The organism is Streptomyces sp. NPDC058674 (genome assembly GCF_042716505.1).
Classification (GTDB): Bacteria; Actinomycetota; Actinomycetes; order Streptomycetales; family Streptomycetaceae; genus Streptomyces.
Window position 1 is genome coordinate 1 of the sequence record NZ_JBHXSC010000014.1, and the last position, 57,671, is coordinate 57,671.

General features: G+C 74.1%; 35 protein-coding genes (1 of these 35 running past the window's edge). 17 read left to right on the forward strand and 18 right to left on the reverse strand.

Annotated elements, in window-relative coordinates:
• From ACFWU6_RS10195 to ACFWU6_RS10215, 5 genes are all read left to right on the forward strand, one after another.
• Window positions 1-670, forward strand: a 670-nt coding sequence (locus ACFWU6_RS10195; protein WP_383980207.1) for a response regulator, incomplete at its 5' end; no start/stop codon positions are given.
• 656 nt (window positions 671-1,326) lie between these two features.
• A complete protein-coding gene (gene argC / locus ACFWU6_RS10200; protein ID WP_383980211.1) occupies window positions 1,327-2,361 on the forward strand; it encodes an N-acetyl-gamma-glutamyl-phosphate reductase in 1,035 nt (344 codons plus the stop codon).
• Complete coding sequence (argJ, locus tag ACFWU6_RS10205) at window positions 2,358-3,509, forward strand: bifunctional glutamate N-acetyltransferase/amino-acid acetyltransferase ArgJ (RefSeq protein WP_383980216.1); 1,152 nt, start codon at window positions 2,358-2,360, stop codon at window positions 3,507-3,509. The genes argC and argJ overlap by 4 nt, the downstream gene beginning before the upstream one ends.
• 71 nt (window positions 3,510-3,580) lie before the next feature.
• Entirely contained in the window at window positions 3,581-4,471 is an 891-nt protein-coding gene (gene argB / locus ACFWU6_RS10210) for an acetylglutamate kinase (protein WP_383980348.1), read from the forward strand.
• The gene (locus tag ACFWU6_RS10215; RefSeq protein ID WP_383980222.1) at window positions 4,468-5,688 is read left to right on the forward strand and encodes an acetylornithine transaminase; all 1,221 of its coding nucleotides are present in this window, start codon (window positions 4,468-4,470) and stop codon (window positions 5,686-5,688) included. The genes argB and ACFWU6_RS10215 overlap by 4 nt, the downstream gene beginning before the upstream one ends.
• A gap of 78 nt (window positions 5,689-5,766) precedes the next feature.
• On the opposite strand, the gene ACFWU6_RS10220 is transcribed toward ACFWU6_RS10215, so the two are convergent.
• From ACFWU6_RS10220 to ACFWU6_RS10245, 6 genes are all read right to left on the reverse strand, one after another.
• Window positions 5,767-6,291 (reverse strand): GNAT family N-acetyltransferase, encoded by a 525-nt coding sequence (locus ACFWU6_RS10220; RefSeq protein WP_383802287.1) that lies wholly within the window; start codon window positions 6,289-6,291, stop codon window positions 5,767-5,769.
• Between the two features lie 219 nt (window positions 6,292-6,510).
• A complete protein-coding gene (locus tag ACFWU6_RS10225) occupies window positions 6,511-6,741 on the reverse strand; it encodes a hypothetical protein (RefSeq protein ID WP_383802290.1) in 231 nt (76 codons plus the stop codon).
• Window positions 6,738-8,318, reverse strand: coding sequence for an amidohydrolase (locus tag ACFWU6_RS10230; protein ID WP_383802293.1), 1,581 nt, complete (start codon window positions 8,316-8,318; stop codon window positions 6,738-6,740). Before ACFWU6_RS10230 ends, ACFWU6_RS10225 begins: the two co-directional genes overlap by 4 nt.
• A gap of 12 nt (window positions 8,319-8,330) precedes the next feature.
• The gene (locus ACFWU6_RS10235) at window positions 8,331-9,215 is read right to left on the reverse strand and encodes an ABC transporter ATP-binding protein (RefSeq protein ID WP_383980233.1); all 885 of its coding nucleotides are present in this window, start codon (window positions 9,213-9,215) and stop codon (window positions 8,331-8,333) included.
• Complete coding sequence (locus ACFWU6_RS10240; protein ID WP_383980236.1) at window positions 9,212-10,348, reverse strand: FecCD family ABC transporter permease; 1,137 nt, start codon at window positions 10,346-10,348, stop codon at window positions 9,212-9,214. Before ACFWU6_RS10240 ends, ACFWU6_RS10235 begins: the two co-directional genes overlap by 4 nt.
• The gene (locus tag ACFWU6_RS10245) at window positions 10,345-11,406 is read right to left on the reverse strand and encodes a FecCD family ABC transporter permease (RefSeq protein ID WP_383980350.1); all 1,062 of its coding nucleotides are present in this window, start codon (window positions 11,404-11,406) and stop codon (window positions 10,345-10,347) included. Before ACFWU6_RS10245 ends, ACFWU6_RS10240 begins: the two co-directional genes overlap by 4 nt.
• Window positions 11,407-11,653: 247 nt before the next feature.
• On the opposite strand from ACFWU6_RS10245, the gene ACFWU6_RS10250 reads away from it, so the two are divergent.
• Together ACFWU6_RS10250 and ACFWU6_RS10255 are read left to right on the forward strand one after the other, a co-directional pair.
• Entirely contained in the window at window positions 11,654-13,351 is a 1,698-nt protein-coding gene (locus ACFWU6_RS10250) for an ABC transporter ATP-binding protein (protein WP_383980241.1), read from the forward strand.
• An 89-nt stretch (window positions 13,352-13,440) separates the two neighbouring features.
• The gene (locus ACFWU6_RS10255; RefSeq protein ID WP_383980249.1) at window positions 13,441-15,276 is read left to right on the forward strand and encodes an ABC transporter ATP-binding protein; all 1,836 of its coding nucleotides are present in this window, start codon (window positions 13,441-13,443) and stop codon (window positions 15,274-15,276) included.
• 363 nt (window positions 15,277-15,639) lie between these two features.
• Here ACFWU6_RS10255 and ACFWU6_RS10260 read toward each other — a convergent pair whose 3' ends face one another.
• From ACFWU6_RS10260 to ACFWU6_RS10275, 4 genes are all read right to left on the reverse strand, one after another.
• Entirely contained in the window at window positions 15,640-15,849 is a 210-nt protein-coding gene (locus tag ACFWU6_RS10260) for an MbtH family protein (protein WP_383804253.1), read from the reverse strand.
• Window positions 15,846-31,373, reverse strand: coding sequence for an amino acid adenylation domain-containing protein (locus ACFWU6_RS10265; RefSeq protein ID WP_383980262.1), 15,528 nt, complete (start codon window positions 31,371-31,373; stop codon window positions 15,846-15,848). Before ACFWU6_RS10265 ends, ACFWU6_RS10260 begins: the two co-directional genes overlap by 4 nt.
• Window positions 31,374-31,412: 39 nt before the next feature.
• Window positions 31,413-32,450 (reverse strand): iron-siderophore ABC transporter substrate-binding protein, encoded by a 1,038-nt coding sequence (locus ACFWU6_RS10270; RefSeq protein WP_383804257.1) that lies wholly within the window; start codon window positions 32,448-32,450, stop codon window positions 31,413-31,415.
• A gap of 128 nt (window positions 32,451-32,578) precedes the next feature.
• Window positions 32,579-33,928, reverse strand: a complete 1,350-nt coding sequence (locus tag ACFWU6_RS10275) for a lysine N(6)-hydroxylase/L-ornithine N(5)-oxygenase family protein (RefSeq protein ID WP_383804259.1) — start codon at window positions 33,926-33,928, stop codon at window positions 32,579-32,581.
• Between the two features lie 248 nt (window positions 33,929-34,176).
• On the opposite strand from ACFWU6_RS10275, the gene ACFWU6_RS10280 reads away from it, so the two are divergent.
• Complete coding sequence (locus tag ACFWU6_RS10280; protein WP_383804261.1) at window positions 34,177-35,124, forward strand: methionyl-tRNA formyltransferase; 948 nt, start codon at window positions 34,177-34,179, stop codon at window positions 35,122-35,124.
• 74 nt (window positions 35,125-35,198) lie between these two features.
• On the opposite strand, the gene ACFWU6_RS10285 is transcribed toward ACFWU6_RS10280, so the two are convergent.
• Both ACFWU6_RS10285 and ACFWU6_RS10290 read right to left on the reverse strand, forming a co-directional pair.
• Window positions 35,199-35,567: a PRC-barrel domain-containing protein gene (locus ACFWU6_RS10285; RefSeq protein ID WP_383804263.1), complete on the reverse strand. Its 369-nt coding sequence runs from the start codon at window positions 35,565-35,567 to the stop codon at window positions 35,199-35,201.
• Window positions 35,568-35,742: 175 nt separating this feature from the next.
• Entirely contained in the window at window positions 35,743-35,904 is a 162-nt protein-coding gene (locus ACFWU6_RS10290; RefSeq protein ID WP_030964779.1) for a hypothetical protein, read from the reverse strand.
• Between the two features lie 176 nt (window positions 35,905-36,080).
• Here ACFWU6_RS10290 and ACFWU6_RS10295 point away from each other — a divergent pair, with 176 nt between their 5' ends.
• Complete coding sequence (locus tag ACFWU6_RS10295) at window positions 36,081-36,548, forward strand: PRC-barrel domain-containing protein (RefSeq protein WP_383804265.1); 468 nt, start codon at window positions 36,081-36,083, stop codon at window positions 36,546-36,548.
• Between the two features lie 129 nt (window positions 36,549-36,677).
• Here ACFWU6_RS10295 and ACFWU6_RS10300 read toward each other — a convergent pair whose 3' ends face one another.
• From ACFWU6_RS10300 to ACFWU6_RS10320, 5 genes are all read right to left on the reverse strand, one after another.
• Complete coding sequence (locus ACFWU6_RS10300) at window positions 36,678-39,311, reverse strand: SpoIIE family protein phosphatase (protein ID WP_383804313.1); 2,634 nt, start codon at window positions 39,309-39,311, stop codon at window positions 36,678-36,680.
• Between the two features lie 210 nt (window positions 39,312-39,521).
• Complete coding sequence (locus tag ACFWU6_RS10305; protein WP_383980268.1) at window positions 39,522-41,351, reverse strand: VanW family protein; 1,830 nt, start codon at window positions 41,349-41,351, stop codon at window positions 39,522-39,524.
• Between the two features lie 161 nt (window positions 41,352-41,512).
• Window positions 41,513-42,526, reverse strand: a complete 1,014-nt coding sequence (locus ACFWU6_RS10310; protein WP_383980274.1) for a TolB-like translocation protein — start codon at window positions 42,524-42,526, stop codon at window positions 41,513-41,515.
• Window positions 42,523-44,079: an MFS transporter gene (locus tag ACFWU6_RS10315; protein ID WP_383980276.1), complete on the reverse strand. Its 1,557-nt coding sequence runs from the start codon at window positions 44,077-44,079 to the stop codon at window positions 42,523-42,525. Before ACFWU6_RS10315 ends, ACFWU6_RS10310 begins: the two co-directional genes overlap by 4 nt.
• A 126-nt stretch (window positions 44,080-44,205) precedes the next feature.
• Window positions 44,206-45,132 (reverse strand): glycosyltransferase, encoded by a 927-nt coding sequence (locus tag ACFWU6_RS10320; RefSeq protein WP_383980278.1) that lies wholly within the window; start codon window positions 45,130-45,132, stop codon window positions 44,206-44,208.
• 416 nt (window positions 45,133-45,548) lie between these two features.
• Between ACFWU6_RS10320 and ACFWU6_RS10325 the strand changes: the two genes are divergently transcribed.
• The 7 genes from ACFWU6_RS10325 (at window position 45,549) to ACFWU6_RS10355 (ending at window position 55,215) form a co-directional block, all read left to right on the forward strand.
• The gene (locus ACFWU6_RS10325) at window positions 45,549-46,649 is read left to right on the forward strand and encodes a Gfo/Idh/MocA family protein (protein ID WP_383804274.1); all 1,101 of its coding nucleotides are present in this window, start codon (window positions 45,549-45,551) and stop codon (window positions 46,647-46,649) included.
• Between the two features lie 96 nt (window positions 46,650-46,745).
• Window positions 46,746-47,822 carry an NAD-dependent epimerase/dehydratase family protein gene (locus tag ACFWU6_RS10330; RefSeq protein ID WP_383980280.1) on the forward strand — a complete coding sequence of 359 codons (1,077 nt, stop codon included), beginning with the start codon at window positions 46,746-46,748 and terminating at the stop codon, window positions 47,820-47,822.
• Complete coding sequence (locus ACFWU6_RS10335) at window positions 47,819-48,979, forward strand: DegT/DnrJ/EryC1/StrS family aminotransferase (RefSeq protein ID WP_383980282.1); 1,161 nt, start codon at window positions 47,819-47,821, stop codon at window positions 48,977-48,979. The genes ACFWU6_RS10330 and ACFWU6_RS10335 overlap by 4 nt, the downstream gene beginning before the upstream one ends.
• Window positions 48,976-49,740 (forward strand): NeuD/PglB/VioB family sugar acetyltransferase, encoded by a 765-nt coding sequence (locus ACFWU6_RS10340; RefSeq protein ID WP_383804280.1) that lies wholly within the window; start codon window positions 48,976-48,978, stop codon window positions 49,738-49,740. Before ACFWU6_RS10335 ends, ACFWU6_RS10340 begins: the two co-directional genes overlap by 4 nt.
• Window positions 49,737-50,852: a DegT/DnrJ/EryC1/StrS family aminotransferase gene (locus tag ACFWU6_RS10345; RefSeq protein WP_383804282.1), complete on the forward strand. Its 1,116-nt coding sequence runs from the start codon at window positions 49,737-49,739 to the stop codon at window positions 50,850-50,852. Before ACFWU6_RS10340 ends, ACFWU6_RS10345 begins: the two co-directional genes overlap by 4 nt.
• Before the next feature lie 26 nt (window positions 50,853-50,878).
• On the forward strand, window positions 50,879-54,172 hold the full coding sequence (locus ACFWU6_RS10350; RefSeq protein WP_383980284.1) for a DUF4082 domain-containing protein: 3,294 nt from the start codon (window positions 50,879-50,881) through the stop codon (window positions 54,170-54,172).
• Complete coding sequence (locus ACFWU6_RS10355; protein ID WP_383804286.1) at window positions 54,169-55,215, forward strand: glycosyltransferase; 1,047 nt, start codon at window positions 54,169-54,171, stop codon at window positions 55,213-55,215. The genes ACFWU6_RS10350 and ACFWU6_RS10355 overlap by 4 nt, the downstream gene beginning before the upstream one ends.
• Before the next feature lie 59 nt (window positions 55,216-55,274).
• On the opposite strand, the gene ACFWU6_RS10360 is transcribed toward ACFWU6_RS10355, so the two are convergent.
• Complete coding sequence (locus ACFWU6_RS10360) at window positions 55,275-55,964, reverse strand: hypothetical protein (protein WP_383804288.1); 690 nt, start codon at window positions 55,962-55,964, stop codon at window positions 55,275-55,277.
• 80 nt (window positions 55,965-56,044) lie between these two features.
• Between ACFWU6_RS10360 and ACFWU6_RS10365 the strand changes: the two genes are divergently transcribed.
• Window positions 56,045-57,671 carry the 5' portion of an O-antigen ligase family protein gene (locus ACFWU6_RS10365; RefSeq protein WP_383980286.1) on the forward strand. The gene runs 425 nt beyond the window's last position, so 1,627 of the gene's 2,052 nt are visible here — the first part of the coding sequence; its start codon is at window positions 56,045-56,047; its stop codon lies off the right edge, out of view.

Here is a 57,671-nt window from a genome sequence, read left to right on the forward strand (position 1 = left end):
CGACGGGACCGGTCCCGCCGTCACGCTTCTGATCGCGGACGACGACGAGGTCACCCGCAGCGGTCTGCGCATGCTGCTCTCCGCGCAGCCGGGGATCACGGTGGTCGGCGAGGCCGCCGACGGCGTCGAGGCGGTCGAACGGGCGCGGGGCCTGCGGCCGGACGTGGTCCTGATGGACGTCCGGATGCCGCGGCTCAACGGGATCGAGGCCACCCGCCAACTGCTGGCCGACGCGCCCGACCCCCCGAAGGTCGTGGTGATCACCACCTTCGAGAACGACGGCTACGTCACCGCCGCGCTCAGCGCGGGCGCCAGCGGCTTCGTCCTCAAGCGCCTCCCGGTCCGCCGGATCGCCGAGGCGGTCCGGGTGGTGGCGGCCGGTGAGGCCGTGCTCTTCCCGGCCGCGCTGGGCCGCATGGTCTCCCCCCGCCCGCTGTGCTCCGCAGAGGCCCTGCCGCGGGCCGCCCTGACCGGGCGGGAGGAGGAGGTGCTGCGCCTGATGGCCACCGGGCTGTCCAATCCGGAGATCGCGGAGTCCCTCACGGTGAGCCTGGAGACGGTCAAGACCCACGTCGGGAACGTGCTGACCAAGCTCGGCGCGCAGAACCGGACCCACGCGGTCGTGATCGCGTACGAGTCCGGCCTGGTGGTCCCGGGCTTCGTCGGCTGACCGGCTGACCGACTGACCATCTGCCAGATGACCGACTCCCCTGACCGGCCGCCGCCCGCCGCCGCCCCGCCCACCCGTGCCGGGCTTCGTCCGGTACGCGGGCCGGTCGCTCGGCCGTGCCGTCGTCCCCGGGGTCCCCGCCGAACTCCGCTCGGCCGGGAGGCGCGGAGGCCCTCCCCGCGGCGGACGCGGCGCGGCTCCGGGAGTTCGCCCGCCGGGCGGCGGGCGGACGGCAGGAGTTCCGCGCACGATCGAGGGGCGTTAAGTTAGGTTAGGCTAAGCTAAAGCCCGACCGAGGGCCGGTAGCGGCGTGCGCCGAGGGAGGGGACCGTCCGTGAGCCTGCGGCTCGTAGACCCCGCCACCGTACCCGGCAGTTCCACGATCCCACCGCCGCGCGGCCCGACGGCCCGCACTGCGACCAGGGCGCCGACGCGCACCCCGCATCCCGCATCCGCCGAGCGCTGAGCGCTGAGCGCTGTGCACCGAACGCGCCGGACAGCTTCGCCCAGGACCTCAGGCGGCCGTTCGCGACGCCCGCGCGGCGGGGCAGCGGGGCAGCGGGGCAGCGGGGCAGCGCAACGCACATGACCATCCATCAGGAACCGTGGCCGGAGACGGGCCCGGCACCGAGCAGGCACGAAGAGGGACGAGGAACATGACGGTACGGGTCGCGGTGGCCGGAGCCAGCGGGTACGCCGGAGGGGAGATCCTGCGCCTGCTGTCGGCACACCCCGGCGTGGAGATCGGCGCGGTGACCGCGCACAGCCGCGCGGGACGGCCGCTGGGCGAGGTGCAGCCGCATCTGGCCACCCTCGCCGACCGGGTCCTCGTGGAGACCTCGGCCGAGTCGCTGCGCGGACACGACGTGGTGTTCCTGGCCCTCCCGCACGGCGAGTCGGCCGCGCTCGCCGCGCAGTTGGAGTCCGGGAGCCTGATCGTGGACTGCGGCGCGGACTTCCGCCTGCGCGACCCCGGGGAATGGCGGCGGTTCTACGGATCGGACCACGCCGGCACCTGGCCGTACGGCCTGCCCGAACTGCCGCGGGCACGGCAGGAACTGGCGGGTGCGACCCGGATCGCGGTGCCGGGCTGCTTCCCCACCGCGGTGACCCTGGCGCTGTACCCGGCCTTCGCCGCGGGCCTGGTGGAGCCGGAGGCGGTGATCGTGGCGGCGAGCGGGGTCTCGGGTGCGGGCCGCGCGGCCAAGCCGCACCTGATCGGCTCCGAGGTGATGGGCTCGATGAGCCCGTACGGCGTCGGAGGCGGCCACCGGCACACGCCTGAGCTGACCCAGAACCTGTCCCGGCTGGCGGGCGAGCACGTGCGCGTCTCGTTCACACCGACGCTCGCCCCGATGCCCCGAGGCATCCTCGCCACCTGCTCGGCGCCCCTGCGGGCGGGGGCCGCGGCCGGCGCGCCCGAGGTGCGGGCCGCGTACGAGGACGCGTACTCCGGCGAGCCATTCGTCCGGCTGCTGCCGGACGGCCGGTGGCCGCAGACCGCCGCTGTGCTCGGGTCCAACGGTGTGCACGTGCAGGTGGCGGTGGACGAGTACGCCGGCCGCCTGATCGCCGTCAGCGCGATCGACAACCTCACGAAGGGCACCGCGGGTGGCGCGGTGCAGAGCATGAACGTCGCCCTGGGCCTGCCGGAAGGGCTGGGCCTGCCCACGAATGGAGTCGCTCCGTGACCGTGACCGCTGCACAGGGATTCCTCGCGAGCGGTGTGGCCGCCGGGATCAAGCAGTCGGGTGAGGCCGACCTCGCCCTGGTGGTGAACCGCGGCCCGTCGCGCGCGGCCGCCGGCGTGTTCACTTCGAACCGGGTCCAGGCCGCGCCCGTCCGCTGGTCGCGGGAGGTACTGGCGGACGGCCGGGTGTGCGCCGTCGTCCTCAACTCCGGTGGTGCCAACGCCTGTACCGGGCCTTCGGGGGCCGAGGACACCCGGGTGACGGCCGAGCACACGGCGCGGGCCGTGGGCGCGGACGCCGGCGAGATCGCGGTCTGCTCCACCGGGCTGATCGGCGTCCCGCTGCCCATGGACCGGATCACGGCGGGCATCGGCGCCGCCGCCGCGCACCTGTCGCCCGACGGGGGCGAGGACGCGGCCGTGGCGATCAAGACGACGGACTCCGTCCACAAGACCGCGGTGGTGTACGGACCCGGCTGGACGGTGGGCGGCATGGCCAAGGGCGCGGGCATGCTCGCGCCCGGACTGGCCACGATGCTCGTGGTCCTCACCACGGACGCCGACGTCGACGCGGCGGCGCTCGACCGCGCACTGCGGGACGCGGTCCGCACCACCTTCGACCGGGTGGACTCGGACGGCTGCATGTCCACCAACGACACCGTGCTGCTGCTCGCCTCGGGAGCTTCCGGGGTGACCCCCGACGGGGACGGTTTCGCCGGGGCGGTGCGAGCCGTATGCCTGGACCTGGCACGGCAGTTGGTCGCCGACGCGGAGGGCGCCTCGAAGGAGATCGAGGTGGCGGTCGTCGGCGCGGCCTCGGAGGCGGACGCGGTCGAGGTGGCCCGGTCCGTCGCGCGGAACAACCTGCTCAAGTGCGCCCTCCACGGAGAGGACCCGAACTGGGGCCGGGTGCTCTCGGCGATCGGCACGACGTCCGCGGTCTTCGACCCGGACCGCCTCGACGTGGCCATCAACGGCGTCTGGGTGTGCCGGGACGGCGCGGCAGGCGAGCCCCGCGACAAGGTCGACATGTCGGCGCGCGAGATCACCGTCACGATCGACCTGCGCGCCGGTGACGAGTCCGCGGTGGTGTGGACCAACGACCTGACCGCCGAGTACGTGCACGAGAACAGCGCTTACAGCTCGTGAGCGGGAGGGGCAGGCAGATGAAGCCACCGGTGGCCGCGCAGACGGACGCGGACGCGCACGCGGAGACGGACATGGAGACGGACGTGGACGCCCTCGCGGACGGTGCCGCCTTCGACGCGGCCGGGCTGGAGCAGCTCCAGGGCCGCATCGTCGTGATCAAGTTCGGCGGCCACGCCATGGTGGACGAGGACCTCAAGCGGACGTTCGCCCGGGACGTCGTGGACCTCTGGCACGCGGGCCTGCAACCGGTCGTCGTGCACGGCGGCGGTCCGCAGATCAGCGCCATGCTCGACCTCCTCGACCTGGAGGTCCGCTTCGAGTCCGGCCTGCGGGTGACCACTCCGGAGGTCATGGACGTGGTCCGGATGGTGCTGACGGGCCGGGTCCAGCGGGAGCTGGTGGGCCTGATCAACGCTCACGGGCCCTTCGCGGTGGGGATGTCGGGCGAGGACGCGCACACCATGACCGCCGTGCGGCGCGCGGCGTGGGTGGACGGCGAACCGGTGGACATCGGGCTCGTCGGCGACATCGTCGACGTGAACACCGACACGATCCGGGCCCTGTTGGAACAGGGCCGCATCCCGGTCGTCTCCCCGGTGGCCCGCGGGACGGGCGGCGAGGTCTACAACATCAACGCCGACCTCGCGGCGGCGGCGCTGGCCGCGGCCCTCGACGCGGAGAAGCTGGTGATGCTGACCGACGTCGAGGGGCTGTACGCGAACTGGCCGCACAGCACCGAGGTGATCGAGTGGCTGACGGCCGAGGAGGTGGAGAAGCTGCTGCCGGAGCTGGCCAGCGGGATGCTCCCCAAGATGGAGGGCTGCCTGCGCGCCGTCCGGGCGGGCGTGCGCAGCGCACACGTACTGGACGGCCGCGTCCCGCACTCCGTCCTGCGCGGGGTCGTGTCGGGCGGCGTCTCCGGGACCACCGTGGTCCCGGACCTGGAGGAGGGAACGGCATGACGGGCTTCGTCGACGACCGGCCGACCGGCGGCCCCTCCGTCGCGGACGGCGACCGTGCGGCGCTGGCGGACCGCTGGCGCGCGGTGATGATGGACACCTACGGCACCCCGCCGCTCGCCCTGGTCCGCGGCGAGGGGAGCACCGTGTGGGACGAGGCGGGGCGGCCCTACGCCGACTTCACCGGCGGCATCGCGGTGAACACGCTGGGCCACGCCCATCCCGCCGTGGTGTCGGCGGTGACCCGCCAGGTGTCGCGGCTGGGGCACGTCTCGAACCTCTACGTGTCGGAGCCCGCGGTGGCGCTCGCGGAGCAGCTCGTGCGGCTGCTGGGCAGGCCCGGCCGGGTGTTCTTCTCCAACTCCGGCGCGGAGGCGGTCGAGGCCGCGTTCAAGATCACCCGGCGGACCGGGCGGAGCCGGCTGGTCGCGGCTCGGGGCGGCTTCCACGGCCGCACCATGGGGGCGCTCGCCCTGACCGGACAGCCCGCCAAGCGCGACCCCTTCCTACCGCTGCCCGGCGAGGTGTCGCACGTGCCGTTCGGCGACGCGCAGGCCCTGCGCGCCGCGGTCACACCGGAGACGGCGGCCGTGTTCGTCGAGCCGGTCCAGGGCGAGGCGGGCGTGATCGTGCCGCCCGAGGGGTACCTGCGGGCGGCACGCGAGATCACCCGGGCCACCGGGACGCTGCTGGTGCTGGACGAGGTGCAGACGGGGATCGGCCGCACCGGGCACTGGTTCGCCCACCAGGCGGTGGACGGCGCCGACCCCGATGTGGTGGTGCTGGCCAAGGGGCTGGGCGGCGGCCTGCCCATCGGGGCCACGATCGCCTTCGGCGCGGCAGCCGACCTGCTGGCGCCGGGGCAGCACGGCTCGACCTTCGGCGGCAACCCGGTGGCCTGCGCGGCCGGGCTCGCGGTCCTGGAGACCATCGCATCCGAGGACCTGCTCGCCCACGTCAGACGGCAGGGCGAGCGGCTCCGGCGCGGCATCCGGGCGCTGGGACACCCCCGGGTGGGGGAAGTGCGGGGTGCGGGGCTGCTGGTGGGCATCGGGCTCACCGAACCGGTCGCGCCCCGCGTGCAGCGGGCGGCGCAGGAGGCGGGTTTCCTGGTCAACGCCGCCGGTCCGGCGACGGTGCGGCTCGCTCCGGCGCTGACGGTCCCCGGCGTACAGGTGGACGCGCTCCTCGCGGCCCTGCCGGGCCTGCTCGACGCCTGAGGCGGTGGCGGCGGCGGCGGTGGCGGTGGCGGCGGCGGTGGCGGCCGGCGCCCGCGGGCCCGGCCACCGCCGCCCCGGTCAGAGCGCGCGGGCGAGGACGTGCGAATTGCGCTGCGGCGAGAGCGAGTTCGCCCAGGACGACGGAGCCAGGCCCGCACGGGCCGGAGCGAAACCGTGGCGGAGGAACAGGGCGCCGCTGCCCGTGGTCGCGGTGAACAGGGCGCCCAGCGACCGCGCGTGCGCCCGATCCAGCGCGGCGCTCAGGAGCATCGCCCCGATCCCGCGGCCCTGACTGCGGGGCGCGACGCAGAAGTTGTACAGGACGCCCGCGGGCCCGTGGCCGCGTACCGGGTCGGCGGGGTGGGCCCGCAGGCCCAGGGCCCCCTGGAGGGTTCCGTCGGGGGCGTCGACCACGAGGAAGTCGGTCGCGTCCGAGGCGTAGAGGGACAGGGAGCGTGCCCGCAGCGCCCCGGACCGCACGAACGGCCGGGACAGGGCCGCAAGGGCGGCGGCGTCGCGGGGGCTCGCGGAGCGCACGGGGAACGCGGTGGGCACGGGGGCGTCGGCGGACCGGGTGGCGGTTCGCGGTGTGAGCGTGATCAAGGGTTCCCTTTCCATACGGCCCCGGCGTGCGCGGAAGACGGCACGGGGGCACTGCGCCACCCGGAACCGCACAACTAAGGTTAGCCTTACTTAAGCAGCAGGCAAAACCACGGCCGCTGCCTCCCGGCGCCCGGTCCGGTGCTCGACGGGTCCGACCAACCCCGCCGTGCGGAAACAGGGTTGACGGCTCTACGGAGGAGGGGGCGCGCCGGAGCCACCCTAGGAGCACGGCCGGCCGGGGTAGTCGCGGCTCTCCGGCACCCCCGCCTCGCGCATCCTGCGCAGGACCTCGGCGAGGGCGGCCCCGTCGTCGATGTGGACGGGGCAGTTGATCTCGCGGTCGAAGACCATGGCCTCTTCGGCCAGGTCCCAGATGACCCAGCGCGACGGGTACCCGGATTCCTGCCAGAGGTACGCGTACGGCTCGGCCGTGGCAGATCCGGTGCTCACAGCGACGTCGACTCCTCTGTCCTGCGACCGTCCACGAAGGTGGCCGCCACCTGGATGCCGCCGATGCGCGCGGGGTCGACGCGCCGCGGGTCGTCGCCCAGCACCACCAGGTCGGCGCGCTTGCCCGCGGTGAGGGTGCCGGCCGCGCCGTCCCAGTGGCAGGCGTACGCCCCGGCGACGGTGTACGCGTGCAGCGCCTCGTCCACCGTGATGCCCTCGTCGGGGCCGATGAGCCGGCCCGACGACGAGGCGCGCTCGACCATGAACTGGACGGCGCGCAGCGGCGAGCCGTCCGTGACGGGCCGGTCGGAGCTGCCCACCAGGGTGATGCCGTGGTCCAGGAAGCCCCTGCCCCGGTACAGCCACGGCGCCCGCTGCTCCCCCATGACGGCCGCGTAGTCGTCGCCGAAGGAGTACAGGAAGTTCGGCTGGACCACCGCGCTGACGCCCAGCCGTGCGAAGCGCGGGAGCTGGTCGGGCCGGATCAGGCCCGCGTGTTCGACGCGGTGCCGGGCATCCGGGCGCGGCCGCAGGCGCTGTGCCTGCTCGATGGCCGCCAGGGCGACGTCGGCGGCGCGGTCGCCGATGGCGTGGACGGCGAGCTGCCATCCGGCGAGGTGGCCGTCGACGATGGTCTCCGCGAGGCGCTCCGGGTCGTCCTGGAGCTGCCCGGTGTGTGCGGTGCCCTCGTACGGGCTGGTGAGCGCGGCGGTACGGGCCATCATGCCGCCGTCGGTGTAGATCTTGAGCGCTCCCAGCGAGAGCCAGTCGTCGCCGAAGCCGGTGCGCATGCCGAGGTCGAGGGCGCGCGGGATGCGGTCGGAGGTCTGCGGCGAGACGGGCCGCAGCGTGTCGGAGGCCGCCATCAGCTGCACGCGCAGGGGCAGGCGGCCCTGGTCGCGCAGGAGTTGGTAGGCGCCGAGCTCGACGGGGCTGTGCCCCAGGAGCCCTCCCCCGATGCCCGCCTCGGCACAGCCGGTGACCCCCTCGGCGAGGCAGGTCCGGGCGGCCCGCTCGACGGCGTCCGCGAGCTCCGCCTGCGAGTACGGCGGCCGCAGCGCCCGGGCGGCGCTCATGGCTCCTTCCGCGAGGAAGCCGTTCTCGTGCGGGACGTGGGCGGGGAGCCGGTCCAGCACGGCCGTGTTGACCACGCAGGCGTGTCCGGAGTCGTGCATCAGGAACACCTGGTGTCCGCGGCTGACCCGGTCGATCTCGGCGGCGGTGAGGTGGCGCCCCAGTGCGCGCTGGTCGTAGCCGGCGATGTCCACCCAGGCGCCGGGCGTGCGCTGCCGGGAGGCGGCTTCCGCCACGACGGCCAGTACGTCCTCGACCCGTGTGCAGGGTGCGACGCTCGGGGTGGCCGCCTTCAGTCCCGTCCAGGCGAGGTGGACGTGGCTGTCGATGAACCCCGGTAGCACGGTGGCTCCCTGGAGGTCGATCACCTCATGTGCGGGGAGCATGGCCACCGCGTCGTCCAGGCCCACGATCCGGCCGTGCCAGATGCCCAGGTCGTGGGCGACGGGATGGTCCGGGTCCATCGTCAGGATGTTCGCGTTGGTCAGCCTGGTGCAGAGCATGGCGGTCCGTCCCTAGAGGATCTTCTCGGCCACGGGCGCGGGCACGGCCACGGGCACGGCCACGGCCCCGGCCGGGGCCGCGGCGCCGGGGCGCTTGCGGGCCGCGGGCACCATCAGGGGCGTACCGGTCTCCGGGTCGGCGATGATCCGGCAGGACAGGCCGAACACGTCCTCGATGAGCTCGGCGGTCATGACGGTCGCGGGATCGCCCTCGGCGGCGATCGTGCCGCCCGGCTTCATCACCACGAGGTGGGTGGCGTAGCGGCAGGCCTGGTTGAGGTCGTGCAGGACGGCGACGATCGTGTGCCCCTTGCGCTCGTGCAGATCGGCGCACAGGTCGAGCACCTCGACCTGGTGGGCGATGTCGAGGTAGGTGGTCGGTTCGTCCAGCAGCAGGATCGACGTCTGCTGTGCCAGCACCATGGACAGCCAGACGCGCTGCCGCTGGCCGCCGGAGAGGTCGTCGACGGGCCGGTCGGCGAGTTCGAGGACGCCGGTCTGGCGCATGGCCTCGGCGACCGCGGCCTCGTCCTCGGCGGACCACTGCCTCAGCAGCTTCTGGTGCGGGTAGCGGCCGCGCGCCACCAGGTCGCCCACGGTGATGCCGCCCGGTGCGGTCGAGGACTGCGGGAGCAGTCCGAGCCGTCGGGCGACCTCGCGGGACCGGTAGGAGGCGATCGCCGCTCCGTCGAGGTAGACCTCGCCCGCCCGGGGCTTGATCATCCGTGCCAGTGCCTTGAGCAGCGTGGACTTGCCGCAGGCGTTGGGGCCGATGATCACCGTGAAGGAGTGGTCGGGGATGACCACGCCCAGGGAGGTGGCCACGGTCCGCTGGTCGTAGGTCAGCGTCAGGTCCTCGGCCCTCAGGCGGGCCGTCGGGGGGATCGTTGCAGTCATGCGCGGCTCTTTCGTGACTCCGTGACCAGCAGCCAGATGAGGTACAACCCGCCGACGGTGCCGGTCGCCGTGCCCACCGGCAGGAGGGCGGGGGAGAAGATGCGCTGGACGGCGAGGTCGCTGCCGGCCAGGAGGACGGCGCCCAGGGCCGCGGCCGGCACGAGGGCGGGGCCGGACGACCGGGTGAGCTTCCGGGCGATCTGGGGGGCCGCGAGCGCGACGAACCAGATGGGCCCGGTCACCGCGGTGGCGAACGCGGCCAGCGCGACACTGATGACGAGCAGGGCCGTCCGGCTGGCGCGCACGTTGACGCCCAGCGCGGTGGCCGTCTGGTCGCCCATCTCCACCATGGAGAGCCTGCGGGCGAACAGCAGGGCGAGCGGGAGCAGTACGGCGACGGCGATGCCGATCGCTGTGGCGTGCTGCCAGCCGCGGTTGCCCAGGCTGCCGATGAGCCACGCCTGTGCCTCCAGCGCCTCCTGCCAGCTCGCCCGGGTGATGAGGTACGAGTTGCAGGCGAGCAGCAGCGAGCTGACGCCGATGCCGATGACCACGAGCCGGAAGCCCTGGACTCCGCCGCCCGCGACGAGCAGGTAGATCGCGGCGGCCGTGAGCAGTCCGCCGATCAGCGCCCCGATGGCGATCTGGGTCATGCTGCCGTGCAGCACGACGATGACCACGAGCGCTCCGGTCGCCGAACCGTTGGTGAAGCCGATGATGTCGGGGCTGCCGAGCGGGTTGGCCGTCAGGCTCTGCAGGACGGCCCCGCTGACCGCGAGGGCGGCTCCGACACACAGCGCCGTGACCAGGCGCGGCATGCGCAGGGTGTTGACGACGAAGTCGGCCGCTCCCCCTTCGCTGCCGAAGAGCGCTCCGAGCACCTCGCCGACGGACAGGTCGAAGTCCCCCGTGGTCAGGCTGACACCGATGACGGTGACCAGGAGGAGGAGCAGGATCGCGGTCACGGCCACCGTGCGGCCCTGCACCCGCAGGGAGATCCGGCCGCCCGGGGTGCGCAGGACCGAGCCGCTCACGATGCGGGGCGCGGGGCGGGGCCCGTCGGTGGCAGCGACGGCGTCGGCGGTCCGGGAGGCGTGGACGGTGGAGGTTTCACCCTCGGGCGGGGCCTTCACAGCATGACCAGCTTTCGGCGGCGGCACAGCGCGATGAACAGCGGTGCGCCGAGGAACGCGGTGACGATGCCGACCTGGATCTCGCCCGGCGCGCCGAGCACCCGGCCCAGCACGTCCGACCCGATCAGCAGCACGGGGGCGATCAGCATCGAGTACGCCAGCACCCAGCGCTGGTCGGGGCCGACCACGAAGCGGGCCACGTGCGGAACGGCCAGGCCCACGAAGCCGATCGGCCCCGCGGCGGCGGTCGCGGCGCCGCAGAGCAGCATCACCGCGAGGGCGCCCAGCGCACGGGTCCGGCCGACGTTCACCCCCAGGGCCCGCCCCACGTCGTCGCCCATGCCGAGCGCGTTGAGCGACGGGGCGAGCCCGAGCGCCACCAGCAGGCCCGCGGCGACGAAGGGCAGGATCACGTACAGGAGGTCGAGGTCGCGGCCCGCGAGGGCGCCCACCGTCCAGAACCTGAACTGGTTGAAGGCCCGCGGGTTGAGGAACAGCACCGCCGTGTTGAAGGCGGTCAGCACCGCCGTGACGGCGGCTCCGGCGACGATCAGGCGGTCGGGTGTGGCCAGCGAGCGGCCGGACGAGCCCAGCAGGTAGACCAGCACCGAGGCAATCGCGGCGCCGAGGAACGCGAACCACACGTAGCCCAGGACCGCGCCCACGCCGAGGAAGGCGATTGCGACGACCACGCCGGTCGACGCGCCGAGGCTCACGCCGAGCAGGCCCGGATCGGCGAGGGGGTTGCGGGTCAGCGCCTGCATGAGCGCTCCGGAGAGGCCCAGCGCGACGCCCACGGTGAGTCCGAGGAGGGTGCGGGGGATCCGGTACTCGTGGATGATGACCGAGGCCTGCGACCCGTCAGGACGCCACAGCACGCTCCACGTCGAGCCGAACGGGATGCCCCTGGTGCCCACCCATACGCTGAGCAGCGCGACCAGGACCAGTGCGGCGAGCCCGACGAGCAGGCCGGCCGCGCGGACCGCCGTCACGGACCGGGGAGTCGGCGGCACGGGCGGGGCGTCCGCCCGGTCCGCGGGTACCGCCTGGGCTTCGATCAACGCCAACGACTCCCCCTGGCGGCGGTTCACCGACGCTGTTGGATATGTGATGTGCGGACAACAGAACGCAACTTAGGCGAGCCTAAGCGAACCTGCCCCGCAAGGTCAACGCGCGGGCACATGCCGCCAATAGGGCACACACGTCCGCAAACAGGTCCGGACCTGCCCGGAGGCCTGCGCGAGCCCCTGCTTAGACTAGCCTTACCTAACCATCAGACCATCAGACCATCTCGCGGAGGCACGCATGCTCGACGGAGGACCCACGGGGAGCCATGTCCTCCGGAAGGCGGTAGGAGGCCAGCGCCGCCGTATCGCGGTGGCGTCGTGCCTCGGCATGGCGCACCAGGGCTGCGAGGCCCTGGTGCCCGTGGTGATCGGCGCCGTCATCGACCAGGCGGTGGCGACGGGCTCCTCAGGTGCCCTGCTCCGCTGGCTGCTCGTCCTCGCCGCCCTCTTCCTCGTCCTGTCCACGTGCTACCGGATCGCCGCCAGGATCACCGACGGGTCGGCCGAACACGCCGCCCACGGCCTGCGCCTGACGCTGGCCGCGAAGGTGCTCGACCCGCGCGGCGGCGCCGACAGGGGCCGGCTGCCCGGGGCGCTGACCGCCATCGCCACCGGTGACGCGACCCGGGTCGGCGCGACCGCGGCAGCGGTGACGTACGCGATCTCCGCCACCGCCGGCCTCGTCATCAGCGCGGTGGCGCTGCTGCGCATGTCGGTGCCGCTCGGCCTGCTGATCCTGCTCGGGGTCCCGCCCCTGCTGTGGCTCGGCCATCTGATCAGCCGCCCCCTGGAGGAACGGAGCGAGGTCGAACAGGAGCGCGCGGCGCACGCCTCGGGCGTCGCCGCCGACCTGGTCGCGGGGCTGCGGGTGCTCAAGGGGATCGGGGCCGAGGAGGCCGCGGTGGCGCGCTACCGGCGTACGAGTCGGGACTCGCTGGCCGCGGCGCTGCGCGCCGCCCGCAGCCGGGCCTGGCACGACGGCGCGATCCTCGCCCTGACCGGGATCTTCATCGCGGTCATCGGACTGGTCGGCGCGCACCTGGCGATGCGCGGCTCGATCAGCGTCGGCGAACTCGTCGCGGCCGTCGGACTCGCCCAGTACCTGCTGGGGCCCTTCCAGCTCCTCACCTACGTCAACGGCGAACTCGCCCAGGGCCGGGCCTCGGCGGACCGCATCGCCGAGGTGCTCGCGTCGCCGCCCGCCGTCCCGGCCGGGACCGCCGCGCCCGCCCACCCCGTCGCCGGACGGGTGCGGCTGCGCGGCGTCACCTACGGGGCGCTGCGCGGGATGGACCTCGACGCCGCGCCCGGGAGCCTGATCGGCATCGTCGCCAAGGACCCTGCCGCCGCCAACGACCTGCTGCTGTGCCTGGGCCGCGAATCGGACCCCGACGAAGGGGTGATCGAGCTCGACGGAGTGCCGCTGACCGAGCTGGACCCCGACGACCTGCGCCGGGCGGTCCTGGTCGCCCACCACGACGCCGACCTGTTCGAAGGCAGCCTGCTGGACAACGTCCGGGCCGCAATGGCGGACGGCGGCGGGGACACCGGGCCGGCGCTCGCCGCTTCGACGGCGGACGACGTCGCACGGGCCCTGCCGGAGGGCGGGGACACGGTGCTCACCGAGCGCGGGCGGTCCCTGTCCGGCGGACAGCGCCAGCGCGTCGCGCTGGCACGGGCCCTGGCCGCCGACCCCGCGGTCCTGGTGGTCCACGATCCGACCACCGCCGTCGACACGGTCACCGAGTCGCACATCGCCGCCCGGCTGCGGCGGCTCCGCCGCGACCGCACCACCCTCCTGGTCACCACGAGCCCCGCCCTGCTCGCCGGCACCGACCGGGTGGTGGTGCTCGACGGCGGCTCGGTCTCAGCGGAGGGCCGCCACCAGGACCTGGTCTCCGCCGACGCGGCCTACCGCGCCGTGGTGCTGGCATGACGGACCCGAACGGACACCGGACCGCGGACCGTACGGGCGCGGACCACGAAGACGCGCGGGACGCACCCGCGCGGGACGAAGGACGGACGATGAGCGGATCGAGCACGCAGGAGCGCGAGCTGCTGCCCACGGCCACCGGTGCCCGGACCGCCGCCGTCCTGGGCACCCTGCTGCGCGGACACCGGCTGCTGGCGGCCTCCGCGCTGGCCGTGCTGGTCCTGGGGACGGGCATCGGCCTGCTGACCGCTCCGCTGCTCGGCCGCATCGTCGACCTGGTCGTCGAGCGGCGCGGCTCCGGTTCGCTGACCGTGCCGATGGTCCTCCTGGTCGCGGTGGCCGCGGCCCGCGGGGCCGCCACCGCGGTCGGCAGCTCCCTGGTCGCCCGGCTCGGCGAGACGATCCTCGCGAACCTGCGCGAGCGGTTCATCGGACGGGCGCTGCGGCTGCCCCTCGAACGGGTCGAGCGGGCCGGCTCCGGCGACCTCACCTCGCGGGTGACGCAGGACGTGACCGTGATCGCGCGCGCGGTCCGCCAGGCCCTGCCCGAATTCGCCGGCGCCCTGCTCACGATCGCGCTGACGCTGGCCGGCCTGGCCGTACTGGACTGGCGCTTCCTGGCCGCGGTACTGCTCGCCGTGCCCGTACACGTCCTGTCCGTACGCTGGTACATCCCCCGTGCCTCGACGGTGTACGCGGAGCACCGCGTGGCCACGGGCGCCCTGCAGCACCAGCTCCTCGACAGCATCGGCGGCGTCCGCACCGTGCGCGCCTTCCGGCTGGGCGGCCGGCACTCCCAGCTCCTGGAGCACCGGTCCCGCGAGGCCGTCGATCTCGCGCTGCGCGGCATCCGGCTCGTGTCCGGGTTCTTCTCGCGGCTGAACCTCGCCGAGTTCATCGGTCTGGCGGCCGTCCTGTCCACCGGGTTCTTCCTGGTCGACAACGGGTCGGTGAGCATCGGCACGGCGACCGCGGCCGCGCTCTACTTCCACAGCCTCTTCAACCCCGTGAACGCCGCGCTCTTCCTCATCGACGAGGCGCAGTCCGCCGGGGCGAGCCTCGCCCGCCTCGTGGGCGTGTCGGACCTGCCGGCCGAACGGGAGCCCGAGGAGCGGGCCGTACCGGTGGACGGCTCGGTCACGGTGCGCGGGCTGGACCACGCGTACGTGTCCGGGCACCCGGTCCTGAGCGATGTCGCACTGGAGGTGCGCAGCGGGGAGCGGGTGGCCCTGGTCGGTGCGAGCGGCGCCGGGAAGACCACCCTCGCGAAGCTGATCGCCGGGGTCCACGAGCCGTCCGGCGGCTCGATCCTCCTCGGCGGTGTCGACACGCGCAGGCTGGGCCCCGACGGCATCCGGCGGACCGTGACGCTGATCAGCCAGGAGGTCCACGTCTTCGCCGGACCGCTCGCGGAGGACATGCGGCTGGCCCGTCCGGAGGCCACCGAGGAGGAACTGCGCGCCGCACTCGACCGGGTGGGGGCCCTGGACTGGGCCCTGGCCCTGCCCGAGGGGCTCGCCACGGTGGTCGGCGACGGCGGGCACCGCCTCACGGTGACCCAGGCCCAGCACCTGGCCCTGGCCCGCCTCGTCCTGGCCGACCCGCCGGTGGCGATCCTGGACGAGGCCACTGCCGACGCGGGCAGTGCGGGCGCCCGCGTGTTGGAGACGGCCGCCCTGCGGGCCCTGGAAGGGCGTACCGGTCTGATGGTGGCCCACCGGCTGCCGCAGGCGGCGACCGCCGACCGGATCGTGGTCCTCGACCGGGGCCGGGTCGCCGAAATCGGCACGCACGACGAGCTGGTGGCGGCCGGCGGACGCTACGCCGACCTGTGGGCGGCCTGGTCCGCGAGCCGCCTGGAGCCGGGGGACGCGGCGCTGCCGGCGCCCCGGAAGGCCGTACCGCCGTCCGCCACGCCGGCCCTGTGAGCAGGCGGGGCCCCCGCGCCCGCTGAGCCGCCCCGCGCGGCCGACGGCCCGTGCGCCGCGTGTCCCTCCCCCGGAGGAGGGACACGCGGCGTCGTCGTACCCCCACTCCCCCAGCGGCCCGGCGCCCCGGGCCCGGCTCCCCCGGCCCCCCGGCTCCCGCTCCCCCCGGCCGCCCGGCCCCCGCACTGACGTCCGCTCCCCGGGCTCCCGCACCGCCGGTACCGCAGGCACCGTCGGCCTTCACTCCCCCCGCCCCCCCCCCCCCCGCCCGCGCCCCCGGCGTCGGGCCCCGGGGGCGCACGACGCCGCCCCCGGCGAGGAGTTCTCCTCGCCGGGGGCGGCGTCGTGGTGCTGCCGGGCGGTTCAGCCCTGGCGGGCGATCAGGCTCGCGGGGCGCAGGTCGGTCCAGTTGGCCTCGACGTACGCGAGGCACGCCTCGCGGGTGTCCTCGCCGAACACGGTCCGCCAGCCCGCCGGCACCTCGGCGAAGGACGGCCACACCGAGTGCTGGTTCTCGTCGTTGACGAGGACCAGGAAGCGGCCCTGCGGGTCCTCGAACGGGTTGGTGGTCATGCGTTCTCACTCCTCGTGGACATTACGGTGAACAGCTCCGAGAGCGGCTGTCCGGGGTCGGCCACCACATGGCGCAGCAACCGGTGAAGTTCCTCGGCCAGCCGGCGGGCCTTGTCGCCGCCGAGCAGGTCGGTGGCGTGGATCAGTTCGCAGTGCACCGGCCCGTCGCCGCGCGGCTCGTAGAAGCTGAGCGTCAGCTCCGCCTTCGCCGATCCGGTCGGCACCGCGTGGAAGGAACCCACGCCGCCCTCCAGCTGCCCGAGGTCCGCCTGCTCGTGGTGGATCACCATGACCTGCGGTCCCCCGGCGGGCAGCGCGGTGGCGCCGACGACCGCGTCGAACGGGACGTCCTGCCGGTCCAGGGCGCTGAGCGTGGTCTCCCGCACCCGGCCGAGCAGTTCGGCGAAGGTGGGGTCCCCCGCCGTGTCGGTGCGCAGCACCACGGTGTTGAAGAAGCAGCCGACGAGGTCGGCGAGCTGCTCGTCACCGCGGCCGGCGACCATCGTACCGATCGGCAGGTCGGTACCCGCCCCGTGGGCGGTCAGCAGGGCCGACAGCGCCGAGTGCAGCACCATGAACATGCTGGTGCCGGTGGTTTGGGCGAGGGCGTCCACGTCCGCGTGCAGGCGCTCGTCCAGGACGAAGGAGACGTAGTCGCCGCCCGGTCCGCGGACGGCCGGGGCCTGCGGGCGGGGGCGGTCGGCGGGCAGCTCGAGCTGCTCCGGGACGCCCTCCAGGTTCTGCCGCCACCAGGCGAGCTGGCGGCCGCTGAGGCTGGTGGGCTCGGCGAGGTCGCCGATGACCTGCCGCGACCAGGCGGCGTAGTCGCCGTAGCTGACGGGCAGCGGCTCCCAGGCGGGGGCCCTGCCCTGCTCCCGTGCCTCGTAGGCCTCGGTGAGGTCGCGGAACAGCGGCACCACGGACCATTCGTCCACCGCCAGGTAGTGCGCGGTCAGCAGCAGCGCCTGGTCTCCCGAGGCGCCGGTGAGCAGCGTGGCGCGCAGCGGTGCCTCGCGGGTCAGGTCGGGGTGGAGCGCCGCGAGTTCGGCGAGCCGGGCGTCGAGGTCGGCGCAGTGCTCCGTCTCCAGCACCGGGTGGGGGGCGGGCTGCCGGAGCAGGTTGGCGTCCCGCTCGGTGAAGCGGGTGCGCAGCGGCTCGTGGCGGGTCACCACGTCGTCGAGGGCGGCGGCCAGGGCGGCCGCGTCGAGGGCGCCGGGCGAGCGGAGCACCAGTCCGTGGTCGAAGCCGTCCCAGCGCCGGTACGCCGACCACTGCCATCGCTGTACGGGGGCCGGGGCGGCCTCCGTGCCGGCGGCGGCCGGGCCGGCCGGGCGCAGTGCGGGGCGGGCGGCGGCCGCGCCGTCGAGCTTGGCGGCGAGGCCCGCGACGGTCAGGGCGTCGAACACGTCGCGGATGCTGAGCTCGGCACCGAACTCGGACCGGATGCGGCCGAGCAGGCGCATGGAGGCCATGGAGTGGCCGCCCAGGGCGAAGAAGTTGTCGTGGACGCCGACCTCCTCCAGCTGGAGGATCTCGCCGAACAGCGCTGCCAGCCTCGCCTGGGTGGCGCCCACCGGCCGGGCCCCGCCGGTCATGCCGGACCAGTCGGGGGCGGGCAGCGCCTTGTGGTCCAGTTTGCCGTTGGGGGTGAGCGGCAGCGGGCCGTCGAGCGCGACCACGAGCGCGGGCACCATGTACTCGGGCAGCTGCCCGGCGACGTGCGCCCGCACGTCCTGCGGGTCGAGCGCCCCGTGTTCCGGGACGACGTAGCCGACCAGGCGGACGATGTCGCCGGCCCGGTCCGGGACGACGGTGGCCTGGGCGACGGCCGGGTGGCCGGCGAGCGCGGCCTCGATCTCGCCGAGTTCGATGCGGAAGCCGCGGATCTTCACCTGGGTGTCGACCCGGCCGAGGAAGTCGAGGTTGCCGTCGCGGCGCCAGCGGGCCCGGTCCCCGGTGCGGTACATGCGGCTGCCGGGCGCGCCGAAGGGGTCGGCGACGAACCGTTCGGCGGTGAGGCCGAAGCGGCCCAGGTATCCGCGGGCCAGGCCGCGGCCGGACACGTACAGCTCGCCGACCACGCCCGGCGGGACGGGCTGGAGCCGGTCGTCCAGGACGTAGGCGAGGGTGTTGGGGTCCGGGACGCCGATGGGCACGCGGGCGCCGGGGCGCAGGTCGGCCCCGCGGGACTCCCACAGGGTGGAGTTGACGGTGGCCTCGGTCAGTCCGTAGGCGCAGATCAGGTTGGCGTGGGCGCCGAAGCGCTCGAAGAGGTCCGGCGGCACGGTCTCGGTGCCGACCAGGACGGTCGAGCCCTCGGGCAGTGCGCAGCCGGCGGGCAGCGCGGACACCAGGGAGGGCGGCAGGATCATGTGGGTGATCGCGTGTTCGGCGAGGAAGTCGGTGAGCGGCGGTCCGGCGACCCGGGCCTCGTCGGTGACGAGCACGAGGCGGCCGCCGTGGCAGAGCGCCATGGCCAGTTCGAAGACGAACACGTCGAAGCCGATGGAGGCGAACTGCAGCACGCTGCTGTCGGCTTCCAGGCCCATCCGGTCGACCGCGGTGGCCACCAGGCTGGAGATGCCCTCGTGCGGGACGACGACCCCCTTGGGCCGGCCGGTGGAGCCGGAGGTGTAGATGACGTACGCGGCCTGGTCCAGTGCCACCTGCGGGGCGGGCACGGCGGACTCGGGCAGCCGCTCCAGGGCGGCGGCGGTGCCGGGTGCGTCGAGCAGCAGGACCGGGACGTCCGTGGCGGGGATCTTCCCGGCCACCGGCTCGGTGCCGACGACCAGCGTCGCCCGGGAGTCCTCGATCATGTACGCGAGCCGGTCCGCGGGGTGGACCAGGTCGAGCGGCAGGAAGGCGGCGCCGAGCTTCAGGGCGGCCAGCACCGTGGCGATCATGTCCGCGGAGCGGGGCACGGCCACGCCGACCACGCTCTCGGTGCCGACGCCCTGGGCGGCCAGCAGGTGGGCGATCCGGTTGGACCGGGCGTCCATCGCGGCGTAGTCGAGGCGGGTGGAGCGGTCGACGACGGCGACCGCGGCGGGTCGCTCGGCGACGTGCCGGGCGAACAGCGCGGGCAGCGACAGCTCGTCGACCTCGCGGGGGCCGCCGTTGAAGCCCTCCAGGACGAGGCGTCGCTCGTCGTCCACGAGCAGCGGGGCCGCGGACACCGGGCGGTCGGGGGCGGCGGCGAGGGCGCCGGTCAGGGCAGCCAGCCGTCGGCCGATCAGCTCGGCGGTGTCCTGGTCGAAGAGTTCGGTGGCGAATTCCAGGCGGCAGGCCAGGGAGCCGTCGCCGTCGGCGGCGGTCGCCTCGGTGAAGCTGAACACCAGGTCGAACTTGGCGGAGCGGATGCGGAAGGGCACGTACTCGACGCCCAGGCCGGCCAGGTCCGTCTCGCCCTCGGTGCGGGCGTGGTAGCCCACCATCACCTGGAAGAGCGGGTTGCGGGCCAGCGAGCGCGTCGGGTTCAGCTTCTCCACGACCGACTCGAAGGGCACGTCGGCGTGCGAGAACGCGGCCAGGTCGGTGTCGCGGACCCGGGCCAGCAGCTCGGTGAAGGTGGGGTCGCCGCTGAGGTCGGTGCGCAGGACGAGGGTGTTGACGAAGAAGCCGACGAGGTCGTCGAGGGCCTCGTCGCCGCGGCCGGCGATGGGCGAGCCCAGCGGGATGTCGGTGCCGGCGCCCAGGCGGTGCAGCAGGGTCGCGACGGCCGCGTGGACCACCATGAACATGCTGACGCCGTTCTCCTTCGCCAGCCGCTTCAGGCCCTGGTAGGCCGGGCCGTCGAAGGCGATGTCGAGCTCGGCGCCGGTGAAGGCGGGCCGGGCCGGCCGGGGCCGGTCGGTCGGCAGTTCCAGTTCCTCGGGGGCCCCGTCCAGGGTGCGCTGCCAGTGCTCCAGCTGGCGGGCGGCCAGGCTCTGCGCGTCGGCCGGGTCGCCGAGCAGCTTCTGCTGCCACAGCGCGTAGTCGGCGTACTGGACCGGCAGCGGCTCCCAGCGGGGTGCGGCGCCGGACCGGCGGGCGGCGTAGGCGGCGGCCAGGTCGCCGAGGAAGGGCCGGTCCGACCACTCGTCGGTGGTGATGTGGTGCAGGAGGATCACGACGACGTGCTCCTCGGGCGCCACCTCGATGACGGTGGCGCGCAGGGGCAGTTCGGCGGCGAGGTCGAAGGGCCGGTTGACGGCGGCGTCGACCAGGGCGCGGGCCTCGTCCTCGGTGGCGCGCAGGTGCTCCACCGGCGGGTGGGCCCCTCCGGCGGGCAGGACCCGCTGGTACGCCCGGCCGTCGCGCTCGGCGAAGAGGGTCCGCAGGGCCTCGTGGCGGTCCGTCACGTCGGCGAGGGCGGCCCGCCAGGCGTCCATGTCGAGGTTCCCGCGCAGCCGCATGACCAGCGGGAAGTTGTAGGCGGCGGAGGTGTCCTCGATCTGCTGGATGACCCACAGGCGCTGCTGGGCGTGGGAGAGCGGCAGCTCGTCCGGGCGCTCGCCGGCGACCAGGGCGGGGCGTGCGTCGCCCTGCGAGCCGGCCGCGCGCTCCACGAGCTCGGCCACGGTCGGCGCCTCGAAGAGGTCGCGGATCGCCAGCTCCGCGGAGAGCGCGGTGCGGGCCCGGGCGATGAGCCGGGTGGCGAGCAGGGAGTGGCCGCCGAGCTCGAAGAAGTCGGCGTCGATGCCGACGCTGCCGGCGGCGAGTCCGAGCACTTCCGCGAAGAGCGCGCAGAGGGTCTCCTCCCGCGGGTTCCGGGGGGAGCGGCCGGCGCCGGCGCCGGCGAACTCCGGTGCGGGCAGGGCCCGGGTGTCGAGCTTGCCGTTGACGGTCAGCGGCAGGGTGTCCACGGCCATCAGGGCGGCCGGGACCATGTAGTCGGGCAGGGTGGCCTTGAGGTGCTCGCGCAGGCTCTGGACGAGGGGCTCGCCGCGCTCGGCGTGTTCCTCGGGGACCACGTAGCCCACCAGGCGCTTGCCGGCCGCCTGCTCGTTCACGACGACGGCGGCGTGGGCCACCGCGGGGTGCGCGGACAGGGCCGTGGAGATCTCGCCGAGCTCGATGCGGTAGCCGCGGATCTTGACCTGGTCGTCGGTGCGGCCGAGGAAGTCGATCAGGCCATCGGGACGCCGGCACACGAGGTCGCCCGTGCGGTACATGCGCTCGCCCGGGGCGCCGAACGGGTCGGCGACGAACCGCTCGGAGGTGAGGCCGGGCCGGTCGTGGTAGCCGCGGGCCAGACCGGTGCCGGCGATGTACAGCTCGCCGGGGCAGCCGGGCGGGACGGGGCGCAGCATCGCGTCGAGGACGTAGCCGCGGGTGTTGCGGATGGGGCGGCCCACCGTGGGGGTCGGGCTGTCGGCGGTGGATCCGCCGAGGGTGTTGATCGTGTACTCGGTGGGGCCGTACAGGTTGTAGCCGTAGGTGTCCTCGGTGTCGGCGAGGCGGGTCCAGACGGTGTCGGACACGGCCTCGCCGCCGAGCAGGACCAGCGCGGGCCGGTGCTTGCCGGCGCTGTCGTCCCGTTCGAGGAGACCCTCCTCGATCAGCAGCTGGGCGTAGGTCGGCGTGACGTTGACGACGTCGACGCGGTGCTCGTCGCAGTAGGCGACCAGCGCCTCGGCGTCGCGGCGCAGCTCCTCGTCACAGACGTGGACCTCGTGGCCCTCGACCAGCCAGAGCAGCTCCTCCCACGACATGTCGAAGGCGAAGGAGACGGTGTGGGCGATGCGCAGACGGCGCCCGCCGGCCGCGGCGATCGCCGGGTCGAAGACCTCCACCTGGTGGTTGAGCTGCATGTTCGTCAGGCCGCGGTACGGGGTGACGACGCCCTTGGGCTTGCCGGTGGAGCCGGAGGTGTAGATGACGTAGGCGGGGTGCTCCAGGCGGCCGGGGACCGCGTGCGCGAACGCGGGGCGCTCCGCGTCGGTGACCTCGCCGTCGGGGAGGGAGGCCAGCTCGGCGGCGACGGACGGGTCGTCCAGGGCGACCTCGGGAGCGAGCGGGCCGGACCCGCCGCGCAGGGTCGGGGCGACCGCGAGGGTGGTGAGCAGGCACAGCGGCCCGGTGTCCTCGACCATGAGGCGCAGCCGGTCGGCCGGGTGGTCCAGGTCGAGCGGCAGGTAGGCGGCGCCGGTGCGCAGGACGGCGAAGAGCGCGACGACCATCTCGATGGAGCGGGGCAGGGCCAGCGCCACCGTCCGCTCCGGGCCGGCTCCGCGGGCCAGCAGCAGCCGGGCCAGCCGGTTGATGCGGGCGTCGAGTTCGGCGTAGGTGAGGGCGGTGTCGCCGAAGACCAGGGCGACGGCGTCCGGGGTACGGGCGACCTGCGCGGCGAGCATGTCGGCGACGGTCTCGTCGGGGACGGGCTCGTTGCTCGCGGCCCACGCTCCGGTCAGCTCGGCGTGCTCGTCGGGGAGCAGCAGGTCCAGGGCGCCGACCGGGGCGGTGAGGTCGCCGAGGAGGCGCTCCACCAGGATGCGGTAGCGGTTCAGGGTGGCCGCGGCCCGGTCGTCGTCGATCAGGTCGGGGCGGTACTCCAGCTTCACCTGGACCCGCTCGGCCGGGTTGACGATCAGGGTCATCGGGTAGTGGGTGGCGTCGACGCTGTCCACGCCGGTGATGCCGTGGGTCTCGGTGAGGGCGCGGAAGGCGCCCTCGTCGGCGAAGTTCTGGAGCACGTACAGGGTGTCGAAGAGGACGGGGTGGCCGCCGGCCCGCTGGAGCTCGGCGAGGCCGAGGTACTCGTGGTCCATCAGTGCCGTGCGCTCGGACTGGACCCGGCGCAGCAGCTCCGCCACCGACTCCTCGGGGCGCAGGGTGATGCGCAGCGGGACGGTGTTGAGGAACATGCCGATGGTGGATTCGGCTTCGCGCACCTCGGCCGGGCGGCCGGCGACGGTGGCGCCGAACACCACGTCCCCGCGGCCGACTTCGGCGGACAGCACCAGGGCCCAGGCCGCCGACAGCACCGCGTTGATGGTGATGCCGTGCGCGCGGGCGGAGCCGCGCAGCCGGTCGCTGAGGTCGGCGCCGAGGTCGAGGGAGCGGCGGCGCGGAATGGTCGGCTCGCCGCCGCGGCCCTTGGCGACGAGGGTGGGCTCGTCGAGTCCGGCGAGTGCGGCGCTCCAGGTGGCGCGGGCGGCGTCGAAGTCCTGGGTGGCGAGCCAGCTCAGGTAGTCGCGGTAGCTGCCGGGGGTGCGCAGGCCGGTGTCGTCGCCGGAGGCCGCGTAGAGGGCCAGCAGTTCGTCGAGGAAGAGGGACTGGGACCAGCCGTCCCAGGCCACCAGGTGGTGGCTGAGCATCAGGCGGTCGGTGTTCTCGGTGAGCCGGATCAGCCGGAGCCGGAACAGCGGGGGCGCGGCCAGGTCGAAGCGGCGCAGCCGGTCGGCGTCGGCGATCTCGGTGAGGCGGACCCGGCGCTGCTCCTCGGTGAGGCCGGTCAGGTCGGTCTCGGTGAGCGGTACGGGGACCTCGGCGGCCGGTCCGACGAACTGCACGGGGGCGGGCAGGCCGTCGGAGGTGATGCCGGTGCGGAGACCGGGGTGGCGGGCGAGCAGGGTGGCGCAGGCGGCGCGCAGCCGGTCCAGGTCGAGTCGGTGGCCGAAGTCGAAGCAGTCCTGGGCGGTGTAGACGTCCAGGCCGTCGGTGTCGTAGCTGGCGTGGAAGTGGATGCCCTCCTGGAGCGGGGACAGCGGCCAGATGTCGGCGACGGGGACCGGGCTGGTCTGCTCGACCCGCTCGATCTCGGTCTGGGTGAGCTGCACCAGCGGCAGGTCGGAGGGGGTCAGGGCGCCGGTGGCGGAGCCGGAGCCGGCGGCGCGGGCGATGAGTTCGCGCAGCGCCTCGGCCCAGGCCAGGCCGAGGGCGCGGACGTCCTGCTCGTCCAGCGTGCGGCCGGCCGGCCAGGTCCAGGTGGCCCGCAGCTCGGGACCGTGCGGGGTGTCCGCGCAGACCGCGTTGACCTGGAGCGGGTACGGCATGGCGAGGTCGGCGTCCGCCTCGACGGACAGCGCGTCGGACTCGGCGGCGGGCGCCCAGTCGACGGCCTGGTCGGCGGGGAGCCGGCCGAAGTAGTTGAAGAGCACCTGTGCGGTGGCCAGTTGCGCGAAGACGGGGGCGAGCTGCGGGTTGAGGTAGCGCAGCATGCCGTATCCGGCGCCGGAGTCGGGGGCCGAGCGGACGGCCTCCTTGACCGCCTTGAGGGTGTCCAGTGCGTCCTCGGCGGCGGGCAGCCGGACCGGGTGCAGGCCGGTGAACCAGCCCACGGTGCGGGACAGGTCCAGGGCGGTGCCGTCGCGGCCGTGGCGTTCGAGGTCGACGAGCAGGTCGCCCGCCGGGTCGGCGCCGCGGCCGGCCCGCCAGCGGGAGACCGCCAGGCGCAGGGCGGCGAGGAGCACTTCGGTGACGTCGGCGCCGGCCGCGGCGGGGACCGCCGTCAGCAGGGCGCGGGTCTCCTCGGTGCTGAGGGTGACGGTGTGGTCCCGGGCGGAGCCGGCGGTGCCGGACCGGTCGGCGCCCGGGACCAGCTCGGCGCCGGGGGCCAGGGTCTTGGCCCAGTAAGGGAGTTCGGCCTGTCGCTGCGGGGAGGTGGCCTGTTCGGCCGTCTCCCGGGCGAAGCGGCGCAGCGAGGAGGGGACGGGCTCCAGCTCGGGCCGCTCTCCCCGGACCTCGGCGTCCCAGGCCGCGGCGAGGTCGCCGAGCAGGATGCGCCAGGAGACGCCGTCGACGACCAGGTGGTGGACGACCAGCAGGAGCCGGCCGGGCACGTCGGTGCCCGCGTCGAACCAGACGGCCTGGAGCACGGCCCCGGTGTCGGGGTCGAGGCGGCCGGCGGCCGCGTCCGACTCGTGGGCGATCAGGGCGCGCAGGGCGGTGTCGTCGAGTCCGGCGGCGTCGACGCGGCGCAGCGCGGCGGCGGCGTCCACGCTGCCCGCGGGGGTGGTGGCGGCGGACCACAGGGCCGGGATGGCCGGGCCGAGGTCCATCCGGGTCAGGGTCAGGCGCAGGCCGTCGTGGTGGTCCAGTACGGCCTGGAGGACCCGGGCGAGGCGGCCCGTGTCCGCGTCGGCGGGCGACTGGAGCAGCATCGACAGGTTGAACCGGCCGATGGGCCCGCCGTCCTCGCGGAGCTGGTGGACGATCGGGAGCAGGGTGATGTCGCCGACGCCGTCGGTGTCGGCGGCGGGGACGGCCGCGGCGCCGGCTCCGCCGGCCGCGGCGGCGAGGGCGGCGGGGGTGCGGTGCTCGAAGACCTCGCGGGGGCTGACCGGCAGGCCGGCCTTGCGGGCCTTGGAGGCGACGGACATCGAGAGGATGCTGTCGCCGCCGAGCATGAAGAAGTCCTCGTCGGCGTCGACCGCGTCGAGTCCGAGCACCTCGGCGAAGATCGCGCAGAGCTGCTGCTCGCGTCCCTCGCGGGAGGTGCGGCCGGCCTTGCGGCGGACCGCGGGGGCGGGCAGGGCCTTCAGGTCGGTCTTCCCGCCCGGGGTGAGGGGCAGCGCGTCGAGGGCGACGAAGTGGCTGGGCACCATGGGCGCGGGCAGCTTCGCGGCAAGACCGGTGCGTACGGCCTCGGTGTCGAGGGCCTCGGCCCGGCCGCCTGCGGCCGGTACCAGGTAGGCCACCAGCTGCTTGACGCCGCGCTCGTCGTCCCGGGCGACGACCACCGCGTCCGCGACGTGCCGGTCGTCCCGCAGGCGGGCTTCGATTTCCCCGAGTTCCACTCGGTTTCCCCTGATCTTGACCTGGTGGTCGGTGCGCCCGAGGTAGGTGAGCACGCCGTCCGCGCTGAACTGGACCATGTCTCCGGTGCGGTACATCCGCGCGCCCGGGGTGCCGAACGGGTCGGCGACGAACCGCTCCGCGGTGAGCGCGGTGCGTCCGTGGTAGCCGCGGGCGAGCTGGTCGCCCGCGAGGTGGAGCTCGCCCGGTTCGCCCGGTGCCACCGGGCGGAGGTACCGGTCGAGGACGTACAGCCGGGTGTTCCACACCGGCCTGCCGATCGGCACGGTCGCCGCTCCGGCGGGCTCGGTGCCCGCCTGCCAGCTGGTGACCTGGATGACCGCCTCGGTGGGTCCGTACACGTTGTGCAGGGGCACGCCGGTGCGCTCCTGCCAGCGCCGGGCGAGCGGCACGGGCAGGGCCTCGCCGCCGCTGAACGCGCGGCGCAGGCTCGCCCACCAGGGCGCTCCGTCCGGCTCCTCGGCGAGGAGGGCGGTGTAGAGCGAGGGCACCAGGTCGACGTTGGTGACCTGCTCGGCGCGGATCAGGTCGGCGAGGTAGGCCGGGTCACGGTGGCCGTCGGGCCGGGCGATGACCACGGCGCCGCCGGTGAGCAGCGGTACGAAGACCTCCTGGACGGAGGGGTCGAAGCTGGTCGAGTACTGGTGCAGCACCCGCTCGCCGGGGCCGAAGCCGAATTCCGCCGCGGTCCAGGCCAGTTGGCCGACGACGGCGCGGTGCGGGACCACGACGCCCTTGGGCAGCCCGGTGGAGCCGGAGGTGTACATCACGTACGCGGCGGCGTCCGGGTCCACGGGCGCCGGTACGGCGGAACCGGGAGCGGCCGAGGCCGCGTCGGGGCCGTCGAGGAGGACCGGGGTGACGCCGTCGAGCGCGGGCAGCCCCGCCAGGGAGCGCCCGGTGGTGACGACGGTGCGCGCCCCGGAGTCGGACAGCATGTGGCGGACCCGGTCGGCCGGGTAGTCCACGTCGACGGGCAGGTAGGCGGCGCCGGCCTTCATGACGCCCAGCAGGGCCACCAGGGAGTCGGCGGAGCGGGGCACGGCGACGGCGACCACGGATTCGGCGGCGACGCCGCGGGCGGCCAGCCGGTGCGCCAGCGCCTCGGCGCGGGCGTCGAGTTCGGCGTACGAGGTGCGGCCGTCCTCGTGGATCAGGGCGACCGCGTCGGGAGTGCGGCGGACCTGCTCCTCGAAGGCCCCGTGCACGGTCCCGGCGGGCATCGGCCGCTCCGCTCCGGCGAGGGACGCGAGCGTGGTGCGCACCTCGTCGGCGGAGCGGGTGGCGAGCCGGCCGACGGGCAGCCGCGGGTCGGTGGTGAGCTGCTCCAGCACGCCGAGCAGCCGGTCGGCGAAGCGGGCGGCGGCGGGGCCGTCCAGACGGGCCGGGTCGTGGTCGATCTGGAGGCGGAGCGCGGCGCCGGGCAGCACGGTGAGGGCGAGCGGGTAGTGCACCGCGTCGCGGATCTCGGACCCCAGTATCCGGATCAGGCCCTGCGGGTCGCGGACCCCGCCCGCCTCGGGCAGGTTCTCCACGACGACGAGGGCGTCGAAGAGGTCGCCGCGACCGACGGCCCGCTGGATCTCCGCGAGCCCGAGGTGCTGGTGGTCGAGCAGCTCGGCCTGGCCGTCCTGGAAGGCTGCGAGGACCTCGGCGAGGGACTGCTCGGGACGCCAGCCCAGCCGTGCGGGCACGGTGTTGATGAGCAGGCCGACGAGGGTCTCGATGTCCTGGACGGGGGCCTGGCGGCCGGAGACGGTCGTGCCGAGGACCAGGTCCCGGGCGCCGACGAGGTCCCCGAGGACCAGGCCGAAGGAGCCCTGCACGGCGGCGGCGAGGGTGAGCCCGAGGCTTCGGGTCCGGGCGGTGAGCGCCTCGGTCCGCTCGGCGGACAGCTCCACGGTGATCCGGGCGGTTCCGGCGTCCGCCGGCGCACCGGCGCGCACCGGGAGTCCGGCGCTCGCGTCGAGTCCGGCCAGGGCCTCCCGCCAGGCCGTGCGGGCCAGGTCGCGGTCGCGGCCGGCCAGCCAGCCGGTGTAGGCGCGGTAGGCCTGGTCCGGGGTGGTGGCCGCGGCGGGGGCGCCGGGCCGGTAGCCGTCCAGCAGTTCCCGCAGGACCAGCGAGACGGACCAGCCGTCGACGACGATGTGGTGCATGGTCAGGAGCAGCAGGGAGCGCTGCCCGCCGAGCCGGACCAGGGCCGCGCGCATCAGCGGCGGTGCGCCGAGGTCGAAACCGCGGCCGCGCTCGGCGGCGGCGATCTCCTCGACGGCGGCCCGCTGCCGGTCGGGGTCCTGGCCGGTGAGGTCGGTGAACCGCCAGGGGAGGGCGGTGTGGGCGCCGATGACCTGGACGACGGGGCCGTCCGGGTGCTGGCGGAAGGCCGCGCGCAGCAGCGGGTGGCGGTCCAGCAGGCGCTGGACGGCGGCCCGCAGGGCCTCGGGGTCCACGTCGCCGCCGAGCTCGACGGCGTCCTGGACGGCGTAGCCGCCGGCGCCGTCCCGGTCCATGGCGGCGTGGAAGAAGAAGCCTTCCTGCAGCGGGGTGGCGGGGACCACGTCCAGCAGTTCGCCGATCCCTCGGGAGAGCCCGGCCCGGTCCTCGGCGGTGAGCGGGACCAGGGAGAACGGCTCGGGCAGCGCGGCGGCCGGCGGCACGTCGGGGGCGTCCCCGGCGGCGCGGGCGAGGGCCGCGACGGTCCGCAGCCGGAACACCTCGCGGGGGCTGACGGCGAGGCCGGCCGCCCGGGCCCGGGTGACCAGCTGGATGGCGACGATGCTGTCGCCGCCCAGCTCGAAGAAGCTGTCGTGGATGCCGACCGAGGGCAGCCCGAGGACGTCGGCGAAGAGGGCGGCGAGGGTGGTCTCGGCCGGGGTGGTGGGGGCCGCGTCACCGGTCATGGCGGTCCACTGCGGGTCGGGCAGGGCGCGGGCGTCGAGCTTGCCGTTGGGGGTCAGCGGCAGCGGGCCGTCCATGCGGACGACGGCCGAGGGCACCATGTAGTCGGGCAGTCCCTGCGCCACCCCGGCGCGGGCGGCGGTGACGGCGGCCTCGGCGCCGGCGGCGTCCAGGGAGGCGTCGGCGACGAGGTAGGCGACGAGCCGCTTGGCGGAGCGCTGGTCCTCGCGGACCAGGACGGCGGCCTGGGCGATGCCCGCACAGGCCATGAACGCGCTCTCGATCTCGCCCGGTTCGATGCGGTGGCCGCGGATCTTGACCTGGCCGTCGGCGCGGCCGAGGAAGTCGAGGTTGCCGTCGGAGCCCCAGCGGACCCGGTCGCCGGTGCGGTACATCCGGCTGCCGGGCTCGCCGAAGGGGTCGGCGACGAACCGCTCGGAGGTCAGGCCGGAGCGGCCCAGGTATCCGCGGGCCAGACCGCGGCCGGCGACGTACAGCTCGCCCTCGGTGCCGACCGGGACGGGCCGCAGCGCGGAGTCCAGGACGTAGGCGCGGGTGTTGGGGTCGGGCTCGCCGATCGGCACCGGGCCCGGCCGGTCCGGGCGGGCGACCCACAGGGTGGAGTTGACGCTGGCCTCGGTCAGTCCGTACGCGACGACGATCTGCAGGCGGTGCGACCAGCGGGCGATCAGCTCGCCGGGGACCGCCTCGGTGCCGACGACCAGGACGGAGCCCTCGGGCAGTTCGCAGTCCTGGGGCAGCGCCGACACCAGCGAGGGCGGCAGGATCATGTGGGTGGCCCGGTGGGCCGCGATGTAGTCGGTGAGGGCGGGGCCCGCGACGCGGCGCTCGGCGGGGACGACGATGATCCGGCCGCCGACGCACAGCGACATGACCAGGTCCCAGACCGTCACGTCGAAGCCGACGGAGGCGAACTGGACGACGCGGCTGTCCGGGCCGATGCCGATGCGCTCGGTGGCGGTGGCGATCAGGCTGCCGACGCCGTCGTGGGGCACCACGACGCCCTTGGGGCGGCCGGTGGAGCCGGAGGTGTAGATGACGTACGCGGCCCGGTCCAGCGGGATGTCCCGGCCGAGGGGGGCCGCGTCCCGGGCGGCGAGGTCCGCGGCGGTCTCGGGGTCGTCGAGCCGGACCAGGTCCGCGCCGGGCAGCTCCGGCAGGCCCTCGGCCTGCTCGCGCGCGGTGACGACGGTACGGGCGCCGGCGTCCCGGAGCATGTACGCGAGGCGGTCCTGCGGGTGGTCGGAGTCCAGCGGCAGGTAGGCGGCGCCGGTCTTCATCACGGCGAGCAGGGCGGTGACCAGCTCGGGCGAGCGGGGCAGGGCCACGCCGACGACGTCCTCGGCGCCCACGCCGCGGGCGGCCAGCAGGCGGGCCAGGCGGTTGGCGCGGGCGTCCAGCTGCGCGTACGTCAGCTCCGTGTCCTCGCAGACCAGGGCGACGGCCTCGGGGCTGCGGCGGACCTGCGCCTCGAAGGCGGCCGGCCAGGACAGCTCGGGGGACTCGCTCGGCGAGGCGCCGAACTCCTCCAGCAGCCGGGCGCGTTCCGCGGCGGTGGTGAGCTCGAGCCGGCCGACGCGCAGGTCCGGGTCCGAGGCGAAGGCGTCGAGGAGGGTGCCGAAGCGCTCCTGGTGGGCGACGAGGCCGTCCTCCGTGCACTGGTCGCCGTCCGCGTCGAAGAGAATCCGGACGGCGCCGCGGACGGACTCGCCGACGGTGACGGCGAGGTCGCTGACCGCGCCGAGCCACTGGGGGCGCAGGTCGGACTCGTGGTCGCAAAAGCGCAGCCAGTCGGTCCCGGGCAGGATGTTGACGGTGGGGCCCACGAGCTCGGACACGCCCTCGACCAGGCCGAGTTCCCTGGCGAGGTCCTCGGCGCGGTAGCGGCCGTGGGCGACGGCCTCGGCGATCCGCCCGTCGGTCTGGGCGAGCAGCTCGGCGACCGTCGTCCCGGGTCGCACGGTCAGCCGCAGCGGCACGATGTTGGAGACCATGCCGGGGACGCCCAGGATGGCGCGGTCCCGGCGGGTGGTGACGGGCAGGCCCAGCACCAGGTCCTGTTCCCCGGTGGTCCGGTGCAGGTAGGCGGCCACGGCGGCGATCAGCAGTCCGGACAGCCGGACCCCGGACGCGCGGGCGGCGGCCCTGAGGCGTTCGGTGCCGGCCGCGGAGAGTTCGGTGGTGCGCCGGTAGCGGCGCGTGATGAGCTTCTGGCCGGGCTCGACCAGGCGGACCGGCTGGGGGCGGCCGGCGAGCCGCTCCAGCCAGTACGCGCGGTCCGCGGCGTACTCCTCGGAGGCCCGGTAGGCCGCCTCGGACGCGGCGAGCCGGGTCACGTCCCAGTCCGCGGGCGCGGTGTCCGGGGCTCCGGAGTAGATCTCGCCGGCCCGCCGGGAGAGCAGGCCGATGCTCTGGCCGTCGATGACGAGGTGGTGGTAGCACTGGTGCCACAGCACCCGGTCGTCGGCGAGCCGGAGCAGGGTGTGCGAGAACAGCGGGCCGTCCGCGAGGGCGAGGGGGAGGGCCCGGCGGGCGCCCATCCACTCCCAGGCGGCGTCCTCCGGGTCGGCGTCCGCGCGCAGGTCGACGACGGTGACGTCGGCGGGCATGCGGCGGGGCAGCTGGCGGGGACTGCCGTCCTCGGCGGTCTCGAAGACGACGTGGAGGCAGTCAGCCTCCTCGACCACCTGCCGCACGGCGGCGGACAGGCGGTCGAGGTCGACGTCACCGCGCAGATCCAGGGTGAACGACACGTTGAAGGCCGAACTGTCGGGCTCGATCTGCTGGGCGAGCCAGATTCCCGATTGTCCACCGGTGACGGGTGTCCCGGCGGCAGGAGTCCGGTCCGACTCGGTGTCACGCATCGTTCAGAAGGCCTTTCCCTGGTCCTGCGTCAGTGGGGGTTACTTGATGGCTTCGAGCTTCGGGACGACCTGGTCGATGGCGTACGGAATGCTCAGCACGGTGTTGAAGGAGAGCGCGGCGCCGATGTCCGGGCTGTCGTAGGGCAGGAAGAGGTCGCGCTTCTCCTGGTTGACCTTGGTCTTGGCGTACAGCGGGTCGGCCTTCATGGCCGCCTCGGTGTCGGCGGTCCCCAGCCAGACCGTGCGGTCGGCCTCCATGACGTCGAAGCGCTCGGAGCTGAGGTCGGCGATGTTCTCCTTGCCCAGCGCGGTGCGGTAGGCCTCGGAGGTGGTGAAGCCCATCTCGCTCAGGAAGATGAGCTTCGGGTCCTGCGGCGAGAACGCGGAGAACTTGCCGGGCTCGTAGGGCTCGCCGACCGCGACCGTCTTGCCCTTCCACTCCGGGTGCTTGTCCCGGACGGCCTTGAAGCGCCCGTCGATGCCGGCGATCAGCTTCTCGGTCTCGGCGTCCTTGCCCAGCGCCTTGCCGATCTGCTGGGTCATGACCTGCCACGTCGCCTGGTAGTCCTCGGCGCCCTTGGGCTGGGCGACGACCTTGGCGATCTTGGACAGGGTGTCGTACTGCTCCTTCTTCATGCCCGAGTACTGGGCGATGATCAGGTCGGGCTTGAGGGCCGCGATCTTCTCCATGTTGTACTCGTCGCGCTCGCCCACGACCTGCGGCGGCGTGGAGCCCCACAGGTCCTTCACCCACGGCCACTTGCCGTACGGCTCCTCCTTGAACCAGGCCACCGAACCGACCGGCTTCACGCCGAGGGCCAGCACCGCGTCCTGGTCGGACAGGCCGAGGGTCACGACCTTCTTCGGCTCGGCGGTGATCGTCGTGCTGCCGTACTTGTGCTCGACGGTGACCGGGAAGGCCGCGGACTTCGCGCTCGCCCCTGCGGACGGCGTGGACTCGGTCTTCTCGCCACCGCTCCCGCAGGCACTCAGGACGAGTGCCGCGGCGGCGGCGACGGCCACACGGGGGAGGTTTCTGACGATCCTCGTCAGCGCGGGGCGGGTGCCAGCGGACACGGGCTTTCCTTTCACGGGGTGTTCACGGTGCATGCCTCGTCTCCCGCCGGCAGCGGGGCGCCACCGGGCAGGAGACGGGGTGAAGACGGGGTGGAGACGGGACGGGATGGAGACGAGTCGGGGTGTGCCTAGCGGGAGGTGCCGATCCCGTCGGCGACCCGCCGGGACTCCTCGGCCGGCTTAGGGGTCCTGTCGATCACCGAGTCCAGGATCTCGCCGACCCTGATGGCGGTGTTCGACAGCAGGGACGAGGTGATGCCGTGCGTGTGCTCGGTCCCGCCCTGGAGGTAGATGCCGCAGCGGAGCGCGGGGTCGGTCGTGATGCGGTAGTCCCGCTCGACGCTGACGCGTCCCTCGTCGTCGCGGTGGCAGTAGCCCTCGACCTCGCCGAGGAGCCCGAGGGCGTCGGCGGGACGGTAACCCGTCGCGTAGACCACGACGTCGGCGTCCAGCGGGGTCTTCTCGCCGGAGACGAGCGACTCGACGGTCGCCAGGACGCCGTCGGACGTCTCGACCACGTCGGAGAGCCGGGACACGTTGAGGAAGCGGAGCCGCTCCTCGCCGAGGACCTTCTCCTGGTACGACTGGCGGTACAGGTCGTCGATCAGGTCGATGTCCACCACGGAGTAGTTGGTGTTGCCGTGGTAGTCCATCAGCTTGTTCTTCACCGCGCCCGGGGCCGTGTAGTACTCGTCCACCGCGGCGGGGTCGAAGATCCGGTTGGCGAACTTGCTGTCGTCCGCGGGGCTGTAGCCGTAGCGGGCGAACACCGCGCACACCTCGGCCTCGGGGAAGCGCCGGTGCAGGAAGGCCACGTTCTCCGCGGCGCTCTGGCCGGCGCCGACCACGATGAAGCGGGAGGGGTCAGTGCCCTCCAGGTCGGCCACCCGGCGCAGCAGGTCGGAGTTGTGCCACACGCGCTCGGTGCGCTCGACGCCCTCGGGCATGTACGGCCGAAGGCCCGTGCCGATGACCAGGTTGCGGGCCCGGTGGACCACCGTTTCGGACCCGGAGCGGGCCGTGACGTCCACGTACTCCACCACGCCGTCGCGCACGACGGGCCGTACGGAGACGACCTCGTGCCCGTAGGACACCATGTCGTCGACCTTGGCCGCGGCCCACTCGAAGTAGTCGTGGAACTCGACGCGCAGCGGGAAGAGGTTCTTGTGGTTGACGAAGTCGATCAGCCGGCCCTTGCTCTGCAGGTAGCACAGGAAGCTGAACTCACTGGCCGGATTGCGCAGCGTCACCAGGTCCTTGAGGAAGGAGACCTGCATGGTGGCGTCGTCGAACAGCATGCCGCGGTGCCAGCCGAAACGGGGCTGCTGCTCGAAGAAGTGAGCAGTCACCGCCTCTTGCCTGTCGACGCGTGCGTTGTGCTCGGTGAGCGCGATCGCCATGGCCACATTGGACGGGCCGAAGCCGATGCCTATGAGGTCGTGGATCACCGGTGCGTCAGCAGGAAGAGCCTGTGACATGTCACTCCGATCATGCGGGACAGCCGCCTGTGTGGCGTCGAAGAAAAGTCTGGAGCAGGGCGCACCGACGAGCGGTGGACCATGCGAACTTAGGTAAAGCTAACCTGATCTCGCCACCCTGTCGACCAGACAAAACCGACAAACCGCCGGTTAGGGCTTCAAACACCGCCTAGAATGGGGCACGTTGCATCCTTAGGTAAGGCTTGCTTTACTTTCTCGTGATCAATCGCCTACTGAGGAGGAACCCCATGCGGGTCGTCATGTTCGGTTATCAGACCTGGGGCCACCGCACCCTGCAAGCGCTCCTGGACTCCGAGCACGATGTGGTGATGGTCGTGACCCACCCCAAGAGCGAGCACGCCTACGAGAAGATCTGGAGCGACTCGGTCGCGGACCTCGCCGCCGAACACGGCGTCCCCGTGGTCATCCGCAACCGCCCCGACGACGAAGAGCTCTTCGCGCGGCTCAAGGAAGCCGCCCCGGACATCATCGTGGCGAACAACTGGCGGACGTACATCCCGTCGCGCATCTACGACTTGCCCCCGCACGGCACCCTCAACATCCACGACTCGCTGCTGCCGAAGTACGCCGGCTTCTCCCCGCTGATCTGGGCCCTGATCAACGGAGAGCCCGAAGTGGGCGTCACCGCGCACATGATGGACGACGTGCTCGACGCCGGCGACATCGTGCTCCAGCAGGCGGTCCCCGTCGGGCCGGCCGACACGGCCACCGACCTCTTCCACAAGACGGTCGACCTGATCGCCCCGGTCACCGTCGGCGCGCTGGACCGCATCGCCGCCGGCGAGACCGAGTTCACCAAGCAGGACCGGTCGAACGCGAGCTTCTTCCACAAGCGCGCCGAAGAGGACATCCGGATCGACTGGAACTGGCCGGCGGAGGTCCTGGAGCGCCTGGTGCGCGCCCAGTCCGCCCCCTACCCGAGCGCCTTCACCTTCCACAAGGGCAAGCGCCTGGAGATCCTGGCCGCGGTCGTCTCCGAGGGCCGCTACGGCGGCACCCCCGGCCGCATCTTCTACCGCGAGGGCGAGGGCGTGGCCATCGTGGCCGGAGCCGACGCCCGCACGGGCCGCAACCACGCCCTGGCCGTCACCCGCGTACGCACCGAGGACGGCCGCGAGCTGCCGGCGACCGAGTACTTCACCACCATGGGCGGCTACCTCACCAGCCGCCCCTGACACGGCGCGACGCACGACGGCGGCACGCGTACGGGCCCGGACTCGATGAGTCCGGGCCCGTACGCGTGCGGGGATCAGGCGGGGCGGCCGCCGAAGGGGGCGCCGGTGCCGTAGTAGGTGCCCAGCTCCTCGCGGTAGCCGCTGTCACCCAGGTGCTTGTCCCGGTGGAACTCCGGGGCGTCCTTGATCTGTTCCTTGGTGCGGTCGACGTAGACCTTCTCCTCGGCCGGGTCGACACGGGTCACCGTGCTCGCCGGGAGCAGGACCTCCTTGCCGAAGATCCAGACGCCGGTGTCCACGACCAGGTAGGCGTCACCGACCTCGTCGGAGTGCTTGTCGACCTTGCCGATGCTGCCGTCGGTCGCCTCGACCTTGTAACCGGTCAGATCGGTACCGGCCAGGTGGCCGGCGGTCGACTGGTAACTCCACACATGCTCAGTCACGCGAAAACAACTCCTCCGGTCAACGGATGACGGCGGGGATCGCCTTCCGTCATCCTCTTTTCCGTATGTCGTGATGTCGTGCGCGGCGGCTTTTCGTTGGCCGCCTGAATTCCGCTTGCCCCGCGCCCGGCGATCCATTCGCCCGGGCGGGGCGCGGAGTCCGAGGCCGGGTCCGCTACCAGCGGTACCAGCGGCCGCTACTGCCCTTCGGACGGGCGACGAAACCGATCAGCCACAGGATCAGGACCGCGATCGCCACCCACCAGAGAATCTTCACGGCGAAACCCGCACCGAAAAGAATCAGGGCCAGCAGAAGAACAAGAAGCAGGGGAACCATGATTATCAACCTCCGAGGCATCGCCTTCCCCGGTATTTCCCGCTCACACCCTTCGATTACGCATTCGCCGCGGCCCCGGCCGGGGAGCGGGCAAGGCGCCGCCGCTGCTTTTCACGGGCCGGGTCAGGGGTAGCCGACGGGTGACAGGCGCGCGGCAGGAGAGACGAGGAGACGCAGTGATCACTCAGGAACAGCTCGCGGCCATGGCCGGCTGCACGGCCCGCACCGACGGGGGCCAGCGGATCGGCCTGGTGGAGTACGTCCTGGTCGACGACACCACCGGCAGGCCGGAATGGGTGCGGATCGTCGACCGGGCCTCGGGGCTCGGCGGGGTCTTCGTACCCCTGCGCCGGGCGGTGCTGGAGGACGGCCTCCTGGTGGTTCCGTACCCGGTGGCCCTCATTGAATCGGCCCCCTGCGCGGCGCTGGACTGCGGGAACGTCCTGTCCGTCGCGGAGGAGGAGGAGCTCTTCGGGCACTACGGAATCAGGGACGTGCGCGAGGAGGTCAACGCGGAGGCCGGTGCGGGCTGGTCCCGGATGGACCGCGCGCAGACGATCAAGGAGGGCACCGAGGGCGGGGAGGGCAGCCTGTCCCGGCTCCGCCCGGTCCGGCCCGGCCGGGAAGCGGCGGACCTGCCCTGAGAGGCCTCCCCGCCGGAGATCCCTCCCCCGTCCTCCCCTGCCCTCCCCCGCCCGCCGCCGTCGCCGGGAGGCGGGGCGGGTGCGGGTCGGCCGCAGGGGGCGGGCCGCAGAGGCGGACCTCGGAGGGCCTCAGAGGGGGTCCACGTCCAGGAGGGCCGTCAGGTCCGGTTCCGCGGCGCCCGGCGTGCCGGGCAGCTGCTGCTCGGCCCAGATCACCTTGCCCTCGGGCGTGTACCGGGTGCCCCAGTGCTCGCTGAGCTGCGCCACCAGGAACAGTCCGCGCCCTCCCTCGTCCATCGTGGCGGCGTACCTCAGGTGCGGGGCGGTACTGCTGCCGTCCCACACCTCGCAGGTCAGGGTGCGGTCGTAGAGCAGGCGTACGCGCACCGGGGCGCTGCCGTGGCGCAGGGCGTTGGTGATCAGTTCGCTCAGGATCAGTTCCGTGCCGAAGCCCAGCTCCGTCAGGCCCCACTCGTCGAGCTTCTTCGCCGCGGCGTTCCGCGTGGCGCCGACGGCACTCGGCTCGAACGGCACGTCCCAGAGCGCGACCCGGTCCGGGCCGAGGGTCCGGGTCCGGGCGATGAGCAGCGCCACGTCGTCGGTGGGCCGGGTCGGGAGCAGGAGTTCGAGCACGGCCCGGCAGCTCTCCTGGGGGTCGCGCTCGGGATGGCTGAGCGCCCTGCGCAGCAGCTCCAGCCCCTCGCCGATGTCGCGGGTCCGCTCCTCGACCAGTCCGTCCGTGTACAGGACGAGCTGGCTGCCTTCCGCCAGGTACAGCTCCGCCGTCTCGAACGGCATGCCGCCCAGGCCCAGCGGGGGCCCGGCCGGCAGCTCGACGATCTCGGTGGTGCCGTCGGGGGAAACCACGAGGGGCGGCAGATGGCCCGCGCGGGCGACCGTGCAGCGCTGGGACACCGGGTCGTAGACGGCGTAGAGGCAGGTCGCGCCCAGGACGCCGCCCATCGCCACGTCCCCGTCGCCGTCCCCGTCGTGGTCGATGCGCTGGACCAGGTCGTCCAGGCGGGCCAGGATCTCGTCGGGCGGCAGGTCGAGGGAGGAGAAGTTGTGGACCGCCGTGCGCAGCCGGCCCATGGTGGCCGCGGCGTGCAGGCCGTGCCCCACGACGTCCCCGACGACGAGGGCGACCCTGCTGCCGGGCAGCGGGATCACGTCGAACCAGTCGCCGCCCACCCCCGACTGGGCGGGCAGGTAGTAGTGCGCCACGTCCACGGCGTTCTGCTCGGGCAGGGCCCGCGGCAGCAGGCTGCGCTGGAGCGTTTCGGCGAGGGCGTGCTCCCGGGTGTAGCGGCGGGCGTTGTCCATGCTGACCGCCGCCCGGGCGACCAGTTCCTCGGCCAGCGACAGCTCGTCCTCGTCGAAGGGCTCCGGTTTCTGCGACCGCCAGAAGTTGACCACCCCCAGCACGACGCCGCGGGCCGTCAGCGGGGCCGCGATGAGCGAGTGGATCCCGTAGTCGACGATGGCCCGCGCCCGGGGCGGGTCCTGGGCCTGCCACCCCGGCGCGCGGGCCAGGTCGGGCACCAGCTCCGCCTCACCGGTGCCGTAGCCGCGGGCCTGGGGGGTGGACGGCAGGAAGTCGATCAGGCTTCCGCACGGGTAGAGGGGGTGGTCGGCGCGGATGCCGCTGACCGCGGTGCGCCGCATGTCGGCGCCCGGGCCGGGCTCGTCGCCGCCCAGCACCGGGTCGGCCAGGTCGACGGTGACGAAGTCCGCGAAGCGGGGGACGGCCACGGCGGCGAGTTCCTCGGCGGTCCGGACCACGTCGAGGGTGGTGCCGACGTCGCCGCGGGCGTCGTACAGCAGCTTGAGCCGTCGGCGGGCGGTGTCCGCGCGGCTGGTGAGCACCTGCATCTCGGTGGAGTCGCGGATCGTGACCACGGCGCCCTCGGGCCGGCCGCCGGGGTGCGTGGGCCGCTGGTTGACCACGAGCAGCCGGTCTCCGGCCTCCAGCACCTCGTCGGTGGCCGTCCGTCCGGACAGCAGCAGGTCCGCCATCCGGCGGTCCAGTCCCGGCACGTCCCCGACGTAGCGGCCCTCGGCGTCCTCGGGGAGGCCCAGCAGGCGTTTGGCCTCGTCGTTCGCGAGCAGCAGCAGCCGGTCGGCGTCGGTGATCAGCACCCCTTCGCGGACGGCGTGCAGCACCGCGTCGTGGTGCTCGTACATGCGGGTCATCTCCTGCGTGCCGAGCCCGTGGGTCTGGCGGCGCAGCCGTCGGCTGATCAGCGCGGTGCCGCCGGTGGCGAGCGCCAGGCCGGTCGCGATGGCGAGGAGGATGACGGGGAGCTGGCGGTCGACGACCCCGGTCACGTTCTTGACCGTGAGGCCCGCGGAGACGAGGGCGACGACCCGGCCGTCGGGCGCGGTGACGGGCACCACGGCCTGGATCTCCTTGCCGAGCGGACCCTCCACGCTCTCGACGTGGACCCGGCCGGCGAGCGACGGCTCGATGGTTCCGACGAACCGCTTGCCGATGCGGTCCGGCTTGGGGTGGGTGTACCGGATGCCGTTGGTGTCCATCACGACGATGAAGTCCACCCCGGCCGCCTTGCGCGCGGCCTCGGCGTTGGGCTGGAGGATGGCGGACGGGTCGGACGTCTCCAGTGCGGCCTGGAGCCCGAGCGAGTGGGCGTAGGTCTCGGCGACGGAGACGGAGCGGTTGCGCGCCTCCCGGTCGATGTCGTGCCGCGACTGGAGCACCAGGGCCAGCAGGGCGGCGGCCGCGAGCAACACCACGATCGCCACCTGGAGGACGAACACCTGTCCGGCGACGCTTCGGAACCTGATGCCTAGAGGTGACCGCACCGATGTGCCCGGCACGGAAGGCGAGGAAGGGTCACGCACCCAGTTGTAGCACTTCCGGGCGCCCGCGGCCCCCGGCACGCACATTTTCGTCTCCCGGAGGCCACCTGCCGTACGCCCCCGGGACGGCCGGGCCGCCGCCGGCGCGGGGCGTCAGCCGGTGTGACGGGCCTGGACGGCCGCGGCGGCCGGGGCTGCCAGGACGGCCGGGGCTGCCGGGGCCTTCGGGGACGACGGCTTCTGCGGGGACGGCGGTGCGGACGGCGCCTCGGGGGTGCAGGTGACCTCGTCGCGCGGCGTGTAGTGCGTCGTGAACTCCTCGCGCCTGACGTCCCGGCCTCCCTGGACGAAGACGCGCCCGACGGTCACGTCGAAGCCTTCGAGGGGGGTCTGCACCTCGCACGTCGGGCCGCTGCCCGTGCGCTTTCCGGGCGGCGTGACGGCGGTGCGCGGCCCCTTGGTCGCGCGTATCTCGTCGTACTTCTTCGTGCCCAGCAGGGTGATCGTCAGCGACGTGTCGGTGGACTGCGCCTGGACGTAGAGGGCGTGGCCGGTGTCGTTGATCCAGCGCAGGTCGAGGGTGCCCCAGGCGACGGTGGCCTCCCGGCCCTCCGGGTAGCGCTCGATGTAGAAGGAGTGGGCTCCGTGCTCGACGGGCTTGACGCCCGCGAAGAACGCGGCGTTGTACATGGCGGTGGCGACCGCCGAGACCCCGCCGCCGGGCGACTTCACGTACTGCCCGTCATTGATCATGATGCCGTCGACGAAGCCGTTCTCCGGGGTCCGCTCGCCGACGGTGCGGTTGAAGCTCCACTCCTCCCCCGGGCGGACCACGGAGCCGTTGATGAGCTCGACGGCCCGGCCGATGTTGGTGGTGCGGTACGGAGCGGACGGGAAGGTCACGGTGAAGGAGGAGACCTTCTCCTTGATGCCGAGCCGCCGCGCCTCGTCGCCGGTGAGGTCCGGCGGGACGGCCACGGTGGCGACCTCGCCGGTACGGGCCGGGCCGGAGCGCGTCAGCAGCGGCAGCACGGCCTGGCCGAGCGCCGCCTCCGTGACCTTCCGCCCCGCGCGGCTCTCGTCCTCGACCACCACCCGGCCGGCGGCGTCGAGACCGAGGTCGGCGTCGCGCGGCGCCCGGGCGGCCTGCCCGACCGGGCGGGCCACGACCGGGTCGGCGAGCAGGCCCTTGGAGTCGAGGGCCGGCACGAGGCGGTTGCCGTCGTCGGCCTTCATCGTCAGGTGCTCGCCGAGCACGGCGGGGCCGATGGATATGCGCTTGCCCGCGACGTCGAGCGTGACGGGGGCCGACATCGCCGGCTGTGCGAACTGCCGCAGCGCCCGCCCGGTCTCCTCGGCTCCGACGCGCGGCGGGGTCCGCTCGACCGGCAGCACGACGGGTCCGGCGTCCCCCCGCAGGTACGCCTCGCGGAGGGTGCTGACGGCCCGGTCCTCGACCAGGGACACGCCGGTCTGCGGGGTGACCGCCTTGGGCTCCCCCTTCTCGAACGCGATCGCCCCGTCCCGGACCTGCTGTTCCGTCGCCGCGGCGAGGCGCCCGACGGCGGCGCGGGCGGTGCGCTCGTCCATCCGGATCACGGGCTCGACCTCCCGCTCACCGGAGGCGAAGAGCCGGCCGATGACGGCGACCGGCCCGCGTCCCGTGTGTGCGGCGCGGTCGACGGTCGCCCCCGTGTCGAGGGACAGGCCGAGCGCGGCCGGCTCGGCGTGCTCGACGCGGTCCCCGATCCGCACGGCCACGGGAGCCGCGGCGCTTGGCCCGAGCTCCGTGGTCAGGACCCGGTGCGCCTCGGCGCGGCTCATGCCCCCGATGTCCACGCCGCGGACGTGCGTGCCCTCGTCCACGTCGCCGCCCGTCACGAGTCCGGTGACGTAGAGGCCGCCCAGCCCGAGTACGACGGCTCCGCCCGCCACCGGCAGGGCGATCCGCCAGTTGGCCTTCCAGCTGCCCGCGCGTCCCATGTCTCTCCCTGTGGCGCCCGCCGGTGGTTGCGCGGCGCGGGCCGCGGTAGCGGCCGTATACGGCAATGACCCGAACAATGATGCGCGCCGAACAGGGGAAATCGGGGCGAATGTAACGATTCTCACGGGCTGGCCGGTCCGTCGAGGCGGGTCGGGAGCCGTCAGCCGAGACGGGTCGGGGAGGAGGCGGCGGGGGTCAGGATGCCCGGCGCGCCCGTGCCGTCGGCCGGGACCGTCCACAGGTCCGTGGTGTCCACCGAGCCCTCGGCCGGCAGCGCGTAGGCGAGGGTGCGGTCGTCGAGCCACAGGGCCTGGTCGTCCACGCTGCGCCTCTCCGCGAGCGGCTGCTCGCGCAGCGTGCGCAGGTCGAGGACGTGTTCCCGCCAGAGCGAGGCGCCGCGCATCACCCGTTTCTTGTACGCGACGCGGGTCCCGTCCGGGGACAGCGACGGGCACTCGACGTTCCGCGCGAGGGTGGTGACACTGCGCCGCGCGACGGACCCCCTGACCAGGTAGGTCTGGCCGCCGGTGCCGAGGGTGGCGTAGAAGGTGTCGTCGTCCCCGGCGAAGGTGACCCCCCAGAGGTTCACGTCCGCCGCGCTGTACGGCCGGCCGTCCAGTACGACGGAGAACTTCTCCAGGTCCGGTTCGAGGGCCCAGGTGCGGGTGTCCACGATCGCGGTGCGGGTCGAGAAGAAGGCGGCTCCGTAGGACTCGCCGGAGACGAAGACGGTCCAGGCGGCGAAGCGGCCGCTCGGGGAGACCCGGGCCCGGGAGGGGGTGCCGGCCAGCGGGAAGCTCCGCTGTGTCCGCAGCTCGGCGTCGACGATCACGGCGCGGTTGTCCTGCGCGAGCGCACCGGGACTGGAGTTCAGGCACACCCCGGTGCCCGCCGCGGCGTGGAAGCGCCGGCAGGTGAGCCCCGAGGCGGTGCGCGCCGCCCGGGGCGCCGCGGCCGGGACCGAGACGAGGGCGCCGCGGTGGGGCCCCTGGGCGGCGTTGAGGAAGGCCAGGCCGTCGTGGCGGGCGAGGGTGACCGGGCCCTGGGCGACCGTCGGGTCGCCCTCCTGGGTCCGGTCGGCGCGGGCCGCGGCGCGCAGGACGAGCGCGGCGCCGGCCCCCGCGAGGAGGACCACCGCCAGTGCGAGTACGAGCAGGCGGCGTGAGCGCGTCATCGGGATCCTCGGGGGCTACGGGTCGGGTCGAGGGCGTCTTCGGGGGCGATCCGTGGGGCGCTCTCGGGCGCGTCTTCGGGGACGCGCCCGGGAGCCGTCGGACGCAGCACGAACCCGGCGGCGACCGCGCAGCAGAGCAGCCCGCCCGCGGCGGCGGCGAGAGCGGGGCCGGTGCCCCACAGGGTCCACGCGCCGCCGAAGGCCAGCGAGCAGCCGAAGCGGGCCAGCGCCTGGCCGGTGCCGACCAGGGCGAGGCCGGTGCCCCGCAGCCGGGCGGGCACGGTGGCGGCGACGGCGGCGGGCAGCACGCCGTCGGTGGCGGCGTAGAACATGCCGTGCAGGGCGAGCACGAGGTAGGGCAGGGCCGACGGGCCGGGGGCCCCGAGCAGCAGTCCGTACGCGGCGAGCAGCAGGGCGTGGCCGGCGAGGAAGACGGTGCGCCTGCCGATCCGGTCGGCGAGGGCCCCGGCGGGCACGGCCAGCAGCAGGAACACGGCGGCGGTGCCGAGCGGCAGCAGCGGGAACCACCGGTCGCCGACGCCCGCGCGCTCCTGGAGCAGCAGGTACACGAAGGCGTCGCTGACGGTGGTCAGGCCCAGCAGGGCGGCGCAGAGCGCGAGGGCGCGCAGCCGGGGCAGGCGCAGCAGGCCCAGCGCCTCGCGCACGTTCACCGCGGGGGGCCGCGCAGCGGGGGGCTCCGCAGCATAGGGCTCCGCTGCGGACCGCGGCGCTGCGGCCGCCCCGGCGGCACGGGCCGCGGGGGCGTCGGGCAGCGCGGGGGCGCCGGGGGCAGCGGTTGCGGGAGCCGCGGGGGTGCTGCGGGCCGCCGGGGCAGGGCGGGGGGCGGGAACGGGGCCCGCGAGTGGTGCGCCCGGGGCGGGGGCGGTGCGGGGCGGGGCCGGCGGGGGCATGCCGTCGGCCGAGGGGCCCGGTACGAACAGGACGAGCACCACGACGCCGAGTACGGCGATGCACGCGCTGACCCCGAAGACGGCGTCGTAGCCGTCGACCGCCGCGTTCAGGATGAGGAAGGCGGCGAGGGGGCCGAGGAGGGCGCCGGTGGTGTCCATGGCCCGGTGGACGCCGAAGGCCCGGCCCTGGGACCCGACCGGTGTGGAGAGGGAGATGAGCGCGTCGCGCGGGGCCGTGCGCAGCCCCTTGCCGGTGCGTTCCAGCGCGAGGACCACGCCCACCGGGCCGAGGCTGTGGGCGAACAGCAGCATCGGCTTGCACAGGGCCGAGAGGCCGTAGCCGAGCCCGGCGATCAGCTTGTGGTTGCGGACCCGGTCGGCGAGGTGCCCGCCGGTCAGCTGGACCAGGGCGCTGACGCCGTTGTAGAGGCCGTCGAGCGCGCCGAAGCCGAGGGGGCTCAGCCCCAGCCCCGCGATCAGGTAGAGGGGCAGGACGGCGGTGACCATCTCCGAGGAGATGTCGGTGATGAGGCTGACCGTGCCCAGCGCGAGGACGGCCGGGGCGACCGCGCGGGTCCGCCCGGCGCTGCGGCCCGGCGCCGTCTTCGCGTCGGCGGGCGCGGAACGGTCCGCGAGGTACATGCTCTGGAGCTCCCGACGACGGCGGTCCCGGACACTCGGAGGTGCGGGGGGAACCCTAGTGGGTGTACGGGCCAACTGCCGTGCGTACGGCGTGATTACGTGGTCGTTCGGCCGCTTCCGCGCCCCTCAGACCCCGCGGCTGCTCTCGTCCCGCAGCCAGGTGGAGAAGTCCCCGCTCCGGATGGCTCCGCGCGCCCCGCGGCGGGCGGCGACGGCCGCCGCGACGAAGACCACGACCGCCGGGAACAGCCCCGGCCGGGCCCTCAGCAGGGCGCGCAGGTCGGCGGCGCCGGTGCGTGCGGACGGCACGGACGCGCCCGCCCGGCCCTTCCCGACCGCCCGGCCCTTCCCGACCGTACCGTCCATACCGGCGTCCGGTCCGCCGGCCGGGTGCGCGGCCTGGAAGCGTTCGACCTCCGCGGAGGAGGTCACCGCCCGGATGCGCCGCTTGATCAGGTCCGACCAGGTGCGCGGCGGGTGGACGACGACCCGGGCCGCCTCGACGACGCGCCGCTCCCCCGGGCCGAAGGCGAGGGACGCGGCGAGGTCGTCGGCCATCAGCGGGGGCAGCGCGGCGATCCGGGCGTGCCCCGGCTCGGACACCGCGATGACCCCCCGCCCGAACAGGCCCTCGCGGACCGCCGGGAGCCGCTGCCACACCCGGTAGTACGCCCGCACCGGCCAGGCGCAGCCGGCCAGCGGGATGTCGCGGCCCGGAGCGGCGGCGAGCAGGCCCGGGTTCCGGGCCAGGGCTCCGGCCAGGGCGCGCACGTCGGCGGCCCCGACCACCACGTCGGCGTCGACGTAGAGCCGGGGGAAGCCTCGCGCGTGCTCGTCCCCGACCCGCAGGGCCGCGTGCTTGGAGGGGGTCGGGATCTCGACCACCCGTACGCGGGGGCCGCGTGCGGCGGCCACCCGGGCGGTGTCGTCGGTGCAGCCGTTGCACACGACGACGATGTCGGTGCCGGAGTCCGGGGGGTCGGCCAGGAGCGCGTCGAGGAGACGGCCGATGACCCGGCCCTCGTTGTGCGCCGGTATCACGATGCTGGTCACCCGGGCAGTATGCATGCTCGAACCACGGCATCGGTTGTTTCCCCCAACTCCCCACGGAGGTAGGCCCGGTGGTCTAGATTGTGCGGAGCCGACCGGATTCGGCGCGCTTCGGCGACGCCGGGACCGATCCGGTCCGCACGACAGATGGGGGCATGGCGGGTCCGGCTGCTCGGGGGAACGGGCAGCCCGGCCCGTGGTCGGACCGGCACGCGGGGTGCCGGACGGCCGGGGGGCGGGGCACGCGGAAGCACGCAGGGCATCGGTCGTGGGGGGCCATCGCCGTCGGACGGGTCGGGCACGGTCGCGCACGCGTCCGGCCTGCCGTCGACGGCACCTCCTTCCCCCTTCCCTCGCACGCGTCCCGGCCACGAGTTGTCGACACGCCGGCAGGCGTGCGCGGAGGGAAGGGGAACGCTGTGGAGAACACCGCGAAGGACGCGGGGCAGGAGGCCGGCGCCGCCGGCCGGGGGCCCTCCGGGCCGTTAGGCGTCGCCGTGGTCGGCGCCGGCTACTGGGGCCCCAACCTGGTCCGCAACTTCCAGTCGTGCGCGGAGTTCCGGCTCCGCTGGCTCTGCGACCTGGACGTGGACCGGGCCCGGCAGGTGCTCGGCGGGTACTCCACCGTCCAGGCGACCTCCGACTACGCGGCGGTCCTCGCCGATCCGGCCGTCGACGCGGTGGCCGTGGCCACACCGGCCGGTACGCACCTCGACGTCGCCCTCGCCGCCCTGCGCGCCGGCAAGCACGTCCTCGTGGAGAAGCCGCTCGCCGCCACGTACGAGGACGGGCTGCGGCTGGTGGACGAGGCGGCGGAACGCGGCCTCACCTTGATGTGCGACCACACCTACTGCTACACCCCGGCGGTGGCCCGCATCCGGGAGATGGTCCGCTCCGGGGAACTCGGCGACATCCAGTTCTTCGACTCGGTCCGGATCAACCTGGGCCTGGTGCAGAAGGACGTCGACGTGCTGTGGGACCTCGCTCCCCACGACCTCTCCGTCCTCGACTTCATCCTCCCGGACCACGTCCGTCCGGTCGCCGTCGCCGCACACGGCGCCGACCCGATCGGGGCCGGGCAGTCCTGCGTCGCCTATCTGACGCTCCAGCTCAACACCGGCGCCATCGCCCACGTCCACGTCAACTGGCTGTCCCCGACCAAGGTGCGCACCACCATGGTGGGCGGGTCGAAGCGGACGCTGGTGTGGGACGACCTCAACCCGGCTCAGCGCGTCGCGGTCTTCGACCGGGGCGTGGACCTCACCGCCCCGCAGGAGATCGGCGTGGACGAGCGGCGCGACATGCTCGTCTCCTACCGGTCCGGGGACATGGTGGCGCCCGCGCTCGGCGAGAAGGAGGCCCTGCGCAGCATGGTCGAGGAGTTCGCCGCCGCGATCACGACCGGCCGGCCCGCCCTCACCGACGGCCGGGCCGGCCTGCAGGTGCTCGACATCCTCGAAGCGGCCTCGCGGAGCCTGGAGTTCCGGGGTGCGGTCGTCGGACTGCGCACCGGGCGCTGACCGTCCGCCCGCCCGCCCGGCCGCGCGCCGGGCAGTACACCGCCCGGCCGGGCACAGCCGGAGACACACGATGACCGACTCGGTAGGAGCAGGGCGTTGAGCAGCGTACGAGGCAAGAAGATCCTGGTCACCGGCGGAGCGGGCACCATCGGCTCGAACCTGGTGGACCTGCTGGTCGACAACGGGGCACGCGAGATCGTGGTGCTCGACAACTTCGTACGGGGGCGCGCCGCCAACCTGGCCCGCGCCCTGCCGAGCGGCCTGGTGGAGGTCGTCGAGGGCGACATCCGCGACGTGGCCGCGGTGCGCAAGGCGACGGAGGGCGCGGACCTGGTCTTCCACATGGCCGCCATCCGGATCACCCAGTGCGCGGAAGAGCCGCGGCTGGCCAACGAGGTCCTGGTGGACGGCACGTTCAACGTGCTGGAGGCGGCGGCCGCCGCCGGGGTCGGGAAGGTGATCGCCTCGTCCTCGGCCTCGGTCTACGGCCTCGCGGAGACCTTCCCGACCACCGAGCGGCACCACCCGTACAACAACGACACCTTCTACGGCGCGGCGAAGGCCTTCAACGAGGGCGTGCTGCGCAGCTTCCACTCCATGTACGGCCTGGACTACCTGGTCCTGCGCTACTTCAACGTGTACGGGCCCCGGATGGACATCCACGGGCTGTACACCGAGGTGCTCATCCGCTGGATGGAGCGGATCACGGCGGGCGAGCCGCCGCTGATCCTGGGGGACGGCGCCCAGACCATGGACTTCGTCGACGTCAGGGACATCGCGCGGGCCAATCTGCTGGCTGCCGAGTCGGAGCTGACGGACGAGGTCTTCAACGTGGCCGGCGGCACCGAGACCAGCCTGCTCGACCTCGCGCACGGGCTGCTGGAGGCGATGGACGCGTCCCACCTGGTCCCGGTGCACGGACCGGCCCGCGCGGTCAACGGGGTGACCCGGCGCCTCGCGGAGGTCTCGCGCACCGCGGAGCGCCTCGGGTTCACGGCACGGATCGACCTGCGGACCGGGCTGCGCGACCTGGTGGAGTGGTGGCGGGCCGAGCGGGCCGCCGACGCCGCGCACGCCGGCCGGCCCGCCGGCGCCGCGGGGGTCGGGCCCGCCGGGTCCGCCGGGTCCGCCGGGACCACCGGGCCCACCGCTTCCGCCGGGACCGCCCGATGAGCGCGGGCGCGACGGGCACCGTCCCGGCCCGCATTCCGGTCATGGTCCCGTGGCTGGGCGAGGAGGAGGCGCGGGCCGCCTCCGAGGCGGTGCTCTCCGGCTGGGTGGCCCAGGGGCCGCGGGTCGCGGCGTTCGAGCGCGCCTTCGCCGAGCGGGTGGGGGCGGAGCACGGCATCGCGGTGAGTTCGTGCACGGCCGCCCTGCACCTGTCGCTGATCGCCCTGGACCTCGGCCCCGGCGACGAGGTGGTCGTCCCCTCGCTGTCCTTCATCGCCACCGCCAACGCGGTGCGCTACGTGGGGGCGGACCCGGTCTTCGCGGACGTCGAGGAGGCCACCGGCAACCTGACCCCGGCCACCGTCGACGCCGTCCGCACGCCCAGGACCCGGGCGGTGCTCGCCGTCCACCAGGGCGGCGTGCCCGCGGACGTGCACGCGCTGCGCGCCACGTGCGCCGACTGGGGTGTGCCGCTGGTGGAGGACGCGGCCTGCGGCATCGGTGCGACCGTGGGCGGCAAGTCCGTCGGCCACGGCGCCCTGATCGCGGCCTGGTCCTTCCACCCCCGCAAGGTGATCACCACCGGCGAGGGCGGCATGGTGACCACGGACGACGCCCGGTGGGCGGAGCGGCTGCGCCGGCTCCGCGAGCACGGCATGAACGTGTCCGCCGCCCAGCGGCACGCGAGCGCCACGCCGATCGCCGAGAGCTACCTGGAGGTCGGCTACAACTACCGGATGACCGACGTCCAGGCCGCGGTCGGCCTGGTGCAGCTGGGCCGGCTGGACGCCATCGTGGCCCGGCGCCGGGAGCTCGCCGCCCGGTACGCGGAGCTGCTGCGGGAGGTACCCGGCCTGCGCCCGGTCCGGGACCCCGGTCACGGCGAGGGCAACTTCCAGTCGTACTGGGTGCTGCTGGCCGAGGACTTCCCCGTCGGCCGGGACGCGCTGCTGGAAGCCCTCTCCGCGGCGGGGATCTCGGCCCGCCGCGGCATCATGGCCTCGCACCTGGAGCCGGCCTACGCCGGGCACGGCGCGGCCGCCCTGCCCGTGACCGAGCGGATCAGCCGCGACTCGCTGATCCTGCCGCTGTTCCACACCATGGGCCGGGAGCAGCAGGACCGGGTGGTGGCGGTCCTCCGCGAAGCGGCCGCCGGATGAGCGGGCCCGGGACCCGGGACCTGCTGGTCGTCGGCGCGGGCGGCTTCGCCCGGGAGACCGCCCAGGCCGTACGGGACGCGGCCGCCGCGGACGCGGCGTGCGGGCGGCCGCCGCGGTGGCGCCTGGTCGGGCACCTCGACGACGACCCGGCCCTCCACGGCCGGGACGTGGACGGCGTGCCGGTGCTGGGGGGCTGCGACCGGGTGCACGCGTCGGCGGACGCCGCGGTGGTGGTGTGCGTGGGCAGTCCGCGCGACCACGCGGTCCGGGCCCGCCTGGTGCGGCGCCTGGGGCTGGCGCAGGAGCGTTACGCGACGGTGGTCCACCCCACGGCGGCGGTGTCCGCGTCCTCGGTCCTGGGCCCGGGGACGGTCCTGCTCGCGCACTGCGTGCTGACCGCCGCCGTGCGGGTGGGGGCCCACGCGGCCGTGATGCCGCACGTGGTGCTCACGCACGACGACACGGTCGGGGACTTCGCCACGCTCGCCTCGGGGGTCCGCCTCGGCGGCGGGGTCCGGGTGGGGCGCGGGGCGTACGTGGGCGCGGGCGCGCTGGTCCGCGAGTACACGACGGTCGGCGCCTGGTCGCTGACCGGTATGGGAAGCACGGTCCTGGCCGACGTGCCGCCCGGCGAGGTGTGGGCCGGCAGCCCGGCCCGCCGGCTGCGCGGGGCGGGGGGCCCGGAGCTCGACGAGCTGCGGGCCGATGGCGAGGAGACCGGCCTGCGGCCGGATACACCGATGGGGAGCCCAGTCAGATGAACCAGATACCGCTCGTCGACCTGAAGGCGGCCCACGCCGAGGTCGCCGCGGACGTACGGGCCGGCTTCGACCGCGTGCTGGCCGACACCGCCTTCATCGGCGGCGAGGAGGTCCGCGCGTTCGAGCGCGAGTACGCCCGGTTCGCCGGGGTCGGGCACTGCGTGGGCGTGGCCAACGGCACCGACGCCCTCGAACTGGCCCTGCGGGCCGCCGGGGTGGGCGTCGGCGACGAGGTGGTCCTGCCCGCGAACACCTTCATCGCCACGGCGGGCGCGGTCGCGCGGATCGGCGCCCGGCCGGTCCTCGTCGACTGCCTTCCCGACAGCCTGCTCATGAATCCGACGGCCGCGCTGGAAGCGGTCGGCAGGTCCACCCGCGCGGTGGTCCCGGTCCACCTCCACGGGCAGTGCGCCGACGCCGCGGAGCTGGCCGCACGGCTGCCGGCGCGCGTCAAGGTCGTCGAGGACGCCGCGCAGAGCCAGGGTGCGACCCGCGACGGCCGCTCCCCCGGCAGCGGGGCCGTCGCCGCGACCAGCTTCTACCCGGGCAAGAACCTGGGGGCGTACGGCGACGCGGGCGCGGTGGTCACCGACGACGGGGAGACGGCGGCGCTGGTGCGGGCGCTGGCCAACCACGGCGGGACCGCCAAGTACCGCCACGACGTCGCCGGGTTCAACAGCCGGCTGGACGGGCTGCAGGCCGTGGTGCTGCGGGCGAAGCTGGCCCGGCTGGCCGACGGGAACGCGGCCCGGCGGGCCGCCGCCGCGCGGTACGACGCGCTGCTGGGCGACCTGGCGGCCTCCGGTCGCGTCACCCTGCCGGTGACCGCCGCGGGCAACGTCCACGTGTGGCACCTGTACGTCGTACGGGTCGCCGCCGCGGACCGCGACGGCGTCGTCGGCAAGCTCAACTCCGAGGGCATCGGCGCCGGCGTGCACTACCCGGTCCCGGTCCACCTGACCCCGGCCTTCGGCCACCTCGGGCACGCGCGCGGCGACTTCCCGCACGCCGAGCAGGCCGCGGACCGGATGCTCTCCCTCCCGCTCTTCCCGCAGATCACCGCCGCGCAGCAGCAGCGGGTCGTCGGCGCGCTCACCGACGCCCTGCGCTGACGCAACCACGAGGTACAGAGGTACAGATGAACAGACGGACAAGGTTGCTCCGGTACGGCCTCTTCACCGTGGTCGCGGCCCTCATGGCCGCGGTCCTGCCCCCGTCCGCGGTCGCGGGCGCGGCGGACCCGTGCGGTCCCGGCTCCAACGCGATCGTGTGCGAGAACTCCAAGCCGGGCACCCCGATGTCCGACTGGTTCGCGCCCGGCGCCTACGGCGACATCAAGGGCTTCAGCGCCCGGATGAGCGTCCAGGCGGGTGAATCCGTGCAGTTCAAGGTCCAGTCGCCGACCCCGTACAAGGTCTCGGTGTACCGGCTGGGCCACTACGGCGGCGACGGCGCCCGGATGATGTCGACCCCCGCCCAGGCGGCGCAGACGCATCCGGCGAACGTCGCGCCGGGCGGCAGCCCGAGGAGCTGCGCCACCAAGGCCTCCACCGGCCTGGTCGACTGCGGCAACTGGCCCGTCACGGCCACGTGGAGCGTGCCGTCCGACGCCGTCTCGGGCCTGTACGTCGCCAACTTCGACCAGGCCGACGGCAACGGCGTGATGCCGTACCCGTTCGTCGTGCGCGACGACTCCAGCCGCTCCGACATCCTCGTGCAGACCGCCGACCAGACCTGGCAGGCGTACAACAACTACGGCGGCCAGGACCTGTACGACGGCGGCGGCCCCGCCCCCGACGGGCGGGCCTACGAGGTCAGCTACAACCGGCCGATGGACATCGGCGGGGAGAACGGGATCTACGGGTCCGAGTACCAGATGATCGCGTGGCTGGAGCGCAACGGGTACGACGTGAGCTACATGTCCGGCATCGACATGTCGACCCGGGGGGCGGCGCAGCTGGGCAACCACAAGGTGTTCATGTCCTCGGGCCATGACGAGTACTGGACCCAGGACCAGTTCACGAACGCGCTGAACGCGCGCCGGGCCGGGCTCCACCAGACGTACTTCAGCGGCAACGAGGTCTTCTGGAAGACCCGGCTGGCCCCGAGCATCGACGGGACCGGCACGGCCGACCGGACGCTGGTCTGCTACAAGGAGACCAAGCTGTCCTTCCCGCAGCCCAACGGCGTCCCCGACCCGAGCGGCACCTGGACGGGCACCTTCATGGACCCGGCCAGCGCCACGAACGGGCGGCCCTTCCAGCCGCAGAACCAGCTGACCGGCAGCCTGTTCACCGTGAACGGCTACCGCAGCGATGCGATCACCGTCCCGGGCTCCTTCGCCAGGATGCGGCTGTGGCGCAACACGAGCGTCGCCGACCTGGCCCCCTCCCAGACCGCCACCTTCCCCGCCGGCACCCTCGGCTACGAATGGGACAGCGACGTGGAGGACGGCCACCGGCCGCCGGGGCAGATCCGGATGTCCTCGACCACCGTCGACATCAACGACGGCAAGCTCCGGCTCGACTACGGCAACACGTACGGGAACGGCACCGCCACGCACAGCCTGGTGGCCTTCCGCGACCCGCTCTCGCGCGCGCTGGTGTTCGGGGCGGGCACGGTCCAGTGGTCCTGGGGCCTGACCGACATGCCGACCGGCAATCCGGACGACGCGGTGGTCACCGCGGACAAGCGGATGCAGCAGGCGACGGTGAACGTGTTCGCCGACATGGGGGTGCAGCCCAAGTCCCTGCAGGGCGACCTGGTGGCCTCGACCGCGTCCACGGACACCACGGGACCGGCCGTCACGGTGACCGGCCCGGCGGCGAACGCCGGCGTGCCGGCCCTGCGCCCGGTGACGATCACGGGCACCGCCTCCGACAGCGGCGGCGTGGTGGCCCGCGTGGAGGTCTCCACCGACGGCGGGACCACCTGGAAGGCGACCACGGGCCTCGGGTCCTGGAGCCACAAGTGGACCCCGACCACCCCCGGCCCCGCGCAGATCAAGGTGCGTGCCGTGGACGACAGCGTCAACACCGGCGCCACCACCACCGTGCCGCTGACCGTGGGGCCCCAGCAGTGCCCCTGCACCGTCTGGCCGGCCGCGGCCGTACCGGGCACCGTCAACGCCGGGGACGGCAGCGCCGTCGAGCTGGGCGTGAAGATCCGCTCCTCGGCGGCGGGCTCGATCACCGCCGTCCGCTTCTACAAGTCCCCCGCCAACACCGGCACCCACACCGGCAGCCTGTGGAGCAGCACCGGCCAGCGCCTGGCCACCGGCACCTTCACCAACGAGACGGCCTCCGGCTGGCAGCAGCTGAACTTCAGCTCGCCGGTACCGGTCAAACCCAACACCACCTACATCGCCTCCTACTTCGCCCCCAACGGCGGGTACTCCCACGACACCACCTTCGCGGCCGCGGACGCCGGCCTGGCCCCGCTCACCGCGCTGCGCAGCGGCACCGACGGCGGCAACGGCGTCTACCGCTACAGCGCGAACGGCGGCTTCCCGGCCACCGCTTCGTCCGGCAGCAACTACTGGGTGGACGCGGTCCTGGACACCTCCACCGCGAGCACGGTGCCGCCCAGCGTGACCGCGACCACCCCCCAGTCCGCGGCGACCGGCACCGCGATCACCACGACGGTCAAGGCCACCTTCAGCGAGGGCATCGACGCGGAGACGCTGGTGTTCACCCTGAAGGACCCGGGCGGCGCCACCGTCCCCGGCGCCAAGGTGCTCAGCGCCTCGAACAGCGCCACCTTCACCCCGGCCGGCGAGCTGGCCCTGAACACCACGTACACGGCGTCCGTGCGGGCCGCCGACCTGTGGGGCAACACCATGGCCGCCCCGCTCACGTGGACCTTCACCACCAGCGCGAGCCCGCCGACGGTCAACTGCCCGTGCACGCTGTGGGGTCCCGCCACCACGCCCAGCACCGCCAACGTGGGCGACGACACCAACTCCGTCGAGCTGGGCACCCGTTTCCAGTCCGCGGCGAACGGCTTCGTCAGCGGCATCACCTTCTACAAGGGCCCCGGCAACACCGGTGTCCACACCGGCAGCCTGTGGTCCGCCACCGGCACCCTGCTCGCCACCGGCACCTTCGGCAGCGAGACCGTGACCGGCTGGCAGCAGCTCCACTTCGCCACCCCGGTGCCCGTCACCGCGGGCACCACCTACGTGGCCTCCTACCACGCGCCAAACGGCAGGTACTCCGTGGACGGCGGCTACTTCACGGCCGCGCACCGCTCGTACCCGCTGGTCGCCCCGGCGGACGGCAGCGGCGGCGCCAACGGCCTCTACAAGTACGGGGCGGCCACGGCCTTCCCCACGAACACCTTCGGCTCGGTGAACTACTGGGTCGGCCCGGTCTTCACCACCAGCGCGCCGGTCGCCCCGTCGGACGGTTCGACGGAGGTGTCCGGCCCGTGAGCACCGTCAGCGTGGTGATCCCCTGCTACAAGTACGGCCACTTCCTGGCCGACTGCGTCAAGAGCGTCCTGGACGAACAGGAGGGGGTCGACGTCCGGGTGCTGATCATCGACGACGCCTCCCCCGACGACTCCGCGACGGTCGCGCGCGCCCTGGCGGCCGCCGACCCGCGGATCGAGGTCCGGGTCCACGAGTCCAACCGGGGCCACATCGCCACCTACAACGAAGGCCTGCTGGAGTGGGCCGACGGGGACTACACGGCCCTGCTCTCGGCGGACGACCGGCTGGTCCCGGGGGCCCTGGTCCGGGCCGCCGCCGTGCTCGACGCGCATCCGGAGGCCGGCTTCTGCTACGGCAGACCGCTGCGCTTCCGGCACGGCGGGCCGCTGCCGAAGGCCCGTACGCGGAGCACCGGGGCGGTCGTCTACCCCGGCCGGTGGTGGCTGGAGCGGCGCTTCCGGGAGGGCACCGGGTGCATCACCTCGCCCGAGGTGGTCGTCCGCACCAGCCTCCAGCGCAAGGTGGGGGGCTACGACCCGGACCTTCCGCACGCCGGTGACATCGAGATGTGGATGCGGCTCGCGGCCCACGCGGACGTGGGCTACGTCCGCGGGGCCGACCAGGCCTTCTACCGCGTCCACGGCGACAACATGTCCACCACCGACTTCGGCGGGCAGCTCGACGACCTGCGCCAGCGCCTCGTCGCCTTCGACTCGGTGCTCGACAAGTGCGCCGGGCTGCTCCCGGACGCCGACCGGCTGTCACGGGCGGCGCGGACCCGCCTCGCCCGGTACGCGCTGCGGCGCGCCTACCGCGCGTACGACCGGGGGCGGACCGCGGTGGTGCCGGTCGACGAGCTGGAGGAGTTCGCCGCCGAGTGCCTTCCCGGCTACGCCTCGCTCGCCGAGTACCGGGCGCTGCGCCGGCGGCGGCGCGTCGGGGCGCGCGTGATGCCGTACCTCCAGCCGCTGGTGCTCTCGGCCGTCGCCGACCGGGGACGCGAGTGGCTGTGGTGGAAGTCGTGGGAACGCCGAGGGATCTGATGGACCACCAGCGACACCGCATGACCCGTCCGGCCCGGACGGCCGCGCGCCCCGCACCCTCAGCGGGGCGCCGCGGCCGCCGGCACCCGGTCCCCGGCCGGATGCCGGGTCCCGGCGTCGGCGCCGCGGCTCCGGCGCCGGTCCCGGCGCGCCAGGGCGCGGTCGGCCCACAGGGCCGCCAGTACCCCGCCGACGCCGGCCAGCAGGGCCACCCCCGCCAGTCCCCGGCTCCTGGTACCCGTCTGCGCGACCGCGGCCGGCGGGACGAGGAGGGTCACGCTCATCCGTGCCGGGTCCGGTATCCCCTGCTGCGCCTGCATGTCCGCCAGGTGCCGGGTGTACACCTCGATGACCTTCCGCACGGCCGAGTCGGCAGCGCCGGGGTCGGTGCGCTCCGCCTGGACCTGGAGCGAGGGGATCAGGTAGCGCGGGGTGACACTGGTACCGCTGTTGCGGGGGATCAGCCGGTAGCCGCCGCCGACGCCCGCGGCGGCGAGCTCGGCCCTGCCCGCGGGCGATTCCAGCTGCTGCACCGCCGCGTAGGAGACCGCGGCGAGGGGCGGCTGCAGGTTGGCGAGCTGGTTGGGCTGGCTGCCCGTCACCGGGGGTTTGACCACCACGATCGCCGAGCTCAGGTACACCTCGTCGGGACGGAGCACCTGCAGGGCTCCGGCGGCCGCGAGCACCAGCGCCGCGAGCAGGACGTACCAGCGCCGGCGCAGCGCACGGACCAACTCACCAGGCGACAAGGGCCTTCCTTCCGTCGTCCCCGATCCTCCCAGCCGAGCGGTCGGATTGTCATCACATCCCGTTTCCCGCGGGGGCGTGCGTGACCATCGGTGAGATAGGCGCCGTGCTGCGGCGTCGCTGGTACGTGATGGCCCCCCTGGCCGTGCTCGGGCTCCTCGCGGGCCTGCACCTGTACCGGTCGGTGCCGGTCTCCTACCAGTCGCAGAGCTCGGTGGCGCTGCTCGACTCCACGGCGGTCGCGGAGCTGGCCCCCGCCTTCGGCAATCCCCTGTCGAACGCCGGGGGTTCGCTGGTGGTCACCGCCGACGTGCTGATCAGGACGCTGTCGGGGACGGACGCGGCGCGCGCGCTGCACGGCCTCGGCGTGACCGACCCCTATGCCGTCGGGTTCGCGGCGAACGCCTCGGGCCCGATGCTGACCCTGACCGTCACGGGGACCGACCGGGCCAAGGTGCTCGCGGAGACCAGCACGCTCACCACGTTCGCCGGTGAGCAGCTCAACGCGCTCCAGGCGGCGGCCGAGGTCCAGCCGGCGTACTTCGTGCAGACCGCCCCGGTGGTGTTGCCCCAGACCCCGGTGCCCCAGCTCAAGAGCCGCTACCAGCAGGTGCTCGCGGTGGTCATCCTCGGCACGACCGCCGGGTTCGCGCTGTCCTTCGTGACGGAGGGCCTGCTCGTGGCCCGCCGCCGCAGGCGCGAGGCCGCGGCGAAGGCGGCAGCGGTGGCGGAGGCAGCGGTGGCGGTGCGGCCCGCGCGCGGGCTCCGCCGGAGGCCCGGGGGCCGGCCGATCGACGCCGTGGCACTGCTCAGCGGCTATCTGGCGCTCGCGTTCTTCATCCCGTCGAACCTGACGCTGCCGGGCATGGGCGGCGTGGGGACCCCGGCGAACGTGTTCGCCATCCTCGGCCTGTTCTGGTATTTGGCCACGTGGACCACCGGCCGGATCCGGCCGGCCCCGGGCACCCGGCTGCCCCGGGTGGTGATGTGCCTGCTGACCCTGTCCGTGCTGGCCTCGTACCTCGCGAACGCCACCCGGGGGAGCACCCACAAGGAGGTGCTGGGCGCGGACCGCGGCCTGATCGGCCTGCTCGTGTGGATCTCCCTGGTGGTGCTGGTCTCCGCCGGCGTCCAGGGCCGGGACCGGCTCGACGTGCTGCTGCGGCGGACCGTGGTGATGGGGGCGGTGGTGGCCGCCATCGGCTACTACGACTTCTTCACCGCGACGAACATCGCCGAGCGCATCACCGTCCCGGGCCTGCGGTCGAGCGTCGCCCAGATCACCACCCTGGACCGGGGGGCCTTCACCCGGCCGCGCTCCACGACCGCGCAGCCCCTGGAGTTCGGCGGGATGCTCGCCCTGCTGCTGCCCTTCGCCGTGCAGCAGGCCTTCGATCCGGTCCGGCGGCACCTGAGCGGCTGGCGCCGCTGGGGGCCGGTGGTGCTGATGGGCGGAGCCCTGCCGCTGACCGTGTCGCGGACCTCCATCATCGGCGCGCTCATCGTGGTCCTGGTGATGGTGCCGCGCTGGAAGCCCGAACGGCGCTGGGCGGCGCTCGGCCTGCTGCTGGGCGCGGTGGCCTGCTTCAAGGTCATCGTGCCCGGCCTGATCGGCACCATCACCACCCTGTTCGGGTCCTTCCTGTCGAACTCCGACAGCAGCACCCAGGCCCGTACCGTCAAGTACAGCGCGATCGTCCCCTACCTCG

Bases quoted from the DNA above. Each gene is read 5' to 3' on its own strand.
- ACFWU6_RS10350 (WP_383980284.1), top strand. From the start codon at position 50,879: ATGAACAGACGGACAAGGTTGCTCCGGTACGGCCTCTTCACCGTGGTC.
- ACFWU6_RS10235 (WP_383980233.1), bottom strand. From the start codon at position 9,215: ATGACTGCAACGATCCCCCCGACGGCCCGCCTGAGGGCCGAGGACCTG.
- ACFWU6_RS10305 (WP_383980268.1), bottom strand. From the start codon at position 41,351: ATGGGACGCGCGGGCAGCTGGAAGGCCAACTGGCGGATCGCCCTGCCG.
- ACFWU6_RS10335 (WP_383980282.1), top strand. From the start codon at position 47,819: ATGAGCGCGGGCGCGACGGGCACCGTCCCGGCCCGCATTCCGGTCATG.
- ACFWU6_RS10340 (WP_383804280.1), top strand. From the start codon at position 48,976: ATGAGCGGGCCCGGGACCCGGGACCTGCTGGTCGTCGGCGCGGGCGGC.
- ACFWU6_RS10265 (WP_383980262.1), bottom strand. From the start codon at position 31,373: ATGCGTGACACCGAGTCGGACCGGACTCCTGCCGCCGGGACACCCGTC.
- ACFWU6_RS10345 (WP_383804282.1), top strand. From the start codon at position 49,737: ATGAACCAGATACCGCTCGTCGACCTGAAGGCGGCCCACGCCGAGGTC.
- ACFWU6_RS10250 (WP_383980241.1), top strand. From the start codon at position 11,654: ATGCTCGACGGAGGACCCACGGGGAGCCATGTCCTCCGGAAGGCGGTA.
- argB (WP_383980348.1), top strand. From the start codon at position 3,581: ATGGAGACGGACGTGGACGCCCTCGCGGACGGTGCCGCCTTCGACGCG.
- argC (WP_383980211.1), top strand. From the start codon at position 1,327: ATGACGGTACGGGTCGCGGTGGCCGGAGCCAGCGGGTACGCCGGAGGG.
- ACFWU6_RS10260 (WP_383804253.1), bottom strand. From the start codon at position 15,849: ATGACCACCAACCCGTTCGAGGACCCGCAGGGCCGCTTCCTGGTCCTC.
- ACFWU6_RS10315 (WP_383980276.1), bottom strand. From the start codon at position 44,079: ATGTACCTCGCGGACCGTTCCGCGCCCGCCGACGCGAAGACGGCGCCG.
- ACFWU6_RS10280 (WP_383804261.1), top strand. From the start codon at position 34,177: ATGCGGGTCGTCATGTTCGGTTATCAGACCTGGGGCCACCGCACCCTG.
- ACFWU6_RS10310 (WP_383980274.1), bottom strand. From the start codon at position 42,526: ATGACGCGCTCACGCCGCCTGCTCGTACTCGCACTGGCGGTGGTCCTC.
- ACFWU6_RS10255 (WP_383980249.1), top strand. From the start codon at position 13,441: ATGAGCGGATCGAGCACGCAGGAGCGCGAGCTGCTGCCCACGGCCACC.
- ACFWU6_RS10290 (WP_030964779.1), bottom strand. From the start codon at position 35,904: ATGGTTCCCCTGCTTCTTGTTCTTCTGCTGGCCCTGATTCTTTTCGGT.
- ACFWU6_RS10215 (WP_383980222.1), top strand. From the start codon at position 4,468: ATGACGGGCTTCGTCGACGACCGGCCGACCGGCGGCCCCTCCGTCGCG.
- ACFWU6_RS10275 (WP_383804259.1), bottom strand. From the start codon at position 33,928: ATGTCACAGGCTCTTCCTGCTGACGCACCGGTGATCCACGACCTCATA.
- ACFWU6_RS10230 (WP_383802293.1), bottom strand. From the start codon at position 8,318: ATGCTCTGCACCAGGCTGACCAACGCGAACATCCTGACGATGGACCCG.